Here is a 56,334-nt window from a genome sequence, read left to right on the forward strand (position 1 = left end):
GACGTCCGGCACCTTCGTCAATCTCGCAGGCATGGCGCAGTCCTTCACCGCCGTGGTGCGCCCCAAGGGGGAGACCCGCCCGGCGTGGAAAGTGCTGCGTGCGCTCGGTGCGATGCTCGAGCTCCAAGGGTTCGCCCAGCAGAGCTCGGAGGAAGTGACGGCCGAGGCCCTTCCCTCGGGCTGGCAGACGCGTCTCGCGCGCACGGGGGTCTCCGGTTTCAGCGCGGCGACGTGGCCTTCCGGCGAAGGTGTGGAGCGTATCCCGCTCGTGCATCCTTACGCGCGTGATCCGATCGTGCGCCGTTCCCCGCCGTTGCAGCAGACGGCGGAAGCGCGCCGTCTGCGCATGGCGCGTCTGCATCCGGATACGGCTCGGGCGCTGAACGTGGCCGAAGGGGATCGGATCGGTGTGGGAATGGGGTGTGTGGCCGAGGCGGCGCTCGATGCCGGGGTGCCGCCGGGCGCCGTGTTGCTTGCCTGTGACGAGACGTTTGCCCGGGCAGGGCATCCATGGGCGGTGCTGACTGTGGAGCGTGCATGATGGAAGCGACGTGGCAAACTCTCGCGACGTGGTTCGGCCCGACTTGGCCGGCGGTTTGGGTGTTATTGAAGATCATCGCCCTTCTCATCCCCTTGATGCTGGCGGTGGCGTACCTGACCTTTGCCGAGCGCAAAGTCATCGGCTACATGCAGGTGCGCATCGGTCCGAACCGTGTCGGCCCCAAGGGGTGGTTGCAACCGATCGCTGACGCCTTGAAACTCCTTTTCAAGGAAGTGATTTTCCCGACCCAGGCGAACAAAGGGCTGTACGTGATCGGTCCGATCATGGCGCTCACACCGGCCCTGCTCGCCTGGGTGGCGATTCCTTTCGGCGAGAACACGTGGATCGCCAACCTCAACGCGGGTGTCCTCTTCGTCTTGGCCGTTACGTCATTGGAAGTCTACGGGGTGATCATCGCGGGCTGGGCCTCGAACTCCAAATATCCGTTTCTCGGAGCGATGCGCGCCTCGGCCCAGATGGTTTCCTACGAAGTGGCGATGGGGTTCGGCCTGATCTCGGTGCTGCTCGTGGCCGGTAGCCTCAATTTCATCGATATCGTGCATTCACAGGCTCAGGGTCGGTTCGCCGAGATGGGCTTGGGGTTCCTGTCCTGGAACTGGCTGCCGCTCTTGCCGCTCGCGGTGGTGTATTTCATCTCGGGCGTGGCCGAGACCAACCGTGCACCCTTCGACGTGGTCGAGGGTGAATCCGAGATCGTGGCCGGGCACATGGTGGAGTATTCGGGGATGGCGTTCGCGCTCTTCTTCCTCGCCGAATACGCCAACATGATCCTGGTTTCTTTCCTCACCTCGATCTTCTTCTTCGGGGGCTGGCTCTCTCCGGTGGGTTTCCTGCCCGACGGCCTGCACTGGCTGCTCATCAAGGCGGCGGTGTTCCTCTTCCTCTTTCTGTGGTTCCGCGCCACCTTCCCGCGGTTCCGTTATGACCATATCATGCGTCTGGGGTGGAAGGTCTTCGTCCCGATCACCTTGATCTGGCTGTTCGTGGTGACGGTGTGGCTGCTCTCGCCACTGTCGATCTGGCGCTGAGGAGAATACGATGGGCGCGCACAACCTGATCGGAACCTTGTTCCTCAAAGAGCTCTTCAAAGGGCTCGCCGTGACCGGGCGGCACTTTTTCGCCCGCAAGATCACGGTGCAATATCCCGAAGAGCGCACGCCGCAGAGTCCTCGTTTTCGCGGGTTGCACGCGCTGCGTCGCTATCCCAACGGCGAAGAGCGCTGCATCGCCTGTAAGCTGTGCGAGGCGATCTGCCCGGCCATGGCCATCACCATCGAGGCCGAGCCGCGTGCCGATGGCTCGCGCCGTACCACGCGCTACGACATCGACCTGACCAAGTGCATCTTCTGCGGCTTTTGTGAGGAGGCCTGCCCCGTGGATGCCATCGTCGAGACGCGGGTGTTCGAGTACCACGGGGAGCAGCGCGGCGATCTCTATTACACCAAGCAGATGCTGCTGGCAGTGGGCGACAAGTACGAAGCGCAGATCGCTGCCGATCGTGCGGCCGACGCGAAGTATCGTTGAGCCGGGAAAAGGACAGGCCATGGAATTCCAAACCGTCGTTTTTTATCTCTTTGGCGCGATCGCGGTAGCCGCAGCCCTAGGGGTGATTCTGGTGCGTAATCCGGTGCATGCCGCCCTGTGCCTGGTGCTCGTTTTCTTCTCTTCCGCGGCGATCTGGCTCTTGCTCGAGGCAGAATTCCTGGCCATCACCTTGGTGCTCGTCTATGTGGGCGCCGTGATGGTGCTCTTCCTCTTCGTCGTAATGATGCTCGACATCAACGTCGATCGTTTGCGCGAGGGATTCTGGTCCAACCTACCGCTGGGTTTGTTGGTGGCGGCGGTGCTGGTAGTCGAGATGCTGCTCGTGCTCACGGGAGATGTCTTCCGCCAGGCTTCCTCTCCACCCGCCTTGCCAACCGATGCGAGCAATACCGAATCGATCGGTCGAGTGCTCTACACCCTCTATTCCTATCCCTTCGAGCTGGCGGCGATGATCCTGCTCGTGGCGATGGTGGCTGCGGTGAGCCTGACGCTGCGCAAGCGCAAGGACGTGCGTTATCTCGATCCGGCCGAACAGGTGAAGGTGAAAGCAGCCGATCGGTTGCGGGTGATCTCCATGCCCGCAGAAAAAGAGTGAGCGGGGAGACATCATGCTGACTTTGTCCCATTATTTGGTGTTCGGCGCCATCCTGTTCGCGATCAGCGTGGTCGGAATTTTCCTCAACCGCAAGAACCTGATCGTGTTGTTGATGGCCATCGAGTTGATGCTGCTGGCGGTGAATACGAATTTCGTGGCTTTTTCCCGCTACCTGGGAGACATCCATGGACAGATCTTCGTCTTCTTCATCCTGACGGTGGCGGCGGCCGAGGCCGCGATCGGGCTGGCGATCCTGGTGGTGCTGTTCCGCAACCGCCGCTCCATCCACGTCGATGACCTCGACCAACTGAAGGGTTGATTGCGATGAGCGCGATGAACGAAATGAAAACGCTCTATCTCCTGGTCCCGTTCGCGCCGCTGGTGGGTTCCATCGTGGCGGGGCTCTTCGGTCGCTGGGTGGGGCGCCGTGGGGCGCATACGGTCACCATCCTCGGTGTGCTCGTGTCCTTCCTCGCCTCGATCGCGATCTATTTCGACGTGCAGGCGGGTAACACGTTCAACGGGCCGCTCTATGTCTGGGGTACGAGCGATGGGCTCTCCTTCCAGGTGGGATTCCTCATCGACCCGCTCACGGTGATGATGATGCTCGTGGTCACTTTCGTGTCGCTGATGGTGCATATCTACACCATCGGCTACATGGCCGATGATCCGGGCTATACGCGCTTTTTCAGCTACATCTCGCTCTTTACCTTCTCGATGCTGATGTTGGTGATGGCCAACAACTTCCTGCAGCTCTTCTTCGGCTGGGAAGCGGTGGGCTTGGTGTCGTACTTGTTGATCGGTTTCTGGTACACGCGTCCTAGTGCCATCTACGCCAATCTCAAGGCCTTCTTGGTCAATCGCGTCGGCGACTTCGGCTTCCTCTTGGGTATCGGTCTGGTGGCGGCCTATGCGGGTTCTCTCGATTATGTCGAAGTATTTGCCAAGGCCGAGCATCTGGCGGGGCTCACCGAGACGGTCACCGGTTGGCCGCTCGTGACCGCCATCTGTATCGCGCTCTTCGTCGGCGCCATGGGCAAATCGGCCCAGGTCCCCTTGCACGTGTGGCTGCCGGATTCGATGGAAGGTCCGACGCCGATCTCGGCGCTCATCCACGCCGCGACCATGGTCACGGCCGGTATCTTCATGGTGGCGCGTATGTCGCCGCTCTTCGAGCTCTCCGACACCGCGCTCTCCTTCGTGCTGATCATCGGCGCCACGACCGCGCTCTTCATGGGTTTTCTCGGGATCGTGCAGAACGACATCAAGCGCGTGGTGGCCTATTCGACCCTGTCGCAGCTCGGCTACATGACGGTGGCGCTGGGCGCGTCGGCCTATTCGGCGGCGGTGTTCCACCTCATGACGCACGCCTTCTTCAAGGCGCTGCTCTTCCTCGCCGCCGGTTCGGTCATCATCGGCATGCACCATGACCAGGACATGCGGAACATGGGGGGCTTGCGCAAGTACATGCCCATCACCTGGATCACGGCGCTCATCGGCTCGCTCGCGCTCATCGGCACGCCCTTCTTCTCCGGATTCTACTCCAAGGACACCATCATCGAGGCGGTGGCCGAGGCGAACGTCTTCGGCGCGGGGTACGCCTATTTCTGCGTGCTCGCCGGCGTCTTCGTCACGGCGTTCTACACCTTCCGCATGTATTTCCTCGTCTTCCACGGCAAGGAGCGTTTCGAGAAAGCGCACCATGGGCACGAGGCGCATGGTCACGACGAGCATCATGGGCTGGCGCCGGGCGAGAAACCGCATGAATCCCCTGCCGTGGTGACGGTGCCGCTGGTGCTCTTGGCCGTTCCCTCGGTGGTGATCGGCTATTTCACGATCGAGCCCATGCTCTACGGTGGTTGGTTCGGTGACGCGATTCAGGTGCTCGCCGAGAAACACCCGGCCATGGAGAAACTCGCCGAGGAATTCCACGGGCCTCTGGCGATGGCTTTGCACGGTTTCACCACGGCGCCGTTCTGGCTCGCGCTCGCCGGCGTCGTGTTCGCCTGGTTCTGCTACCTGGTACGTCCGCAGGTGCCGGAATTCTTCGCGCGCACGTTCCGCCCGATCTACGTGCTGCTGGAGAACAAGTACTATTTCGACCGATTCAACGAGGTGGTCTTTGCCGGCGGGGCGCGGTTGCTTGGGCGTTTCCTCTGGCAGATCGGCGATCGCACCATCATCGACGGAGCCGTGGTCAATGGCTCGGCTTCCATGGTGGGTGAGATCGCTGCTGCGGCGCGCACCTTGCAGTCCGGGCGGCTCTACCACTACGCCTTCGCGATGATCGTCGGCATGGTGGTGTTGCTCTGGTTCATCTACGGCGGACATTGAGGCGGGATCAGGTCCCGATTTTTACGATACCAAGACGACGCGCACACGGAAGAGCGATATGGCGGGAATTCCTTTATTGAGTTTGGCGATCTGGATTCCGATCCTCGGGGGGCTGCTGGTGCTGGCGGTGGGAGGGAACGACCGCAACGCGCCTTTGGCGCGGGTGACGAGTCTCTTCGCGGCGGCGCTCGGCTTCGCGGTGACGCTTCCCTTGTGGTTCCAGTTCGATGCGGGCACCTCGGCGCTGCAGTTCGTCGAGATCCGCGACTGGATTCCCCGCTATTCAGTGCGCTATCACCTCGGCGTGGATGGCATCTCGATGCCTTTCGTGCTGCTCAATTCCTTCGTCACGCTCATCGTCGTGATCGCCGGCTGGCAGGTGATCCAGGAGCGGGTGGCGCAGTACATGGCCGCCTTCCTCATCATGTCCGGCATCATCAACGGCATCTTCTCGGCGATGGATGCCGTGCTCTTCTACGTCTTCTTCGAGGCTTCCCTCATTCCGCTGTATCTCATCATCGGCATCTGGGGCGGACCGAACCGGGTCTACGCGGCGATCAAGTTCTTCCTTTATACGCTCGCCGGCTCGCTTCTGATGCTGGTGGCGTTGCTCTATCTCTTCTACGCCTCCAACGGCAGCTTCGAGATCCTCGACTGGCACCGGCTGCCGCTCGATCTGCGCACGCAGCAGCTGCTCTTCCTGGCGTTCCTCGTGGCCTTTGCCGTCAAGGTGCCGATGTGGCCGGTGCACACCTGGTTGCCGGATGCGCACGTCGAAGCGCCCACCGGTGGCTCGGTGGTGCTGGCGGCGATCGCGTTGAAACTCGGGGCTTATGGTTTCCTGCGCTTTTCCCTACCGATCGCGCCGGATGCCTCCATGAGTTTCCAGTGGCTGATGGTGACCCTGTCCCTGATCGCCGTGGTCTACATCGGCTTCGTCGCCCTGGTGCAGGAGGACATGAAGAAACTCGTGGCCTACTCCTCCATCGCGCACATGGGATTCGTCACCTTGGGCTTTTTCCTGTTCAACCGGCTTGGGGTGGAAGGGGCCATCGTGCAGATGATCTCGCATGGGTTCGTGTCGGGGGCGATGTTCCTGTGCATCGGCGTCCTCTACGATCGGATGCATTCTCGGCGCATCGCCGACTACGGCGGAGTGGTGAACGTCATGCCGAAGTTCGCGGCCTTCTTCCTGCTCTTCGCCATGGCCAACTCGGGTTTGCCGGCCACTAGCGGTTTCGTCGGGGAATTCATGGTGGCGCTCGCCGCGGTGAAGACCAACTTCTGGATCGGCTTCGTGGCCGCCACTACGCTCATCCTCGGCGCGGCCTACTCGCTGTGGATGTACAAGCGCGTCGTCTTCGGTCCGGTGGCCAATGACCGCGTCGCGGCGCTCGACGACATCGGGGCGCGCGAATTTTGGATGCTGGCGGTGCTCGCGTTCTTCGTGTTGCTGCTGGGGGTGTATCCGGCGCCGCTCTTGGACGTGATGCACGCCTCCGTCGATGAACTGCTGCGGCACGTGGCCGCCGGCAAACTGCACTGAGTCAAGCCCTCTACGCTGGGACGGGATAGAACATGGAATTCGAACGACCGGACTTCTCCTTGGCAGCTGCCGAGATCTTCGTGGCGGTGATGGCGCTCGTCGTCATGGTGACGGGGACTTTCCTGCGCCGCATCAGCCGGGAGCTCGGCTATGCGCTGGCGCAGCTCACCGTCATCGGCGCTGCCTTCATCACGGTCTTTTCGGTCGACGACCCGACGGTGCGCTACACCTTCGGCACGATGTACGTTTCGGACTGGCTCGGCCAGGTGCTCAAGCTCTTCATCTACCTGTCGGTGTTCGCCTCGCTTCTCTACGGACGGCTCTACCTCATCGAACGGCGGCTGGAGAAAGCAGAGTATTACGTGTTGATGCTGCTGTCGATGCTGGGAGCGATGATCCTGGTGTCGGCCAACAACCTGCTCGTCCTCTATCTCGGCCTGGAGATGATGACGCTGGCGCTCTACGCTCTGGTTGCTTTCGACCGGGACAATGGTTTGCGTTCCGAGGCGGCGATCAAGTATTTCGTTCTGGGGGCGATCTCCTCGGGACTGCTCCTCTACGGTATGTCGATGATCTATGGCGCCACTGGCTCGCTCGATCTGGGCGTGGTGGGCCAGGCGGTGTCCCTGGGGGCAGGCGATGAGTTGGTGTTCAAGTTCGGTCTCGCCTTCCTCGTGGCCGGCATCGCCTTCAAGTTCGGCGTGGTGCCCTTCCACATGTGGGTGGCCGACGTCTATCACGGTGCTCCGACGCCGGTGACGCTGCTCATCTCGTCGGCGCCCAAGCTGGCAGCCTTTGCCCTGGCCGTGCGATTGCTCGTTGGTGGTTTTTTCGGTCTGGCCGAGACCTGGCAACCCATGCTGATGCTGCTCGCGGTGGCCTCTATCGTGCTCGGCAACCTCGCGGCGATCGCCCAGAGCAACATCAAGCGCATGCTCGCCTACTCGGGCATCTCCCACATGGGGTTTGTGCTGCTTGGCTTGCTCGCCGGCGTCACCGATGGCGGTCATCAACAGGTCTTCAATGCCTATAGCTCGGCGCTCTTCTACGCCGTGTCCTACGCACTCATGAGCCTGGCGAGCTTCGGCATGGTGTTGTTGCTCGCGCGTACCGGGTTCGAGGCCGAGCACATCGACGACTTCAAGGGACTCAACCGCCGTAGTCCCTGGTTCGCGGCGATGATGATGCTCGTCATGTTCTCCATGGCCGGCATCCCCTTTTTCCTCGGCTTTTTCGCCAAGTTCGCCGTGCTCGAAGCGGTGGTCAGCGCGGGGCATACCTGGCTCGCCGTGCTCGCCGTGATCATGTCGGTGATCGGTGCATACTACTATTTACGGGTGGTCAAAGTGATGTACTTCGATGAGCCGATGGATCGCACGGCGCTCATCGCCTCCAGCGAGACGCGCGTGCTGCTCTCGGCCAATGCCCTGACGCTGGCGGTGGCGGGACTCATGCCGCAGGGGTTGATGGCGGTGTGTGGCTACGCCGTGCTCACGTCCTTCTGAGCGAGGCGTGCCCGTGTCCTCGGCCGACGACCTCCTGCGCGAGCGGACGCTGGCCTCGGACACGGTATGGGAAGGAAGTTTTCTGCGCGTGCTGCGCGATCGCGTGCGTCTCCCCGATGGGCACGAGACGACGCGCGAATATCTGCGCCATCCTGGCGCCGCGGCGATGATCGCGCTCACCGACGCAGGCGAAGTGGTGCTGGAGCGCCAGTTCCGCTATCCCCTGGGATGCAGCATCGTCGAGCTGCCGGCAGGCAAGCTCGATGCAGGCGAGCCCGCGCTCGATTGTGCTCGGCGCGAGCTGGAAGAGGAGACTGGTTATACGGCCGAGCACTGGGAAGCGATCGGGCGCTTCCATCCCTGTGTCGGCTATTCCGACGAGGTGATTCACGTCTTTCTCGCCCGCGGGCTGCGTGCCGGTCGCCGTCGTCTCGATCATGGCGAATTCCTCGAGGTGCTGCACTGGCCGCTGCCGCGCCTGTGGCAGGCGATCTTCGCCGGTGAGATCATCGACGGCAAGACGCTCTCGGCGATCCTGCTCGCGCTGCCGCGGCTACGTGCGCTCGGGCTGCCCACACCATGAGCGCGCTCCTCTACGCCCAATCGGGCGGAATGACGGCGGTGATCAACGCGAGCGCCGTGGGCGTGATGCGCGCCTGCGCCGCGTCCGGGGTGCCGTTTCTCGCCGCCCGGCACGGTATCCTCGGTGTGCTCGAAGAGGAGCTCGTCGCGCCCGGTGCGCTCGATTCTTCCGTGCTCGCGCGCATCTCGCGCACGCCGGGCGGGACCTTCGGTTCCTGCCGTTTCGACCTACCGCCGCTCGATGAAGCGCCGGCGCTCCACGAGCGGCTCTTTGCCGTGCTCGAGGCGCATGAGGTGCGCTGGCTGCTCTACAACGGCGGCAACGGGTCGATGGACACGGTGCGCCAGTTGCACCTGAGCGCGCAACGCTTGGGCTATCCCCTCACCGTGGTGGGGGTGCCCAAGACCATCGACAACGATCTCCTCGGCACCGATTTTTCTCCCGGTTATCCTTCGGCGGCGAAGTATCTCGCCACGAGCTATCTCGAAGCAAGCCTCGATCTGGCCTCTCTTTACGTGCGCAAGCCTCGGCTCTTCGTCATGGAGACGATGGGGCGCAACGTCGGTTGGCTCGCCGCCAGTACCTCGCTCGTGCAGCGGTTCGCGCCCGACGAAGGGCCGCACCTGGTGTTGCTGCCGGAGACGCCTTTTCGTCCTGAAGCGGTTTTCCCTCGCGTGGAGGAGGCGCTCTCCCGCCTCGGTTTTTGCTCCCTCGTCGTCGCCGAAGGGGTCAAGGACGAAACGGGGCGACTGCTGTCGATGCGCGGGGTGGAGGAGGGGCGCTACGTGCAACTCGGCGGGGCGGGAATGGCGCTCGCGCAGCGGCTTGCGCAGGAATTCGGTGTGAAGTATCACGTCGCCGTACCGGATTATCTGCAGCGGGCCGCGGCGCATTGGGCAAGCCCAGTCGATTACGAGGTGGCCGCTCGCCTGGGTGAATTCGCCGTGGAAACGGCGCTCGGGGGCAGTTCGGCGGTGATGGTGGCGGTGGAGCGCCTCGACGAAGCCCCTTGCCGTCATCGGTGCGTGACGGTGCCGATCGATACGCCGGCCAACCGCGAGCGAGGCTTTCCGCCCCAATGGATCGATACCGCCGGCTGTGGCGTAAACGAGGCTTTTTCGCGTTGGCTCTTGCCCCTCATCGAAGGAACCTTGCCTACCCCTTGCCGTGGTGGATTGCCGGACGTGCATTTGCCTGTCTGGGAGAGCCTGCCGAAGCGCTGTACGCCTTGGTCCATGCCTTGATCGGATGGCGGGACTATAGGGTAGCTCGAAGAACCGTCGCGAACGGCTGCAGGGCAAGGCGCCCGGAGCGCAGGATGCGAGACATATCACCCAGATAGGCGAGCATCCGAGCACCGCGCAACGCCGCCATGCAGCCGCGCAGCAGGTTATTCGAGGTGCCCTATAATTTCCTTGAGACTATGGAGACAGGAGACGAGGATGCGCGCCCGGTTATTGCCCGTCGTTGTCATCGTTGCGGTGCTGCTGGGGGCATGCACGACACCGCTCATCCATACGCCCGTCTTCGAGACGGAGGCGCAGCTCCTTGCCGCACGCGGTTCGCCCACGCGGGTTTGGGATAATCCCGACGGCACGCGGACCCTGGAATACGCCACGCAACCTTATGGTTGGACCTGTTGGATGTACACGGTGGATGCTGAGGGGCGTATCGTCGAGCAGTACGATGCTCTTGCGCCCGAGAACCTGGAGCGGGTCAAGCCGGGTATGACCAAGGCCGAGGTCTCCCGTATTCTGGGGACGCATCGCCGCGAACGTTACTTCAGGCTTTCGGGCGAGGAAGTGTGGGACTGGAACATCAAGACCGAGTGGCGCGGGGTGCTTTTCACACTTTTCAACGTGCATTTCCGCAATGGCGTGGTCGAGCGCACCAGCGTGAGCTACGTCTATGGTTGGCTCGATCCCGACGCGATGTAGGCGCACCGTGCCTCGTCACGCACCGCCTTGGCGGCGGAACTCGGCCAATCTCATCCCCAAAGCGTAGAGCGTGCCGAAATAGGCGAGGCCGCAGGCGGCCAGGAGCACAGAAAGCCATAGGGCGCGTTCGAGGGAGGGTAGATGGGGCCAGTCGCCAGCCATTTGTGCCCCGATCCAGGCGATGGCTCCGAGCACGATCGTAGCCGACATGACTCGGAAAAGAAATTTTCCCCAGCCCGGGAGGGGGCGGTAGGTGTTGCGCTGCCACAACCCCCGGAGCAGCAGCGCCGCATTGAGCCAGGCCGCGAGACTGATCGACAGCGCCAGACCCGCGTGCGCGAGCTGCAGGACGAAGACGAACACCACGTTCATGGCTTGAGTGGCCACGAGCGAGATCACAGCGATTTGCACGGGCGTGCGCACGTTTTGTTGGGCATAGAATCCCGGGGCGAGGATTTTTACGGCGATCAAGGGCGTAAGCCCGATGGCATAGGCGAGGAGCGCGCGGCTGGTGGCTGCTACGTCTGGTACCCCAAAGGCCCCACGCTGAAAGAGGGTGCTCACGAGGGGTTCGGCCAGCAGGGCCATGCCCGCCGCTGCGGGCAGCGTGAGGAGCACCGTCAGGCGAAGTCCCCAGTCGAGTAGAGCTCGGTAGTCTGCTTGGCTGGCACGCGCGTGGGCTCGGGACAGGCTCGGCAAGAGGATGGTGCCGAGCGCCGCTCCCAAGAGCCCGGCAGGAAACTCCATGAGGCGATCTGCATAGTAGAGCCAGGAGACGCTGCCGCTGGGTAGCAAGGAGGCGAATACGGTGTTGATGAGCAGCGAGAGCTGAGCGACCGAAACCCCGAGTACGGCTGGGGCCATGAGCCGTAGCACGCGGCGCACGCCTTCGTCGCGCGGTGCCCAGTCCCAACGAGGCCAGATGCCGATCCGCCGTAAAGCAACGGCGTGAATCAACACCTGGGCGAGTCCACCAACGAGCACGGCCCACGCGAGCGCCTTCACCGGCACGGAGAAGAGGGGCGGGCCGGCGAGCACGAGCGCCGTGAAAGCGATGAAGGAGAGGTTGAGCGCCACAGGCGTGACTGCCGGTACCGCGAACCGGCCCCACGTGTTGAGGATGGCCGAAGAAAACGCCACCAGGGTCATGCACAAGATGTAGGGAAAGGTGATTCGCGTCAGCGACACGGCGAGCGCAAAGGTTTCGGGCTGAGCGAGGAATCCGGGAGCGGAAACGGAGATGAGGACCGCGGCGGCGAGGATTCCCAAGAGCGTTACGGCGCTCACGGAGGTGAAGAGCAGGGTGAAGATGCGATCGATCAGCGTTTGCATGGCGCGAGCGCCGTGGCGCTCGCGGGTGTGCCCGAGCACCGGCACGAACGCTTGGGAAAACGCCCCTTCGGCAAAGAGCCGCCGCAAGAGATTCGGCAGTCGAAAGGCGACGAAGAAGGCGTCGGTGGCAGGGCCGGCACCGAAGACGGCGGCGATCAGAAGGTCGCGCACGAAACCGAGAATGCGGGATGCCAGGGTAAAGCCGCTGACGGTGGCCAGCGCGCGCAACAGATTCATCGTGTTGGTTGCATCGGAATGGCGGAAAGGCTAAAATTATAGTTTCTTCCAAGTATTTCGGGGTTGAAGGACATGGCCAACACGGCTCAAGCTCGCAAGCGCGCCCGTCAGGCGCTCAAGCGCCGCGCGCACAACCGCAGTCTGCGCTCGCGTCTGCGTACCGCGATCAAAGCGGTTCGGCGGGCGCTTTCCGCTGGTGACAAGCAACAAGCGCTCGTTGCTTTCCAGTCCTCTCAGGGTGTGATCGATTCGATGGCTGGCAAGGGCATCATTCACAAGAATGCCGCTGCACGCTACAAGAGTCGGTTGATGGCGCGGATCAAGGCGCTCGGCTGAGAAGTCGCCCGACAGGGATCGCCCCCTCGGTGCGAAAAAGGCAGCTCAAAGGCTGCCTTTTTCATTTTTCCGCTCGCCGCCGTTGGAAATCGAGGATTCTTCTTCGAGGAATCTTAGCTGAAGGTCGTTGTCTTTGGCGAAATTGAGCAAGAAGTGGTAGGCGAGCGGTTCGATGTCGTAGAGACGGGCGTCGACTCGTACGGTCTTGGCGCCGTTTTCGTCGGGGCCGGGTTGGACGTAGGGGGAATAGCGCATCTTGTGGTCGGCGCCGAACTGCGACATGATGCCGCACAGGCGTTCGGCCCAGTCGCTGGGGCGGAACCGTTTGCCTTCGGAAGTGAGCCCGATGATCAAGAAATTATGTACATTGGGTTTCATGGATGGCCTGCCAAATTGTCGTCCCGGCCTCGAACAGAAAAAGCCATTATAGCCCAGCCCGCCACACCCCCACTCATCCGAAGTTTGATGCGATAATCGCCCTTTCGTTGCAGGGGCGCATGGCCGTCCTGCGCTCATCGTAAAGGAAGGCGGTTCCATGTTCGAGGTCATTCGCAAGAAGAAACGCATCGCCCAAGGCATCCTGCTTTTGTTGATTCTGCCCTTTGCTTTCTTTGGAGTCGAACACTATTTCTCCAGCGGGCCCAATCGTCTGGAGGTGGCCAAGGTAGGGGATACGGTCGTGACCGTGGCCGAATTGCAGCGCGCACTGGAAGATCGTACGGCGCAATTGCGTCAGCAGTTCGGCGCGAACTTCGACGTGCGCATCGCACGCGACCCCGTCTTCGTCGAGATGATACTGCGCGAGCTCATCGAACGTCGTCTGGTCCAGGCCGAGGCTGCCCGGGCGCGGGTGGTGGTGACGCCCGAGACCTTGCAGCGCGCGATTGCATCCTTCGAGGTGTTTCAGCAGGACGGTCAATTTTCCTACACGCGCTATGAGACCGTGTTACGAGCTCAGGGACTGACTCCCAAGGCGTTCGAAGCGATGCTCGCACAGGATCTCGCGGTCCAGCGTCTGGTGGAGCCGATCGCGCAGGGGGCCATCGTCCCGCGCGAACAAATGCTGCAATTGGTGGCACAGCAGCTCGAAGAGCGTGAAGTGCGCGTGGCGGTACGTACGGCGCTGCACGAAGCCGATCCCGCTCGCCTCTCGGAGGATGACTTGCGTGCCTACTACGAGGCGAATGCCTCGCGCTACGTCGAGCCGGCCAAGGTCCGGCTGCAATACTTGCTCGTCGATGAAGCAGAGATCGGACGGTCGCTGACGCCGAGCGAGTCCGACTTGCGCTCTCTCTATGAGCAGGCGCCAGAGCTGTTTCGCGATCCGGCTACCCAGCAACTACGGGCTTTCGCGGACGTGCGAGAGGTGTTGGCCGATTCCTGGCGCGCTCGCCAGGCGAGGGTACGCTACGGGGAGCTGCACGAGGAGCTGGGTAACGCCGTGTTCGAGGCGATCGACCGGCTCGATCCGGTGGCCGAACGTTTTGGTCTGGAGATCCACGAGACGGGGCTCGTCCCTCTGCAGGAAGTCGAAATCGCCGGCGTGAAGAGCGACAAACTCATCGCGGCCCTTCAGGAAGCGCAAGCGAAGGAAGGACAGAATCTCGATCCGATCGAACTCGCGCCGGGCAAGCTCGCCGCAGTGCGGGTGGCCGAATACGTTCCGCCGAGGCAGATGACGTTCGACGAGGCGCGCGAGCGAGTGACCCAGGATTTGGCGCGAGAAAAAGGACGAGAGCGGCTGCGCGAGCTGGCGCCGCTATGGCTGGATCGGCTGACGCAGGGCGAAGCGCTCCCCGAGCTGTCCTGGCAGCCCGCGCGTAGTGTGACCCGAGCCTCCAGCGTGTTGCCGCCCGAGCTCGTCGATGAGGTTTTCAGGGCCGTTGCGCCTTGGCCCCGTTACCTTGCTTGGGAAGCCGAGAACGGTGATCACTGGTTCGTACGGATCGAGGGAGCGCGGCGTCCGCAATTACAGGCAGACGACCCCATGGTGCGTTTTGCCGGTGAGCGCATCCGCTCGGTGGTAGGCAACGTCGAGTGGCGCGCCTGGCTGAGAACGCTGGAAGCGCGCCACCCGGTAGTGATCCGCCGTGAGGCGCTGCAGGCGCTCACGACGGCACAATGACCCTGCGCTGGTAAGGCCCGGCGCAGCAGAAGCTCATTGCCGGTTTACTCCTGTTCGGGGTTGCCGAGCGCAGTGGTGTTGAACCCCCCGTCGACGTAGAGAATTTCGCCGGTGATGCCGCTTGCCAGATCCGAGCAGAGGAAGGCGGCGGCATTGCCCACCTCTTCGATGGTGACGTTGCGCCGCAGCGGGGCATTGTGCTCGTTGAAGCGCAGCAGTTTGCCGAAACTGCCGATGCCAGAGGCGGCCACCGTTTTGATGGGACCGGCCGAGACGGCATTGACGCGCGTGCCTTCGGGCCCGAGGCAGGCAGCCATGTAGCGCACGGCCGCTTCCAGGCTCGCCTTCGCCAGCCCCATGATGTTGTAGTTGGGCATGGTGCGCACGGCGCCAAGGTAGGTGAGGGTGAGGAGCGACCCGTTTCGTCCCCGCATCATCGGCCTGGCGGCTTTGGCGAGCAAGGGAAAGCTCGCTGCGCTCACTTCCTGAGAGATGCGAAAGGCTTCACGGGTGAACCCATCGAGGAAATCGCCATCGAGCGCTTCGGTGGGGGCGTAGGCGATGGAGTGCACCAGGCCGTCGAGGCCGTCCCAGTATTGACTGATCGCCGTAAACAGCCCTTCGATTTGCGCATCGTCGGTGACGTCGAGCGGGAAGACCAGCTCCGAGCCGAATTCAGACGCCATCTTGCGGATACGTTCCTCGAAGCGTTCGTTCTGGTAGGTGAAGGCAAGGATGGCACCTTCGCGGTGCATCGCTTTGGCGATGCCATAGGCGATCGAACGGTTGCTCATCATCCCCGTGATGAGGATCTTTTTGCCGGTGAGAAAGCCCATTGGGTGTGCTCCGTCATGGTTATCTTATGGCGGCGATTATACGGCAAGCCCGAAGGGGCATTCTATCGGCGCCGGTGAATCGTACGTCGTGCGGTCCGATCGCGTCGTTATGCGGGTTCGGCTGCTCGGCCATCTTTGTGATTTGTCTTGCGTTCCGTGCCTCGGGCGCCTTGCTCGGCAAACGCGCGTAGCGGTTTTCGTGGCGTCCGTGATCCTCAACGCTTCTCGCGCATCAGGCGTGCCTTCTCGCGCTGCCAGTCACGTTCTTTCTCGGCCTCCCGTTTGTCGTGCAGTTTCTTGCCCTTGGCCAGACCGATCGTCGTTTTGATGCGGCCGCGGGAGAAGTGCAGATCGAGGGGTACGAGCGTATAGCCTGCGCGTTCTACCTGGCCGACGAGGCGATCGATCTCGCGCCGGTGCAGTAGCAGTTTGCGGGTGCGCGTGGGGTCGGGGTGGACGTGGGTCGAGGCACTCGCCAGCGGTGTGACGTGCATGCCGAGCAGGAAGATCTCGCCGTCTTTGACGATCACGTAGGCCTCTTTGAGGTTTACGCGGCCGGCGCGGATCGCCTTGACTTCCCAGCCCTGCAGCTCGATGCCGGCCTCGAACGTCTCCTCGATGAAGTAATCGTGGCGTGCCTTGCGGTTTTCGACGATGCTCATGGACGACGTTCCGGTGAAGTGCTGGGGTAGAATCGCCCAATTATAGGTGAGCAGCCGGCGAAAGGGCACGGATGGCCGAAGTCCACAAGCGCGTCTTGATCGATTCCCCAGCGGAGACGATGTTCGAACTCGTCGACCGTTGCGAGGACTACCCCGAGTTCCTGCCCTGGTGTGGCGGGGTCGAGCTGCACCGACGCACGGATGAGGTAACCGAGGCGACGCTGCACGTCGATTTCCATGGCATCAAGACCCACTTTACCACGGTCAACGAAAAGGAATTTCCCCATCGCATGCGCATTCGCCTCAAGGAGGGGCCTTTTCGCCGCCTGGAGGGAGAATGGCGCTTCGTGCCGCTGGGGGAGCAGGCCTGCCGCGTGGAGTTCGACCTCTCCTACGAATTTTCGTCGCGCGTGCTGGAGAAGGTGCTGGGGCCGGTGTTCAATCGCATCGCGGCCACTTTCATCGATGCCTTCGTGCGCCGGGCTCGTCAGATCAAGGGGGAAGGCAGTGACTGAACTGCGTATCGAGCTCGTCTGCGCCCCCGCCCCGGGGGTGATCGATCGTGTATCGCTCGTGTTGCCTGAAGGGGCGACGGTGCGCGATGCCGTGCTGCGCTCGGGGGTGCTCGAACGGCATCCGGCGTTGCAGCGAGACTGGGAGCGCGCGTGCAGCCTCTACGGCCGGCTCGTGCCGCCGGAGACGCCCCTTGCCGAGGGTGACCGGCTGGAACTCACTCGCGCGCTCATCGCCGACCCGAAAGCGGTGCGCCGGCGTCGCGCCCGAACGTCTCGCAACAAAAACTAGCCCTCTCGAAGCTGCCTCGCCGGTATAATTCCGTTTTGGTCCAAGGACTGTACCATGCGATTGCTGAAGAAAGCCCTCACCTTCGACGACGTCCTCCTCGTTCCCGCCCATTCTGCCATTCTGCCGCGCGACGCGGACCTCTCCACCCGGCTCACGCGCGACATCCGCTTGAATCTGCCGCTGGTGTCCGCCGCGATGGACACCGTCACCGAAGCGCGCCTGGCGATCGCGCTCGCCCAGGAAGGCGGCATCGGCATCATCCACAAGAACCTCACGCCCAAGCAACAGGCGGCGGAAGTCGCCAAGGTCAAGCGTTTCGAATCGGGCATTCTCAAGGATCCGGTGACCATTCCGCCGACGATGACCGTGGGCGAAGTACTGGCGTTGACGCGCCAGCTTGGGGTCTCGGGGCTGCCGGTGGTCGAGCACGGCAAAGTGGTGGGCATCGTCACCAACCGCGATCTGCGCTTCGAGACGCGCTTCGAGGCACCCGTGTCCGTCATCATGACCCCGCGTGAGCGGCTCGTCACCGTGCCAGAAGGCTCTTCGCTCGAAGAGGCGAAGGCGCTGATGCAGCGTCACCGCCTTGAACGCGTGCTGATCCTCGACGAGCACGATACGCTCAAAGGGCTCATCACGGTCAAAGACATCCAGAAATCGAGCGAACATCCCCTCGCCACCAAGGACGAGCAGGGCCGCCTGCGCGTGGGGGCGGCGATCGGTGTGGGGCCCGGCACCGAGGAGCGCGCCGAGTTGCTCGTGGCCGCCGGCGTGGACGTGCTCGTGGTCGATACGGCGCACGGCCACTCGCAAGGGGTGCTCGATCGTGTGCGTTGGGTCAAGCGCACCTATCCCCAAGTGCAGGTGGTGGGCGGCAACATTGCCACCGCCGAGGCGGCGCGGGCATTGCTCGATGCCGGCGCGGACGGAGTGAAAGTGGGCATCGGCCCGGGCTCGATCTGCACCACGCGCATCGTCGCCGGGGTGGGCGTGCCGCAGATCACCGCCATCGACGACGTGGCCACGGCGCTGGCCGGTACCGGCGTGCCGCTCATCGCCGACGGCGGCATCCGCTATTCGGGCGACATCGCCAAGGCGCTCGCGGCCGGGGCCGATTCCGTGATGCTCGGTAGCCTCTTCGCGGGGACCGAAGAGGCGCCCGGCGAGACCGTGCTCTATCAAGGGCGCTCCTACAAAGCCTACCGCGGCATGGGCTCGCTCGGGGCGATGCAGCAGGGAGCGGCCGACCGCTATTTCCAAGACGCGAGCGCCAACGTGGAGAAACTGGTGCCGGAGGGCATCGAAGGTCGGGTGCCCTACAAGGGGCCGGTGAGTGCGGTGATCCACCAGCTGGTGGGCGGCGTGCGCTCGGCCATGGGCTACCTGGGCTGCCGCACCATCGCCGAGCTGCAGGAAAAAGCGCAGTTCGTCGAGATCACCGCGGCCGGTGTGCGCGAATCCCACGTGCACGACGTGCAGATCACCAAAGAAGCCCCCAATTACCACGTCGAATGATCCCATGACCCGACACGACAAGATCCTGATCCTCGATTTCGGCTCGCAGCTCACCCAGCTCATCGCCCGGCGCGTGCGCGAGGCGCAGGTCTACTGCGAGATCCATCCTTTCGACGTGGGCGAGGACTTCATCCGTACCTTCGCGCCCCAGGGAATCATCCTTTCCGGCGGGCCGAATTCGGCCTACGCGGCGCTCGATTGGCGCGCGCCCGAGATCGTTTTTGCGCTGGGGGTGCCGGTGTTGGGCATCTGTTATGGCATGCAGACCATGGCCGAGCAGCTGGGTGGCAAAGTAGCGGCGAGCGGCAAGCGCGAATTCGGCTACGCCCAGGTCCGCGTCACCGCCCCGAACCGCCTCTTCGGATCGCTCGCCGATCGCCGCGACGAGGAAGGGCACGCGGTGCTGGAGGTATGGATGAGCCACGGCGACAAGGTGGTCGAGTTGCCGCCGGGTTTCACCGTGATCGGCAGCAACGAGTCCACCCCGATTGCCGCCATGGCCGACGAGGCGCGCGGTTTCTACGGCGTGCAGTTCCACCCTGAAGTCACGCACACGCTCAAGGGCAAGGAGATGCTCGAGCGCTTCGTGCACGAGATCTGCGGCTGCGGACGCGATTGGACCATGCCCGATTTCATCGGCGAGGCCATTGCCCGCATCCGCGCGCAGGTCGGTGACGAGGAAGTGATCCTGGGGCTCTCCGGCGGGGTGGATTCGTCGGTCGCCGCGGCGCTCATTCACCGCGCCATCGGCGATCGGCTCACGTGCGTCTTCGTCGACAACGGCCTGCTGCGCCTCAACGAGGCCGAGCAGGTCATGGCGACGTTCGCGCGCAATCTGGGCGTGAAGGTGATCCACGTCGATGCGAGCGAGCGCTTTCTCTCGGCGCTCGCCGGCGTGGCCGATCCGGAACAGAAGCGGCGCATCATCGGGCGCATCTTCGTCGAAGTCTTCCAGGAAGAGGCGGCGAAGTTGCCGCGTGCGCGCTGGCTCGCCCAGGGGACCATCTATCCCGACGTGATCGAATCGGCCGGGGGCAAGACGAAGAAGGCGGCAAGCATCAAGAGCCACCACAACGTGGGGGGGCTACCCGAGACCCTGAACCTCAAGCTCCTCGAGCCGCTGCGCGAGCTCTTCAAAGACGAGGTGCGGGAGCTCGGCATCGCCCTGGGGCTGCCGCACGACATGGTCTATCGCCATCCTTTCCCCGGACCGGGGCTGGGGGTGCGTATCCTCGGGGAAGTGAAGCGCGAGTACGCCGACACCCTGCGCCAGGCCGATGCCATCTTCATCGACGAGCTGCGCCGCGCCGACTGGTACGACAAGGTGAGCCAGGCGTTTGCCGTGTTCCTGCCGGTGCGCAGCGTCGGCGTGATGGGGGACGCCCGCACTTACGAGCACGTGATCGCCCTGCGCGCGGTGCAGACGCAGGATTTCATGACAGCGCACTGGGCGGAGCTGCCGCACGCGTTGCTCGCCCAGGTATCACACCGCATCATCAACGAGGTGGCCGGCGTCAACCGCGTGGTCTATGATATTTCCGGCAAGCCGCCGGCGACGATCGAGTGGGAGTGAGGCTGCGTTTCCTTCTTCGAGTTTGGGTTATACTTGGATAAACATATTGACCTATTCGCAGTGCTGAGGCTGCGGGGTAATCCAAGCCAAGGAAGGAGACAGGGAATGGCAGTCGAAACGTATCGTTCGGTGTTCCGGCCCGGTTTGTTCGCCGGCCAGAGCGTCATCGTCACGGGCGGGGGAAGCGGCATCGGTCGCTGCACGGCGCACGAGTTGGCCAACCTCGGGGCTAGGGTCGCGCTGGTGGGACGTCGCCTCGAGAAGCTCGAAGCGGTCAAAGGGGAGATCGAAGCCGGCGGCGGTCAGGCGACGATCCACTCCTGTGACATTCGCGACGAGGGGGCAGTCAAGGCGATGGTGGCCGAAGTGTTGGCTCAGCACGGCCGCATCGATGGCCTCGTAAACAACGCCGGCGGTCAATTCCCCGCCCGCGCCCGCGATATCACGCTCAAGGGCTGGGAAGCGGTGGTCAAGAACAACCTCACCGGGGGCTTTCTCGTCTCGCGCGAAGTCTATACACAATGGATGGAGCAGAACGGCGGCGCCATCGTCAATATCATCGCCGACATCTGGGGCGGGATGCCGACCATGGCGCACAGCGGCGCCGCTCGCGCCGGCATGCTCAATTTCACCGAGACCGCCGCCTGTGAATGGGCCCACTCGGGTGTGCGCGTCAATGCCGTGGCTCCGGGGTGGATCGCCAGCAGCGGCTTCGATACCTACGATGAGGCGATGCAGAAGGAGTTGCGCCGCCTACAGACGAAAGTCCCGCTGCAGCGCTATGGGACCGAAGCCGAAGTCTCGGCGGCCATCGTCTTCCTCTTGTGTGAGGCGGCTGCCTTCATCACCGGTTCCTGCATTCGGGTCGATGGCGGTGTACCCAACGCCCGGCCGACCTGGACGTTGATTCCCCACGACCGCTCCAAGCCGTTCAACGGCTTTTTGCTCTATCGGCCACCGCGCTGCCTACAGCCCGAAACGGGAGAACAGCAATGAATCGCCCTTTCTTTGCCGCGAACCTCGCGGATTCTGCCGCCTTTGCCCCTTATCTGCGCCCCGGTGTCTTCGTCGACAGCGATCATCCTGCGGTGATCGAATTTGCCTGCGCCCGGGTCGAAGGGTGTGAAAACGTGCGCGAAGCCGCGGTGCGTTTATATTACGCCGTGCGCGACGAATTTCTCTATGATCCTTACGGCATCGATACCTCCGTCGAGGCCCTCAAGGCGAGCCGAGTGATCGAAGTCGGTCGTGGCTTCTGCGTGCCCAAGGCGGCCTTGCTGGCGGCGGCAGCCCGCGTCGTGGGGATTCCTGCCCGGGTGGGCTATGCCGATGTGCGCAACCACCTCACTAGCCCGCGCCTGCGCGAGGCCATGGGCACCGACCTGTTCGTTTTTCATGGCTACACCGAGCTGTGGATTGATGGCCGGTGGGTGAAAGCTACCCCGGCCTTCAATCGTACTCTGTGTGAAAAAGCCGGCATCAAACCACTGGAGTTCGACGGACGACACGATTCGCTCTTTCACGAGTTCGACGTCGCTGGCCGTCGCCACATGGAATACGTGCGTGACCGCGGCACCTTCGCCGACCTCCCCCGCGAAGAAATGCTCGCGGCTTGGGCCGAACATTATCCCGGTTACGAGCGTTGGGCGGGGTCGGTCAAGGGAGATTTTCAAGCCGAGGCTCAGGGGATGTGAGCCCAGGTCTTACCGGGCGCGTCCGCTGCCGCCCAGCAACACCGGCACCGCTTTCTTGCTTTCGGCGCGAGATGCTACCGGTTCTTTCATTGCAAAAGGGGCGTTGTCGCCTCTGGGTTCGTAGGGCCGGGAGAAGTCGAAACCGTCGGGGGCGCGTCCGCTGCGCTCGGCGCTGCGACGGCGGGCGGGTTCGGTGCGCCGTTCGCGTGGTGGGGGCTCCAGCGTTTCGGCGGGAATGGGGCGACCGAGCATTTTTTCGATCGCCTGCAGCCGCTCCTCTTCGCTCGCATCGACGAGCGAGATCGCCAAGCCTTCGTGGCCGGCGCGCCCGGTGCGTCCGACGCGGTGCACGTAGTCTTCGGGGTTGGAGGGTAGGGCGTAGTTGATGACGAAGGGCAGTTCCTCGATGTCCAGACCCCGGGCGGCGACGTCGGTGGCCACGAGCACGCGCAGCGAGCCGTTCTTGAAGGACTCGAGTACCTCGAAACGCTGCTGCTGGGATTTGTCGCCGTGGATCGCTTCGGCCTGGATGCCTCGCCGTTGCAGGAGAGAGGCGAGCCGTCCGCAGGCGATTTTGGTGTCGACGAAGACGAGCGCCTGGCCGGGGTGGCGCTGCAGCAGTTCGACGAGCGCTTCGCGCTTGTGCGCGGCCTCACAGCGCACGACACGGTGCGTGATGGTCTCGCTCACCGTGTTGCGCCGCGCCACTTCGATCGTTTCCGGCTCGCGCAATAGCTGTTGGGCGAGTTTCTTGATTTCGGGCGAAAAAGTGGCCGAGAAGAGCACGGTTTGGCGTTCCCGCGGCAAGCGCTCCATGATGCGGCGGATGTCGGGCATGAACCCCATGTCCAGCATCCGGTCGGCTTCGTCGAAGACGAGAAATTCGACCTGGTTGAGCTGGATGGTCTTCTGTTCGAGGTGATCGAGTAGCCGTCCCGGGGTGGCCACTACGATCTCCACGCCGCGGCGCAGTTCCTCGATCTGCGGCTTGATGTCCACGCCGCCATAGATCGCCGCGGCGCGCAGTGGCAGATGTTTGCCGTACTGACGCACGGATTCATAGACCTGCAACACCAGCTCACGCGTGGGGGCGAGTACGAGCGCGCGCACGGGGTGGCGGGCGGGGCTCGCCGAGGTGTTGGCGTGGGGCGCGAGGCGCTGCAGCAGCGGCAGGGTGAATCCGGCGGTTTTGCCGGTGCCGGTCTGGGCTGCGCCGAGCAGGTCCTTGCCGGCGAGAATGCGCGGGATGGCTTGGGCCTGGATTGGCGTGGGTTCGGTGTAACCGAGGTCGTTGACGGCGGCAAGCAGTTCCGGCAGAAGCCCAAGCTCAGAGAAAGTCATCGGAGGTCGTGCGCTCCAGAAACGGAAGAAAATGGCAAAGACAAGAAATTATACGCCGGCATCGGGCAATCGGCGGCGAACTCAAGCCAAGGCTCGGGCAAAGACGGTGACTTCTTCGCGGTCGTGGTAGAGCTGCTTGCAACGCAGCTCGATGCCGCCGGCCTCGCGCGTGAGCCGCTGTAGCCGCTTGCGGGCGTCTTCTAGCGCTTCGAGGCGTTTTTTCATCGGGAGTTTCAGGTTGAAGAGGGCGTAGCGGCACAGGCGTTGGGCAAACCAGCGGCCGACGAGCTCGGCGATGCGGCTGGGTTGCTCCACCATGTCGCACAGTAGCCAATCGACGCGACCGCGCGGGCGCCAGGTAAACCCGTCGGCGCGCTGCCAGTCGACGAGTCCCGAGGCGAGGAGCCGCGCATCCAGCCGGCCGTTGTCGATCGCGCTCACGCGCAATCCCCGCTGGACCATCTGCCAGGTCCAGCCTCCCGGGGCGGCGCCCAGATCCACGGCTTTCGTGCCGGGGCGCAGCCAGCGAGCACGTTCGTCTTCGTCGAGCAGCACGAGGAGCGCTTCGGCGAGTTTGAGCGCCGATCGGCTGGGGGCTTCCGCCGGCAGGCGCAACCGCGGAATGCCGTTTTCCCAGGGAGAGAGGAGCGCGGCGGGAGCATTACCCAAAAAGGCTTCGCGCGAGGAAGGGAAGAAGACGACGAGCACGTCGCGGGCGCGCTCGGCGAACTTGCCGGCCTCGGTGAGCGCCGTTTCGAGGTGCGGCCGCAGGCGGCGGCAGAAACCGGAGAGAGTGCGTCCTTCGTCGCTATCGGGAAAGGCGAGACGCAGGGCGGAGAAGCGCGTGCGGGGGTGATGGTGCACGACGTTCTCGAGCAAGGGGCGTACCCGATCGCGCTCCGGCAGCGTCAGGCGATCGAACCAGGGCAGGCACTCGCGGGCGAAGACGAGCTCGCGCCAGGAGGGCAGGGAGATCTCGTCCGGCAGTGGGGCACGGGCATCCAGAAGCACGTAGCCGCTGCGCGTCTGTACCGTCAATTCGACAGGGACGCCTTGGGCGTCGGCCCAGCGGCGCAGTTCGGCGGCGGCCTCGGGCTCGAAACCTGGGCGGGTGAGGGCGATCAACCCTTGCGGCGGGGAATGCATGGCGTACACTACGAGCGAAATGGCAATGATACCGCGGCGTGCCGGCAGCGGCGCGCTTTTCGACGAAGGAGAGAACGAGCATGGAATATCGCACGCTGGGAGAGGGTGCCTTGCAGGTGTCGGCGATCTGCATGGGGACGATGACGTTCGGGGAACAGAACGACGAGGCACAGGCGCACGCGCTGCTCGATCGCGCTTGGGAGGCCGGGATCAATTTCTACGACACGGCGGAGATGTACCCCGTGCCGGCGCGCGCCGAGACCTACGGGGCGACGGAGCGCATTGTCGGTACCTGGCTCAAACGCAAGCCGCGCGATCGAGTGATCCTCGCCACCAAGGCGGCAGGGCCGCGGCGGCGGTTGACGTGGATCCGCGGTGGTCCCAGCGGGTTCGACGAGCGTAATCTGCGCGAGGCGATCGAAGGCAGCCTGCGGCGCTTGCAGACCGATTACGTCGATCTCTATCAGCTGCACTGGCCGGATCGCAACCAGCCGATGTTCGGACAATGGCGGTTTGATCCGGACAAGGAGCGACCGATGGTGCCGATCCGCGCCCAGCTCGAAGCGCTCGCCAAGCTGGTCGAGGAAGGAAAGATCCGCTACGTCGGCGTCTCGAACGAACATCCTTGGGGCGTGATGCAGTTCGTGCGCCTAGCCGAAGAGCATGGTTTGCCGCGCATCGTCTCGATCCAGAACGCCTATCATCTGATGAACCGCACCTTCGAGTATGGCCTGGAAGAGGTCTGCTTCCGCGAACGGGTGGGCTTGCTCGCCTATTCTCCGCTCGCTTTTGGCCTTTTGAGCGGCAAGTATCTTGCTGACCCTCATGCCGAGGGGCGTTTGACGCGCTTTGCTGGTTTTGGGCAGCGCTACACCAAACCCAATGTCCAGCCGGCGGTCGAGGCCTACGCGCAGCTTGCGCGCGAGCTGGGAGTGAGCCCGGCCACGCTCGCGCTGGGCTGGGTCTATCATCGCCACTGCGTGACGAGCACCATCATCGGTGCGACTCGCCCCGAGCAGCTGGAGGAGAACCTGCAGGCATGGAATTGGCGCCCGAGTCCGGAGGTGCTCGCGCGCATCGATGAAATCCACCTGCGCTATACGAATCCGGCGCCTTGAGAAGGACTGAACGCTAACGGCCCGGTGGGGCGGCCGTGGACGGTGGTGTTCCGGGAGCCGGAGCGCCGGGCGCGCTTTCCGGCTTGGGGATGATGGGCTGCGAGCGTTTGAGCGGTTCGGTGGGGACGAACACCGGGGGTACTTCGCGCAGGTTGTTCTGCAGCATGTAATCGTTCATTTCCCGCCATCCCTCGAAGATCGCCGACTTCGAGGCGTTGGGGTTGAGGGCATAGCAATCTTCGAGTGAGCGTCCGGCGTGGCGGCAGGCAGCCCCGATCGCCCTGGCCTCCGCTTCGGCCTTCTTGGCGTCGTTGAGGCCGATGGCGTCATAGAAGGTGTCGCAGCCGGCGAGCAGAACCACGCTCAAGCAAAGTAGGGGCAGTAGGCGAGGCATGTAGGGCTTCCTGAAGGTGAAGGGTGTGATGCAACGAGGTTGACGGTTCCATGGAGAAAAACTTGATCTCGAGTGCCGTCTGGATTTTTCTCCACGGTGTGAGTATAATTCCATCCTCTCGGAGAGGTACCGAAGCGGTCATAACGGCGCCGACTCGAAATCGGATGGCCGGGTAAAACCGGCACGCGGGTTCGAATCCCGCCCTCTCCGCCAGGTTTCGTTGGCAATGCCGCAAGGCGTGCGGAACCGGTTTACAGCGAATGGTTTTTTTGCTACCATGCGCGCTCTTCTGCCGGGGGTATAGCTCAGTTGGTAGAGCGCTTGCATGGCATGCAAGAGGTCAGCGGTTCGACTCCGCTTACCTCCACCAGAGAAAACGGTTGTGCGGGTCCCCATCGTCTAGAGGCCTAGGACACCGCCCTTTCACGGCGGTAACCGGGGTTCGAATCCCCGTGGGGACGCCAGGTTCATGAGTGCGGAGTGGTAGTTCAGTCGGTTAGAATACCGGCCTGTCACGCCGGGGGTCGCGGGTTCGAGTCCCGTCCACTCCGCCAGGAATACCGCAGGTGCTTCGTCGGGGGTGTAGCTCAGTTGGTAGAGCGCTTGCATGGCATGCAAGAGGTCAGCGGTTCGATTCCGCTCACCTCCACCAGGGAAACGGTTTTACGGGTCCCCATCGTCTAGAGGCCTAGGACACCGCCCTTTCACGGCGGTAACCGGGGTTCGAATCCCCGTGGGGACGCCAGGTTCATGAGTGCGGAGTGGTAGTTCAGTCGGTTAGAATACCGGCCTGTCACGCCGGGGGTCGCGGGTTCGAGTCCCGTCCACTCCGCCAGTTCTTCGCAAAAAAGCGGGCTTCGTGCCCGCTTTTTTGCGTCTACGCGCACCCCGCTGCTGGGGAAACGCTGAAGAAATGAGCGAGCGGGATGAAGCGCAAGGCGCACGGAGCGCAGCGACCGAGACATATCGAGTGGATAGGCGAGGGAGCGAGCACCGCGCAACGCAGCGATTCGCCCGCGCAGCCAATTATTCAGCGTTTCCCCAAGGTCTCTTGCATGGTCACCAATGACCCTTTATGCTCTTGGGGACGGTCGGCGCAACCGCCGGGGCGGGGAATGGGAGATGGACGATGGGCGAGGGGGCGGGCAAAGCGGACTCCGGCGCGGGATTCCTGATTTTTCATGGCAACCGGGTGGAAAACCTGCGCCAGCTGGCGGTGACCTGGCTGGGACGGGAGCCGCTGCCGCCGCTCGTGCCGGAGTGTTTCCTCGTGCAGGGCAACGCCATGGCGCAGTGGCTGCGGCTCGCGCTGGCTGCGGGGGCAAACGAAGGGGGCTATGGCGTGGCGGCGGCGCTGGAGTTTTCCCTGCCCTCGACCTTCCTGTGGCGTTGTTACCGGGCCGTGTTGGGGGCGAAAGCGGTGCCGGAGCGCTCGCCCTTCGATCTGCCCTTGCTGCGTTGGCGCTTGCTGCGTTTGCTGGGATCTCTGCCGGAGGATCCGGTCTATGAGCCGCTGCGCCGTTTCCTCGCGGAAGAAACGCAAGCCGAGGAGCACGCGCCGGGCGAGGGGCTGCGGCGGCAGGTGCGCGCGGAGCGGGCGATGCGCAAGCGCGATCAGTTGGCCGGGCGCATCGCCGAGCTGTTCGACCAGTATCAGGTCTATCGTGCCGACTGGCTGCAGGCTTGGGGCGCGGGTCGGGACGTGCTGCGCGACGCGCACGGCACGGAATCGCCGCTCGAGGAGGGGCAGCGTTGGCAGGCGGCGCTGTGGCGCCTGTTGTGTGCCGACGTGGCGCGTACCGATCCAGGAGCCGAGCGCACGGCGCGCTCGAGCGTGCACTCGGCCTTTCTCGAAGCGGTCGGAACCTGGCAAGGTCCGCCCCCGCCGGGACTGCCACGGCGGCTCGTCGTCTTCGGGATTTCGAGCCTGCCGCAGCAGTGGGTGGAGGCGTTGGCGGCGCTGGGGCGCTGGATTCCGGTGCTGCTCTTCGTGCATAACCCTTGCCGTTACCATTGGGCCGACGTGGTCGATGGGCGCGAGCTATTGCGGCAGCAGGAGAAATGGCGTCGGCGCCGGCGGCGGCGTGAGGGGCAGCCGGATTTCATCCCGGAAGCGGAACTCCATCGCCATGGTCATCCCTTGCTTGCGGCCTGGGGCAAGCAGGGAAGGGATTTCATCGCCCTGCTCGACGAGTTCGACGAGGAGGCGGTGCGCCAGCGCTACGCGGGGAAGGTGGAAGGAAACGGCGGACGGCTCGACTGGTTCGAGGCGCCCGAAGCAACGAACACTTTACTGCAGCAACTGCAGGAAGACATCCTCGAATTGCGTCCCCTTGCCGAGACGCGGGAACGATGGCCGGGCGTGGATCTCGATCACGACCGTTCCCTCGTCTTTCACGTGGCGCACGGCCCGCAGCGGGAAGTGGAGGTGCTGCACGATCAGCTGCGCGCGGCTTTCGACGAGGACCCGACCCTGCGCCCCGACGAGGTGATCGTCATGGTGCCGGACATCGAGGTCTATGCGCCACACATCGAGGCGGTGTTCGGTGCGATCGAACCCGAGGATCCGCGCCACATTCCGTTTTCGCTCGCCGACCAGGGGCTGCGTGCGCGCGACCCGCTGCTGCAGGGGCTGGAGCTCCTGCTCGATCTGCCGCAGGGGCGGGCACGGGTGGGGGATGTGCTCGATCTCCTGGACGTACCGGCACTGCGCCGGCGATTCGGGATCGACGACGAGGCGCTGCCGCGTCTGCGTTCCTGGGTCGAGGGGGCGCAGATCCGCTGGGGACTGAATGGGGATCATCGGCGCGACCTGGGCTTGGGCGAGCAGGGGGGAGGGGAGTGGCTCGAGCAGAATTCCTGGCGATTCGGTCTCGAGCGCATGCTCTACGGCTATGCGGCGGGTGATGCGCCGGCCTGGAGGGGGGTCGAACCTTTCGACGAGGTCGGGGGGCTGGAGGCGGGCCTCGTCGGTCCGCTGGCGGATGTGCTCGAGGCCTTGGAGACGGCGCGTCATCAGCTACGCGAGCCGCTCACGCCCTCCGAGTGGGGCGAGCGGCTGCAGGCGCTGCTCGCACGCTTTTTTGCCGCCGGGGACGACGAGGAAACCGTCACCCTGATGCGGCTGGAGACCGCCCTGCAGGACTGGGTGGAAGCGTGCGCCGCGGCGGGGCTGGAGGAGCGTTTGCCGCTGGCGGTGGTGCGCGAACCATGGCTGGAGCGTTTGGAGGAACAGGGCCTGTCGCAGCGTTTCTTTGCCGGGCGGGTGATCTTTGCCACCCTCATGCCGATGCGGGCGATCCCGTTTCGGCACGTCTATCTGCTGGGGATGAACGACGGAGATTATCCGCGCGCGCGCGTGCCTTCCGATTTCGACCTCATGGCGGGAAATTATCGTCCGGGGGACCGCTCACGGCGCGAGGACGACCGTTATCTCTTCCTGGAAGCGCTCCTGTCGGCTCGCGAGCGCTTTTACGTTTCCTGGGTGGGGCACCGCATCACCGACAATGCGCCGCAACCGCCTTCGGTGCTGGTGGCCCAGCTGCGCGAGCACCTGGCGGCGGGCTGGACGGGGCATCGGGCGGGAAAGAAAGAGCCCGTGCAAGGGGAGGATCTGCTGGCGGCGCTCACGACCGAGCATCGGCTGCAGCCTTTCAGTCCGGCCTATTTCCCACCCGAATCGGCGCCGGGGGCGCTCTTTACCTATGCCCGCGAATGGCGTGCGCGACGTGAGGCAGAGCCCCGTGTTCCTTCCAAGCCGTTACAACCGCCCGTGCTCGAGGAGCCGCTGCGAGTGCGGGAGCTCGCGCAGTTCCTGCGCCATCCGGTACGGTCCTTCCTGCGCGATCGACTCGGCGTCTTCCTCGAACTGGACGATCCGGGCAGCGAGGAGGCCGAGCCGTTCGCGCTCGATGGTTTGACCCTGTGGAGCCTGCGCCAGGAAGTGATCGACGCGCAGCGGGTGGCCCTGCGGCAGGGACGGGACGTGGCCGCGGTGCGAAGGGCGGCGATCGGCCGCATCCGTCGGCGCGGCGTGCTGCCTGCCGGGGAGATGGGAACGCTGTGGGCGGCAGAACTCGAGGAGGGGATGGACGAGCTCTTCGCGCGCTATCAGGAAGCGCTGACGCCTTGGCCGCTGGAGCACGCAGGCGGCGAGGAGGTGCGCTTTGCCGCCGACGGTCTGGAGCTTGCCGACTGGCTGGGGGACTGGCGCGGCAACGATGAGGGCGAACGGGCGCGGGTATTGATCTCGCCGAGCGAGCTCGTGAAAGACGGCAAATACCGCCCGGATCGGCTGGCGGGCTACTGGGTACAGCATCTGGCGGCCAATGCCGGGGCCGGGCCGACGTGGACGGTGGTCTTGAGCCGCGTGGGGGACTACACTTTTGCCCCGCTTGGGGACGCGGCAGCCGAACCGCTCGCGGCGCTGCTGCGCGCCTGGGCCGAGGGCATGTGCCGGCCGCTGCCCTTTGCGTTCCAGGCGTCGCTGGCGTGGCGGAAAGCGTGGTGTAAAGCGCCGAACAAAGGCGAGGAAGAGGCGTGGGAGGCGGCGCGCAAGGCGTATGAAGGCAACGGCTGGACGGACGGCGAGCGCGACCAGGACCCCTACCTGGCGCGCGCCTGGCCGAGATTTGCCGACTTGCGCGCGAGCGGCGAGTTCGCGCACTGGGCCGAGGTGCTGCTCGGGCCTTTGCTGCAGTACGTGGAGGCCACCAAGGAAGGGAAAAAAGGAGCGCAGGCGTGACGGAAGAGGCGAAGGAGGTAGATCTGCTGGGGTTTCCTCTGTGGGGCAGCCGTCTGATCGAGGCAAGCGCCGGTACCGGCAAGACGTATACCATCGCCGCGCTCTACGTGCGCCTGGTGCTGGGGCATGGCGGAGCGGAGGCGGCGTTCCGCCGCCCTTTCACGCGTGAGGAGGGCAAGACCCGGGATAACTCAGGCGGCGGGGAGGGAAAAATGCTCTGCTGCCCGCTCACCCCGCCCGAGATCCTGGTAGTGACCTTCACCGAGGCGGCCACCAAGGAGCTGCGCGAGCGCATCCGCCGGCGTCTGAGCGAGGCGGCGCGCTGGTTCGGCCATCCGGCCGGGGAGGAAATCCCCGAATGGGTGGATGAGTTCCTGCGCGCATTGCGCGCCCAATATCCCGAACAGGATTGGCCGGGATGCGAGCGCCGGCTGCAGGCTGCGGCCGAATGGATGGACGAGGCGGCGGTCTCGACCATCCACGGCTGGTGTCACCGCATGCTGCGCGAGCACGCGTTCGACAGCGGCAGCCTCTTCAGCGAGACGCTGGAGACGGAGACGGAGGACCTGTTGCTCGAGGCGGTGCGCGATTACTGGCGGGAGTTCTTCACGCCGCTGCCGGCCGAGGCGCTGGCGCTGTTGCGCGGCTGGTTTGCTCCGGATTTCACGCCGGAAGGGATGCAACGGCGCTTGAGCCGCCTGCTGCCGCTCGCCGCGGATCTGGAAGGGGAGAGCGGGCCGGCGGAGGTGACGGCGGAAGTCCTGCGGCAATGGGGGGAGGCGAAGGCGCCGTGGGAGAAATGGGTGCCCGAGTTGCAGGCCCTCTTTGATGAGGCGCGCAATCGCAAGGAGCTCGACGGGCGGAAATTGCGCACCGATATCGTACAGAACTGGTTGGCGGCGCTGGCTCGGTGGCGCGACGACCCGTTGGCGGAGGCGCCGGATTTGTCCGATTCGGCCTGGAATCGTTTGACGCGCGCGGGTTTGGACGAGGCGTGGAAGGGCGGCGAGGCGCCGAGGCATGCGGCGATCGACGCGCTGGAAAACCTGCGCTCACGGCTCGAACGGCTGCGCGAGCAGGGCAAGGCGAGCGTCCTTGCACATGCGGCGCGCTGGGTGGCGCAGCGTTTTGCCGTGCTGCAGCGGCGGCGGGCGCAGCTGGGATTCGACGATCTGCTCACCCGTCTCGACGAGGCGCTGCGCGGACCCAACGGCGAGCGGCTCGCCGCGCGCATCCGACAGTCTTTCCCCGTGGCCTTGATCGACGAATTCCAGGACACCGACCCGGTACAGTACCGCATCTTCGAGTCGGTCTATGCGCCGCAGAAGAACGATCCTCAGACTGCACTTATCCTCATCGGCGACCCCAAGCAGGCGATCTACGCCTTTCGCGGCGCCGACATCTACACCTATCTCGAAGCGCGCTTGGCCTGCGACGGGCGGCGCTACACCCTGCGGCGCAATTTCCGTTCGACCCCGGCGATGGTGGAGGCGGTCAATCGCGTCTTTCTCAACGCGCAGGAAAAGAACGAGGCCGGTGCCTTTCTCTTCAAAATCTCGGAAGAGGAGGATCTCCTGCCTTTCCTGCCGGCAACCGCCCAGGGACTGGACGAACGGTTCGTGTGTGAGGGGCATGAGCCGCCGGCGCTCGTGGCGTGGTGGGTGGCGGAAAACGAGGATGCGAGTCAGGCGATCAAGGTGACGGCGTATCGGGAACTGGTCGCCCACGGCTGCGCCGAGGAGATCGTGCGCCTGCTGCGGCTGGGGCGGGAAGGGCGGGCAGGGTTCGTCGATCCGGCAAAAGGGACGATGCGACCGGTGAGGGCCGCCGACGTGGCGGTGCTGGTGCATACGGGCGAAGAGGCGCGGCTGATCCGCGCGGCGCTCGCGCGGCGCGGCGTGCGCAGCGTCTATCTCTCCGAGCGTAGCTCGGTGTTCGCGAGCCCCGCGGCGGCCGACCTGCAGCGCTGGCTCGAGGCCTGCGCCGAGCCGCAGAACGATGCGCGCCTGCGCTCGGCCCTGGCGAGCGCCACGCTCGGGCGGTCATGGGAAGAAATCGATGTGCTGGAGCGCGATGTCCTTGCCTGGGAAGCGGAAGTGGCACGCTTTCTCGGTTATCGCGATCTGTGGCGGCGGCAAGGGGTATTGCCCATGCTGCGCCGGTTGATGCATGACTTCGACGTGCCCGCGCGACTGCTCGCGGGGGAGACGCCCGAAGGCGACAGCGGCGAGCGGCGGCTCACCGACCTGCTGCACTTGAGCGAGCTCTTGCAGAAGATGAGCCGCGGGTTGGACGGCGAACATGCCCTCATCCGCGCCTTGGCCGAGGCGCGCCAGGACGGTGGGCAGGGCGCCGAGGAGCGGCAGCTGCGCCTGGAGAGCGACGAGGCGCTCGTCAAGGTGGTGACGGTGCACAAGGCCAAGGGATTGGAGTATCCGCTCGTCTTCCTGCCCTTCGCCTGTTCGTTCCGGCAGGTCAAGAAGGACGATCTGCCCCTCGTCTGGCACGATGAAGCGGGGCGGCGGCAGGTATCGCTCCGTGCTGACGAAACGGCGTTGGCCTGCGCCGAGCGCGAGCGTCTGGCCGAGGATCTGCGCAAGCTCTACGTGGCGCTCACCCGGGCGCGTTTCGCCACATGGATCGGCGTGGGGGCGCTGGAGAACCTGCACGCGAGCGCCATGGGCTATGCCTTGGGCGTGCGGCAGGGCGATTCCGTGCCGGAGGTGCGCCAGAAGCTGGACTCGCTCGCCGAGGGATGCGATTTCCTCGTGATCGCACCCGTGCCGGTTCCTGGCGAGGAACGCCTGCCGGCGGACGGGGAAGGAATCACCTTGGGGCCGGCGCGTACGCCGCGCCGCCGGATCTTCGCCTCGTGGGGGATCTCCAGCTACTCGGGACTGCGCAGCACGCTTGCGGCCGACCCGCAGACACCGGACGAAGCCAAGGTGCGCGAGCTCGTCCATGCGCCCCCACCGGGGCCGACGGTGCCGGCGACGGGGATCCACGCCCTGCCGCCGGGAGCGGCGACCGGCACCTTCCTCCACGGTCTGCTCGAATGGGCGGCACGCCAAGGGTTTGCCACGGTGTGCGCCGACGGCGGGATGCGGCTGCGCGACCAGGTGGCGCGGCGCTGCGCGGTGCGCGGCTGGACGGCGCACGTCGAGCTGCTCACCCACTGGCTCCTGACGGTGATGCAGGCTAATCTGCCTTTGCCGGGAGGGGGGACGTGCCAATTGGCCACGCTTTCCGACTATCTGCCAGAGATGGAATTCTGGTTCTCGGTGCCCGAGACCCGCATCGATGCGCTGGATGCCCTGGTGCAGCGGCACACCTTGAAGGGAGCGGAGCGCCCGAGGCTGACGCCGGGGCGGATCAAGGGCATGATCAAAGGGTTCATCGACCTCGTCTTTTGCTGGGAGGGGCGCCATTACGTGCTCGACTACAAGTCCAACGTCCTGGGGGCGACGGATGCCGCCTATGGGTGGGCGAACCTGGAGGCGGCCGTGCTGGAGGGGCGCTACGACCTGCAATACGCGCTCTATCTGCATGCCTTGCACCGGCATCTGCGCGTGCGCCTGCCTGGTTACGATCCGCGGCACCATCTGGGCAGCGCGGTGCTGCTCTTCCTGCGCGGCATCCACGACGAACCCGGCAAAGGCGTGTTTTGCGCGCAGGCGGAGGCAGCGCTGCTCGATGGGCTCGACGCCTTGCTCGATGGCCCCGGCGGGAGGCTGACATGAATGTGCTATCGTGTGGTTTGACCCTGATCGATTCCACGTCGTGGACACACGACGTGGAATACGAGCGAGGGAGAGGGTAAAGCATGGATTATGTCCTGACGGAACATGCCAGGGATGCGCTCGCGAGACGTAATATTCCCTTGATCTGGGTTGAACGTGCCTTGCATACGCCGGAAATGACCGAAGCCGATTCCGTCGATGCCGATCTGGAGCATCACTTGGTGCGTATTCCCGAATTTGGCAACCGGGTGTTGCGCGTGATCGTCAATGTCAAAAAAGTTCCGCCGCATGTCGTCACGGCATTCATTGATCGCAGGAGGTCATCCCGTGAAACTTAAAATCGATCGACAGGCCGACGCCCTCTATCTGACTTTGTGTGATCTGCCTGCCAGCCGGTCGGAAGAAATATTTCCCGGCATCATCGTCGATTATGATGATGAAGGCAAAATGATCGGCATTGAAATGCTCTATCTGTCGAAGCGGGTTTCGGAAGAGGACATTCGCCGGGTTTTGTTCGAGACCGTGACAGAAGGTGCCTGAGACGACGTCAAAAAAATCATTCCCAGCCCATACGAACAGTCAGCAACATGCATCGAACCCGGGGGTTGCCGCAAGCATGAGCACAGCGGATCTGCGCGACGATCTGGCCCGCTGGGTGCAGGATGGCTGGTTGCGGCCGCTCGATGCGGCCTTTGCGCGATTCCTGCAGGAAAAAGTGCCGCAGGCGTCGTCACGGGCGATCCTTGCCGCGACCCTGGCGAGCCACCAGTTGGGGCGCGGCCATGTGTGCCTCGATCTCGCCGCGCTCGCCGACGATGCGGTGTTCACCTTGGCGATCCCCTCGCGCGATGCAAACGGGCTGCCGACGCCAGCGGGGGCGGCCCAGGGGGAAGCGCTCGAATCCTGGTTCGCCGCGCTCTCCTGCCCCGAGCTGGTGGGACAGGGCGAGGAGGAAGAGGCGGCGCCGCTCGTGCGCCGGGCGCATCGCCTCTATCTGCGCCGCCAGTGGGACAACGAGCGTGCCGTGCGGCAGGGGGTTCTCGCCCGGGTACGGGAAGTCGTCCCGCTCGACCCGGAGCCGGTGCGAACCCTCCTCGAAGCGCTCTTTCCCTCCGGCGAAGGCGACGTATGGCAGCGGCTCGCCTGTGCGCTCGCGCTGCGGCGACGCTTTGCGCTGATTACCGGCGGTCCCGGCACGGGCAAGACGAGCACCGTGGTGCGCCTCATCGCCTTGCTGCAGGCGCTCGCCCTGCAGGGGAGGTTGGCGGGGCGGGGCGAGGCGCCGCTGCGCATCCGGCTCGCCGCGCCCACCGGCAAGGCGGCCGCGCGGCTGAGCGAATCGATCGGTCGTTCCCTCGAGCGGTTGCAGTGGGAGGCGTTGCCCCAAGGCGAACGGATCCGCGCCACACTGCCGCAGGAGGTGTCGACGCTGCACCGTCTGCTGGGCGCCCGGGCTGGGTCGCGACGATTCCGCCACGACGAGGCCGATCCGCTGGTGCTGGACGTGCTGGTGATCGACGAGGCCTCGATGGTCGACCTCGAGATGATGGCGGCGGTGCTGCGGGCCTTGCCTCCGGCGGCGCAGTTGGTATTGCTCGGTGACAAGGATCAGCTGGCCTCGGTCGAGGCCGGCGCCGTGCTCGGCGGTCTGTGTCGGCGTGCCGACGAAGGGCACTATACGCCCGAGACGATCGCCTGGCTGCGGGCGACCTTGGGGGAGAGCCTGCCTGCGGGATTTGCCGGGGAGACGGGCGAAGAATCCCCTTCCCCTCGTTACGTCGACTTCCAGGGCTCGGCCCTCGATCAGGCGATCGCCATGTTGCGCCAGAGCCACCGTTTCGCCGCCGAGAGCGCCATCGGCCGGCTCGCGGCGGCGGTCAATCGGGGCGATGCGGCCGCGGCGCGGGGGGTTCTGGGTGGGCCCCTCGCGGACGATCTGAACGCTCCGGGCGAAGAGGGTGGGGAAGGACGCGCCTCGATCACGCCCGGCCATCCGCGCTCCGAAGTGGCCCTTCTCGTTCCCCAAAGTCAGGAGGACGCAGCGTTGCGTCGGCTCGTGTGCGGCACGCAAAAGAATCCCGCGGGCTACGCGTTTTATTTACAAGTGCTGCATGCGCAGCGCCCGCTGCCCGAAGCGCCGCAGGCGGCGTGGGACGACTGGGCACGGGCGGTGCTCGCAGCCTACGCCGGGTTCCAGATACTGTGCGCCCTGCGCGAGGGGCCTTGGGGCGTGGGGGAGATGAATCGGCGCATCGCGCACTGGTTGCGCCGCCAAGGGTCGTTGCCGGACGAAGAAGGCTGGTACGAGGGGCGCCCGGTGTTGATGACGCGCAACGCCTACGCCTTGGGTCTGATGAACGGCGACGTGGGGGTGACGCTTGCTCTGCCTGGGGCTGAAGGGCAAGCCCCGCGGCTGATGGTGGCCTTTGCCGCCGCTGGTGGGCTGCGCTGGGTGCTGCCCGCTCGTTTGCCCGAGGTGGAGACGGTGTTCGCGCTCACGGTGCATAAGTCGCAAGGCTCGGAGTTCGGGCACGCGGTGCTGGTGTTGCCGGATACCCCCAGCCCTTTGCTCACGCGCGAGCTGATCTATACCGGTATCACCCGCGCCCGCTCGCGGTTCACTCTGGTGGATCCGTCGGGCGGGGCCATGCTGGAAGCGGCGATCGCGCGCCGCGTGCTGCGCTCGTCCGGGCTGGAAGCGCCTCTGGAATAAGCGGGAGGATTCAGGAAACGCTGAAGAAATGAGTTTCCTTCAGTCGCGGCGCTGAATCTTGATCACGATGGTGTCGGTGCCGCGTGGCGACAGCGCCAGCGACACGACCCAGGTGAGGATGCTATAGACGATGGCGCCCCAGAAGGCCGCCCAGAAATCTTCGACCACGACACCGGCCACCAGCCCCGTTCCCGCCCAAAAGAGCAGCGCATTGAGGATGAGGGTAAAGAGGCCGAGCGTGAGGATGCTCGCCGGCAGGGTGAGGATGAGGAGCACCGGCTTGATGAAGAGGTTGATGAGGCCGAGCACCAGCGCCGCCGCCAGCGCCGGCACGAAGCCGGTGATGGTGATGCCATCGACGAGCTGGGCAGTGACCATCAGCGCCACCGCGTTGAGCAGCCACTGGATGAGCATCCAGAAACTGGGCCTCATTGTCGGGCCCCCATCGCTTTGGCCCGTGCGAGGCGTTCCTGCAGTGCTTCGTCCGTGGCCGGCGTGCGGTCGGACCAATGGCCGAGGTGGTCTTCGAGGAGGGCGGCGAAGCGCTCGACCCAGAAAGGGGAATCGTTGAGGCAGGGGACGTAGTGGAATTGTTTGCCGCCGGCCTCGAGAAAGGCGGTGCGGCATTCCATGCCGATCTCTTCCAGCGTCTCGAGGCAATCGGTGGCAAAACCGGGGCAGAGGACGTCGACGCGCGCCACCCCTTCGCGGGCGAGCCGCTCCAGGGTGGGCTGGGTATAGGGTTCGAGCCAGCGGGCACGGCCGAAACGCGACTGGAAAGTGACGAGCCATTGGTCGGGGGCGAGCCCAAGCCGCTCGGCCAAGAGCCGTGCCGTCTTGTGGCATTCGCAGTGGTAGGGATCGCCCAGTTCCAGCGTGCGTCGCGGCATGCCGTGGAAACTGAGCAGCAGTTTGTCGGGGCGGCCATGCTGCGCCCAGTGGGATTCCAGCGTCTGCGCGATCGCCTCGATGTAGCGGGGGTCGTCGTGCCAGTGGCGCACGAGCCGCAGCTCGGGCACGTCGCGCCATCTCATGAGCTCGGCGGCCACGGCGTCGAACACGGAAGCCGTGGTGCTGGCGCAATACTGGGGGTAGAGCGGTACCACGAGCAGGCGTCGCAGACCTTCTTCTTTCATGCGGGCGAGCACTTTGGCCACGCTCGGTTCGCCATAGCGCATGGCCCAGCGCACGAGCGGTTCGCGCCCGCGCTCGGTCCAATGGGATTCCAGCGCGTGCGTGAGCCGCTCGGTATAGACTTCGAGCGGCGAGCCTTCGTCGAGCCAGATGCTGGCGTATTTTTGTGCGTTCGCCTTGGGACGGCGCGGCAGGATGAAGAGGTGCAGGATGATTTGCCACAGCCAGCGCGGCAGCTCGATGACGCGCGGATCGGAGAGGAATTCGCGCAGGAAGGGGCGGATGGCCTCCGGCGTGGGGGCGGCGGGGGTGCCGAGATTGACGAGCAGCACGCCGGTGCGTTGCGGCCGGTCGTGGCGAAAGGGGGGCTCGGGGGCGTAGCGGGGCATGCGGGTTCCTTCAGCGTTCTTCGGCGGTGGTGGCGAGCGCCTGCGACAGGCGCTGCGCCGTGAGCTCGACGATGGGAATCACGCGGTCGTAGGCCATGCGGTTGGGCCCGATCACGCCGATCGAGCCGAGCATGCGTCCGTCGAAGGTATAGTTGGCGGTGATCACCGAGCACCCTTCGAGTTCTTCCAGCCCGGATTCGGCACCGATGAAGATCTGCACGCCTCGGGCGCGCTGGGCGAGCTCGAGGAGCTGCAACAGGGCCGTGCGCTCCTCGAACAGGCGGAAGAGTTCGCGCAGGTGCTGCATGTTGGTGGTGAAATCGTCGACTTCGAGCAGGTTCGTTTCACCGGCTACCAGGCAGTCTTCGTCTTCATGAGCGAGCGCGCTCGGCGAGAGCGCCAGCGTCATGAGTTCGGAGACGTGGTCTTGCAGCTTGGCCAGTTCGTCACGCAAGCGGGTGCGGATCTCGTCGAGCGTGTGGCCGGCGAAGCGGCTGCTCAGGAAGTTGCTCGCCTGCTCGAGCTCGCTCGCGCTGAAGGGGCGGGGCGTCTGCAGCAGGCGGTTTTGCACATCACCGCTCTGGGTGACGACGATGAGCAGCACTCGGTTGCCGCTCAAGGGGACGAATTCGATCTGGCGCACGCGTTCTTGATCGCGCGGCGGGACGATGACGACGCCGGCGAAGTGGGTGAGCTCCGAGAGCAGTTCGGAGGCTTTCCTGAGGAGCTTTTGCGGCTGGTCGGGCTGGAGGTTGGCCTCGATCTCGGCGCGGGTTTCTTCTTCGAGCGGTGCGACGGTGAGCAGCGCGTCGATGAAGAAGCGGTATCCCTTGGCCGTGGGCACGCGACCGGCGGAGGCGTGCGGGCTATAGACGAGCCCGAGTTCGTCGAGGTCGCTCATCACGTTGCGCACCGTGGCCGGGGACAGGTCGAGGCCGCTCGCGCGCGACAGGGTGCGCGAACCGATCGGTTGCCCTTCGGCGATGTAGCGTTCGATCAGCGTCTTGAGCAGGATGCGGCTGCGCGGGTCGAGCATCATCGTTCTTCCCTCCGGAAGGGTGCCGCGCGACGGCGCCGATCGTGGCCGAGTTGTGGAATAATCCGGGGCATGGCGAATCCATTTACCTCCATCGGTTTGATCGGCAAGCACCAATCGGCGGAAGTCGCCGCGGCTCTGGTCGAGACGGCGCGGTTTCTGCACGAACGAGGTTATCACGTTTTGATCGAGGCGGAGACGGCGAGTTCGCTCGGCAATTGTGCTCCTTTCCCGGAACTGCCCTACGCGCGCCTGGGCACGCAGATCGACCTGGCGGTGATCGTCGGCGGTGACGGCACGATGTTGAACGCCGCACGTCATCTCGTCCATCACGACGTGCCGCTCGTGGGCATCAACCAGGGGCGGGTCGGGTTCCTCACCGACATCCCACGCGACGAGGCGCTGGAACGGCTCTCCGAGATCCTCGCGGGCGATTATCAAGAAGAAGTGCGCTCCATGCTCCTCGGGCAGCTGCTGCGCGGCGACAAGGTGCTCACGTCGAGCCACGCGCTCAACGACATCGTGCTCAACAAGGGCGATTTGGGACGGATGATCGAATTCCGGCTCACCGTAGACGGGGCCTATGTCTATACCCAACGCTCCGACGGGATGATCGTCGCCACGCCCACCGGGTCGACCGCTTATGCGCTCTCGGCCAATGGCCCCATCCTGCATCCGGGAGTGGATGGCATCGCCCTGGTACCGCTGTGTCCGCACGCGCTGACGGCGCGGCCGGTCACCTTGCCCGATCGGTGCACCATCGAGATCGAGCTCCTGCCGGGTCATATGGCCGACGTGCATTTCGACGGGCAGGGGCGCATCGAAATGCTGCCGGGCGACGTGCTGCGCATCCAGCGGGCACAGCGCGGCGTGCGGCTGCTGCATCCGCGGCAATACTGCTATTTCGCCATGCTGCGCGAGAAACTGCACTGGAGCGCGCTGCCTCGCGGTTGAGGCGCAAGGGGGAGAAAGTGCTCGTTCGCCTGACCATCCGCGATTTCGTGCTGGTGCGCGAACTGGAACTCGGCCTGGCGCCGGGATTCGGCGTGCTCACCGGCGAGACCGGCGCGGGCAAGTCGATCCTGCTCGATGCGCTCGACCTTCTACTCGGCGGGCGCGCGAGCGCCGAGGTGATCCGTCAGGGGGCCGAACGCGCCGAGGTGACGCTCGAATGCACCCTGCCGCCAGCGGCGGAGGCGCGCGCCTGGCTCGAGGCGCACGGCATCGAGGTCGAGGGCGATACGCTCCTCTTGCGCCGCAACATCGAGCGCTCGGGCCGTTCGCGCGCCTGGATCGAGGCCGTGCCGGTGCCGGCCACGGCGCTGCGCGAGTTCGGCGCATGGATCGCCGACATCCACGGACAGCACGCCCACCATGCGTTGCTCGAGAGCGCGGTGCAGCGACGCATGCTCGACCGGCTCGCCGGGGCCGAGGCGCTCGCCGAGGACGTGCGACAGCGTTTCGCCGCCTGGGAGTCGGCGCGCGAACGGCTCGCCCGGGCGCGCGAGCGCCAGGAGAGCCTGGGCGAGGAGCGCGAGCGGCTGCTGTGGCAGCTGCAGGAGTGGGAACGGCTCGCGCTGCGCCCCGGCGAATGGGAAGAGGTGCAACAGGAACATCGTCGGCTCGCGCACGCGGCGCAGCTGCTGCAGCAGGTGGCGCAGGCGGCGGCGCTCCTCAGCGAGGAAGAGCCTTCGGCGCAGGCGCTGCTCGGGCAGGCCGAACGCGCGCTCGCCGGCAGCCTCGAGTTCGACGCCAAGCTGGCCGAGGCCGTGCAACTGGTGAGCGAGGCGCGCATCGGGGTACAGGAGGCCGCCGCTGGCCTGCGGCGCTATCTCGACGCCTTCGAGCTCGATCCGGCGCGGCTCGCCGAACTCGAGCGGCGGCTCGCTGCCATCGATGAATTCGCCCGCCGCTACCGCGTGCCGCCGGAAGAGCTCTTCACGCTCGCCGAGCGCTGGCGCGAGCGCCTCTCCGCCTTGGAAGAGAGCGCCGACCTCGGGCGGCTCGAAGCCGAGGTGCGCGCGGCCGAGTCGGCCTACTTCGAGTCCGCCCGCGCGCTCGGCGAACGCCGGCGCGAAACGGCCGAATGGCTCTCGGCTGAAGTCAGCGCGGCGATGCAGGAGCTGGCGATGAAAGGCGGGCGCTTCGCAGCGGCGCTCATTGCCGGCGAGCCGGCGGCCACGGGCTTGGAGCGGGTGGAATTTCGCGTCGCCGCCAACCCGAGCCAGACGCTCGCTCCGCTCGCGCGTGTGGCCTCTGGAGGGGAACTCTCGCGCATCGGCCTGGCGATCCAGGTCATCGCCAGCCGCGCGAGCGATACGCCCACGCTCATCTTCGACGAAGTCGACGTCGGCATCGGCGGGGCGGTGGCCGAGATCGTCGGCCGCTCGCTCTGGCAGCTCGGTCGCGACCGGCAGGTGCTGGCGGTGACGCACCTGCCGCAAGTCGCCGCCTGGGCCGACTGGCAGCTGCGCGTATGGAAAGAAGAAGAGGGCGGCGCCGTGCGTACCCGAGTCGAAGCGCTCGATGCTGCCGCCCGCGTCGAGGAGATCGCCCGCATGCTGGGCGGGCTGGAAATCACCGATACGACCCGCGAACACGCGCGGGAGCTGCTGGGGCGTCGGGGGATGGGTCAGGTCGAACCTCCCCACTCTGGATGACGACGCAAGCCCGTTCGATTTCCTGGCGAAACGGCTCGGGCAAGCGCGCCCAGTCTTGCACGTCGACCGAGATCGGAAGGTTGCTGTCGATGAAGGCACGGCGCAGCGCCGGGATCGCCGGGCAGGGGCGTTGCGGGTCGAGCGGGTCGCGCACGACCAGATCGAGGTCGCTCGCCGCGTGCGCTTCACCTTTTACCCGGCTGCCATAAGCCAGGACCTCGTGGCCGGGCACGTGGCGGCGCAAAAGGGTGCGTACTTCGTCCAGGTAGCGGACGGGCAGGTCGAGGGACAGGGGAGCGGTCATGGGGTGTCTGTAGTCTGCAGTCACGTCTTTTCGTACCTCACCAACGCCACCGCGGCCATCGCGGCGAATCCCGCCCCTGCGAGGAAAGCCGCGGCGGCGCCCCAGGTGCTCCATAGCCAACCGGCGAGCGCGCTCGCGGCCAAGAGCGCGAGGCCCGTCAGCAGGTTGAATCCGCCGAAGGCCGTGCCGCGCAGCTCGGCCGGGGCGGCGTGCGCGATCATCTTGGCGAAGATGCCTTGGGTGGCGGCAAGATGGGCGCCCCACAGGAGGGCGGCGAGGAAGACCACGATCGGACCGCTTGCCAAGGCGAGCATCAGGTCGGCCAGGATGAGGGCAGCGATGCCGGCAAGCAGCAAGCGCCGCGGTCCGAGGCGGTCGGCGGCGGCGCCGGCCGGATAGGCGAGCACGGCGTAGGCGAGATTCATCGCGATCATCACGAGGGGTACTGCACCCACGGCGAGCCCCACGTCGTGTGCCCGCAGCAGCAGGAAGGCTTCGCTGTAGCGCGCCAGCGTGAAGATCACACCCAAGCCCACCACCGTCCAGTAGGCACGGGGCAGATGCCAGAGGTGGCGCCAGGAGAAAGGCTCGCGTTCCGTACTGGCGGCGGAGTGCCGGGGTTCGGGAACGAAGCGCACCAGGATCACGACTGACAGAATCGCGGGGATCACGGCGAGCCAGAACACCAGCCGGAGGTCGCCGGCAAACCATGCCATGAGGGCGAAAGCGAGGAGCGGCCCGACGAAGGCGCCCACCGAATCGAGCGCCTGGCGCAGGCCGTAGGCGGCACCGCGCAGATCGTCGGGCGTGACGTCGGCGATCAGCGCATCGCGCGGCGCTTCCCGTATTCCTTTGCCGAAACGATCGAGCAGGCGCGCCGCGAGCACCCAGGAGACCGAGGCGGCGAGCGCGAAGAGCGGCTTGGTGAGCGCCGAGAGCGCATAACCGGTCACGACGACCGCTTTGCGCCGCCGGAGAAAGTCGGAGATCGCCCCGGAGAAGACCTTGGTGACGGCCACCGTGGCCTCCGCCAGCCCCTCGATCACTCCGATCGTCGTCATCGAGGCGCCGAGCACCGTCGAAAGAAAGAGCGGCAGCAGGCTGTGGACCATCTCCGAGGAGATATCCATGAAGAGTGAAGTGAGCGCCAGGCCCCAGATGCTCGCAGGCAAGGCGCGCAGGCCACGGCGGGGAGGTGGGTTGGGCATGGTCGAAGGTATCAGGTTTTTTGGTGATGATAGAGGAGAAAACGTTCGATTCACATACGGAGCGTTCGATTTCCGAACGACCTTGGAAGAGCTCGTGATGTTGTGATGCAAAAAATAAATGAATCAATCAGATTTTTTTGGGTGAATTCGCTGTTGCGGCGCATCAAGTCGAACATGGCACGAGGCTTGCTCCTTGGTAGATGGGCGTTCATCCACGAACGTCGTTCGTCAAACGAGGAGGAGACACATATGGAGACCGGACAGCAGACCTCTCGAGCCGGGGGGCAGACTTCCAAAGTCCAGGTACTGGGAATCGACGCCGGCGGCACGATGACCGACACCTTTTTCGTCCGCGAGGATGGCCGCTTCGTCGTCGGCAAGGCGCAGAGCAATCCCGAAGACGAGTCGCTCGCCATCTACAACTCGTCGCAGGATGCGCTCGCGCACTGGAACCGCACCGTCGATGACGTCTATCCCGAACTCGTCACGGGCGTGTATTCGGGTACGGCGATGCTCAACCGCGTCGTACAGCGCAAGGGGCTGGAAGTCGGGCTCATCTGCAACAAGGGTTTCGAGCACGTGCATTCGATGGGCCGGGCGATCCAATCCTACCTCGGCTACGCGCTGGAGGAGCGGATCCACCTCAATACCCACCGCTACGACGAACCCCTCGTGCCGCTGTCGCGCACTCGGGGGGTGACCGAACGCACCGACGTACAAGGCGAGATCGTCGTGCCCCTGCGCGAGAACGAGGTCCGCCAAGCCGTGCGGGAACTGGTCGACGCCGGCTCCAAAGCCATCGTCATCTCGCTGCTGCAATCGCACAAGAATCCGACCAACGAGCGTCGTGCCCGCGACGTCTGCCTCGAAGAACTCGACAAGCTCGGCGTGAAAATCCCCGTCTTCGCCTCGGTCGATTACTACCCCTCGCGCAAGGAGAGCCACCGTACCAACACCACCGTGCTCGAGGCGTATGCCGCCGAACCTTCGCGGCAGACTCTGAAGAAAGTCAATGACCGCTTCAAGAAGCATGGCGCCAAGTTCGACCTGCGCGTGATGGCCACCCACGGCGGCACCATCAGCTGGAAGGCGAAGGAACTGGCGCGCACCATCGTCTCCGGGCCGATCGGCGGGGTGATCGGTTCGAAACTGCTCGGCGAGAAACTGGGCTACGACAACATCGCCTGCAGCGACATCGGCGGCACCAGTTTCGACATGGCGCTCATCACCAAGGGTAACTTCGCCATCGCCTCCGACCCGGACATGGCGCGGCTCGTGCTCTCGCTGCCGCTCGTGTCGATGGATTCGGTCGGGGCCGGAGCGGGTTCCTTCGTGCGCATCGACCCCTATAGCGGCGGCATCAAGCTAGGGCCCGACAGCGCCGGTTACCGAGTGGGGACCTGCTGGCCGGAGAGCGGGCTCGATACCGTCACCGTGTCTGACTGTCACGTCGTGCTGGGGTATCTCAACCCGAACAACTTCCTCGGCGGGGCGATCAAGCTCGACGTGGAGCGTGCGCGCCAGCATCTCAAGGCGCAGATCGCCGACCCGCTCGGCCTGAGCGTGGAAGACGCCGCCGCCGGCGTCATCGAATTGCTCGACCTGCACTTGCGCGACTACCTGCGGGCAACCATCAGCGGCAAGGGCTACAGCGCCACCGACTTCGTCTGCTTCTCCTACGGCGGCGCCGGCCCGGTGCACACCTATGGCTATACGCAGGGAGCGGGATTCCGCGACGTCATCATCCCGGCCTGGGCGGCAGGATTCTCCGCCTTCGGTTGTGCCTGCGCCGACTTCGAATACCGCTACGACAAGAGCGTCGACCTGGCCTTGCCCCAGCATGCGAGCGACACCGACAAGGTGGCCGCCTGTGCCGTGCTGATGGACGCCTGGCAGGAACTCGCCGCCAAGGTGGTCGAGGAATTCGTCATCAACGGATTCAAGCCCGAGGACGTGATGCTGCGCCCCGGCTACCGCATGCAGTACATGGGTCAGCTCAACGACCTCGAGATCGAGTCGCCGGTGGCCCAGGCTCGCACCGAACAGGACTGGGACAAGATGGTGGAGGCGTTCGAGAACACCTATGGGCGGGTGTATTCCCATTCGGCCCGTTCGCCCGAACTCGGTTTCTCGGTCACCGGCGCCATCATGCGCGGCTACGTGGCGACGCAAAAACCGGTACTTCCCGAAGATCCCGATGGCGGCCCGAATCCGGCGGCGGAAGCGAAACTCGGTACGCGCCCATTCTATCGCCACCACAAGTGGGTCGAAGCGACGATCTGGAAGATGGAGGCGCTCAAACCGGGCAACCGTATCACGGGGCCGGCCATCATCGAGTCGGATGCCACCACCCTGGTCGTTCCCACCGGGTTCGAAGTGCGGCTCGACAAGCATCGCCTGTTCCATCTGAAAGAAATCTGAGGAGGAGACATCCATGAACATCATGAACCCGAATGCAACCCGGGTCGGCAGCTTGCTAGGCAACGGCATGACCTTGAAGCAGTTCCGCGACGGCATTCTCGAGCGTACCGCCAAGACCGGTCACTACAACGGCCTCAAAAAGCTCGAGCTGCGCGAGAGCGATCCGATCCGCTACGAGAAGCTCTTCTCGAAACTGCGCGGCGGCCTGGTGCATGCCCGCGAAACGGCGAAGAAGATCGCCGCGAGCCCCATCGTCGAGCAGGAAGGGGAGCTGTGCTTCACCCTCTACAACCCGGCTGGCGACTGCGTGCTCACTTCCACCGGCATCATCATCCACGTCGGTACCATGGGCGCGGCGATCAAGTACATGATCGAGAACGATTGGGAGAGCAATCCCGGCATCAACCCGGGGGACATGTTCACCAACAACGATTGCGCCATTGGTAATGTCCATACTTGCGATGTTGCCACAATCGTACCCATTTTTGTTGAGGGCAAACTTGTTGGATGGGTGGGTGGAGTCACTCACGTGATCGATACGGGTGGAGTTGCTCCTGGTTCTATGTCAGCTGGGCAAGCATCTCGTTTTGGAGATGGCTTCGTTGCTACTTGCCGAAAAACGGGAGTTATTAACCCGGCAGCAAAACACCCGATTGAACGATGTATTCCATGGTTTTATGCTTGAAATAGCCTTTTACCCGCTCCGGCGTGTGTTGCACATACTGCAGGAAGGCATTCGCTTTTTCTCGCAGCGTCTGCTTGTCGCGGGTGCGGTCGAGCCGCCGCAGCTCGGTCTTGAGGTCACGGTTGAGCAGCTCATCAGGGTTGAGCTCGGGGGCGTAAGGTGGCAGGTAGAAGAGTTCGATGCGCTCGAGATTCGCCTTGACCCACTCGCGTACCGCCCGGGCGTGATGCACTGCAAGGTTGTCCACGATCACGAAGGCCTTGCGCGGGGCGGTATCCGCCACCAAACGCTCGAGAAAGCTGCGGAAGCGCTGCGCGTCGATGGCCTCTTCCTGCAGGGCAAAGTGCATCCGCCCCTGGTTGGTGAGCGCCGAGATCAGGGTGAGCTTCGTGCGTTGCGAGGCCTGCGCCAGCACCGGCGTCTTGCCCGGCGGGGCGTAGCCCCGTACCCAGTGTGCGTCTTGCTGTACCGCCGTCTCATCGGCCCAGTAGATCACGGCATCTTCTTTCTTGGCCCGCTCGGCGATCTGGGGATAAACCTCTTGTTGCCATCGCTGCAGCGCCGCCGCATCCTGTTCGATCGCCCGTTTCATCGGCCGCTGCGGCCTCAAGCCCCAGCGATGCAGATACAGGCCCACCGTGCGAATCGGCAGCGTTACGCCACACAGACGGGTGATGAGCGCACGCACCGCCTCGCGTGTCCACAGCGCCCGTTCGATGCCGTGCTGCGAGGGCGTATCGTGCAGCAGCACCTCCTGGATCCGGCGTTCTTGCTCCGAGCTCAGCCGCCTGCCCTCGCCCTGGGCCCGCCCACGGCGCCGGTCTTGCAGCCCCGCTTCTCCTGCCTGCTGATAGCGTTTGGACCAGCCCAGTACCGTCGTCAAATGCACTTGCACCAGCCGCGCGATCTCCTTCCACGTCAGGTTCAACTCCTCACGCAGCCGTATTGCCATGCGGCGTTTCTCCTCCAGCACTTCACGAGGCAGCTTACGGGTGTCGATCTTTTCCATGATCATCAAATCTCATGAAAAGAAACGGATTGGGTTATTATATCGTAAGTCATATTGCCGGGTTAATAATGACGTACCCTTGCGTGATTGGCTACATGAAAGCCAGCGTTCAGTTCGTACGACAAAATATTGGATTCTCGATGAACGCACTCGAATAGCTGGTTGCCATATGGTACGTGATCTTATTCAAGAGGTCATTGAAGAAGAAGGGTTAGATGCCTATGAAAAATTTACCTATGAAGTTATCGAAGAAGGACGTAGGGGTTTGCAGAATCGCATCAAAGCCATGACGATTCCTGGTAAATACAGAAAAGTTGCTTTTATTGATGTACCACATGGGCATGAAGATTTCGATACTCCTTCAGAGTATGCAAAAGTAAATACTATCATGCATTCACCTTGTGAAATGACGATTAGACCTGATGGAACGTGGAAACTTGATTTTGAAGGGGCTAGTCGTTGGGGATGGCATCAGTTCAATGCAAATCAGGTTGCATTTACCAGTGGGATATGGGTGATGATGACCCAGACCCTAGTTCCGACGCAACGAATAAATGATGGTGCTTATTATGGGACCCAATTCCGATTGCCGAAAGGAACGTGGATGAATCCCGATGATCGTCGAACAGCTCACGGATGTTCTTGGTATTTTCTGATGTCTGGATGGAGCGCCTTATGGCGTGGTTTGTCACAATCCTATTTCAGTAGAGGATATCTAGAAGAAGTTAACTCTGGAAATGCATTAACAACCAACATTTTACAGGGCGGTGGAATGTTGCCTAATGGTGAGGTACATGCCGTCAATAGTTTCGAGATGGCTGCATGTGGTACTGGTGCCTGTGCGATAAAAGATGGTTTAAATCATGCCGCTGCTATTTGGAACCCCGAAGGTGACATGGGAGATATCGAGATTTGGGAGATGATCGAACCTCTGCTGTATCTTGGTAGAAATGTCAAAGCAAATACGGGTGGATATGGTAAGTACCGCGGTGGCTGCGGTTTTGAAACCTTGCGTATGGTATGGAATGCCAAAGATTGGACAATGTACTTTATGGGAAATGGTTATATGAATGCTGACTGGGGGTTGATGGGAGGCTACCCATCCGCAGTTGGTTATCGTTTTGAGGCCCATGATACTGGTATCAAAGAAAGGATAGAAGCCAATGAAACGATCCCATTGGGGGGTGACTTGAACCCGGGTGCACCAACTTATGAGCAACATATCAATGCAACTGCTAGAGTAAAACGAGATAAGCAAGCAATTACGACTGAAAAATGCTTCAAGGATTATGATTTGTATCTTAATTACCTTCGTGGAGGTCCAGGATTTGGTGATCCGATTGACAGGGATCCTAAAGCGATAGCTCAGGATTTGAACAATGGCCTTCTTCTTCCGGATTACGCCAGGAAAGTTTATGGCGCTGTATTGATCCAGGACGATAAAGGAATATGGTCCGTCGATCCTGAAAAAACGGCAAGCAGACGAGCGGAAATCCGTAAAGAAAGACTTCGCCGGGCGGTTCCTGTGAAAGATTGGATGCGCGATGAAAGAGCGCGTATTGTGACGAAACACGCAAATGCGCCGGTACGGCACATGTATGCAACGAGCTTCAGTTTGTCGAAGAAGTTCTATGCTGATTTCAAAAAATTCTGGGATTTGCCGGTTGATTGGGAGCTCACTGAAGATGAGCTTGAAGTGCCTTCTTATGGTGCCCACTATCGTATGGATCTCAGCAAATTACCCGATGTGCATCCTGTGGTGCTCGTTGAAGAATAGTGATTAAATGTTACGGCGGGCATTTTTATGCCCGCTCAAATTGCAGAGGAGACAAATAAATGAGTGCTTATACAAAAGAGCAGGTGGCCAAATTAGTCGACGGTCGACTTGATTGGGATACGGTTTTTCGCATGCTTTCAATGCCAAAAGATGCGGAACGATTTAGTCTTTATGTAGAAGTGCTGCAGGAGCGACTCGGCTGGAAGGACAAGATCATCCTGCCTCTGGGGCCGCATCTCTACATCGTGCAGACCGCCGCCGACAAGCGCTGGGTGACCAAGTGCGACTGCGGCCACGAATTCTGCGACTACCGCCAGAACTGGAAGATGCACGCCGTCATCTACGTGCGCGACACGGAAGAGGCGCTCACCGAGATCTATCCCAAGCTGATGGCCCCCGATCCCGCCTGGCAAGTGTATCGCGAATACTACTGCCCCGAGTGCGGCACGCTGCACGACGTGGAAGCGCCCACGCCGTGGTACCCGGTGATCCACGACTTTGAACCGGACATCGAAGCGTTCTATAAAGAATGGCTGGGGCTGCCGGTACCGGAGCGGGCGCTGGACTAACGTGCATGCGCGGCGCCTCCCATCGCGGTGCTGCGCATGTCTTATGATTTTTTGATATATAATAGAAGCTATAATGATGGTAAAGTTTGACAAATTCTTCTTCCCTTTTGCCCGTGGCTACCGTTGCTTCCGCTGAAGATTGGTGTAAGCTTATGTGGTGACATGGGTTTTTGTTGTCTCTGAACAAGAACGAGAGCCGCTGCACATTGTCATCTCGTCGATCTGGGGGGAGGAGCAGATGGGGGTTCGAGCACAGAGGCAGAGGGAGTCATTCCCTGAGCCAGAAAAAGAGCGCGCGGTGATGACGGCATGGGAGCGCTTCCTTGCCGGCGAGCGCGAGCCCGTGTTTTCCTTGCGAGACCTGGTCGCACGGTCCTGGGAGCGATGTCGGCGCTTCGCGGTCGATCCGCGCCAGGTGGCTGCTCCCCCGCCGATCGCCGAATCTTACCTCGAGGAGATCAAGGCAGGGCAGCGTGAGCTGTTGCAAGCGAGCGCGCCGGTGATGGCCTGTGCGCGGGATTTTTTGCGCGAAACGGGCACCGTAATGTTGCTTGCTGATCCCTCATGTACGATCTTAACCATGGAAGGGGATGCTTCCACCCTTGATGCGGCCCAGATTGTCCATTTGCAACCAGGGGTGGGGTGGGGCGAGGAAAAGTGTGGTACCAACGCTATTGGTACAGCTTTGACGTTGGCGCAGCCGGTACAAATTCATTCCGCAGAGCATTTTTGCGCTGGATTTAAGCGCTGGAGCTGCGCCGCGACGGCGATCCGCCACCCCCACGACGGCGAGATCCTCGGCGTGCTCGACGTCTCCGGCCTATCTCATTCCTTCAGTCGCCAGAGCTTGGCCCTCGTCGTCACTGCGGCGCAGCGCATCGAGAGCCGCATCACGATGCAAGAGATGGAACTGCGCTATCGCTTGCTCGAGGTGGCGCGATCCCGCAGCCACAGTGATGGTCTACTCGTCGTCGATCGACGGGGTTACCCCATCTGGGCGAGCGCAAATGCCCGGGCGGCGATCGAAGCCTTGGGGGGAGTGATCGATTTTTCCCGTCCTTCCCGGCTCGTCGGTCCCATGAACTCGGCGCGAGATACGCCAACCGTGCCGCCCTGGTTGCGCCCCGAATGGATGGAGGCGATTGTCGATCAGGGCGAGCGTCTCGGCGCCGTCGTTCATCTGCCTTTGCCACGGGTGGGCCGGGCGGCGCGTGGCACCAGCGAGCGTCAGTACCTTCCCAACGAAAGCGTGCCCCATGCCTTTGCCGGTATCGTCACCGCCGATCCGGCGATGCAAGCATTGATCCACAAGACCGATCGTCTGGCGCGGGCCAAAGTACCAATTCTGCTACTCGGCGAGACGGGGGTTGGCAAGGAAGAGTTCGCCCAGGGCATTCACCGCGCCGGTCCTCACGCCGTTGGTCCTTACGTCGCGCTCAACTGCGGCGGCCTGTCACGCGAACTGCTCGCCAGCGAGCTCTTCGGCTATGCCGAGGGCGCATTCACCGGGGCGCGTCGTGGTGGCATGGTCGGCAAGATCGAGGCGGCCCACGGCGGCACGCTCTTCCTCGACGAGATCGGCGAGATGCCGCTCGATTTGCAGCCGCATTTGTTGCGGGTGCTCGAACGCGGCGAAATTTATCGCCTCGGTGAAAACACCCCACGCAAGGTGGATTTTCGCCTGATCGCGGCAACGCACCGTGATTTGCGCCGCGAAGTGGAGGAAGGGCGTTTTCGCATGGATCTCTTCTACCGCATCGCTGTGACCACCGTCATGATTCCTCCCCTGCGCGAGCGCAAGGGGGACGTGGCGGTACTCGCGGCACATTTCGTCGCCCACTTCGCCGGCCGGCATGGACTTCCCGCCAAACCCTTGAGCGAGGAGGCACTCACCTGTCTGCAGCAATACGCTTGGCCGGGCAATGTCCGAGAGCTGCGCAACGTGATCGAGAGCGCTTTGTTGATGAGCGAAGGAGAATGGATCGAGAGGGATGATCTTCCGCCGGAGATTTGGCAGGGGAGTGTTCCGACCGACGAAAAACTTGCCACCGCCGAGGGAGACCGTCCCTTGGAGGGGACGATTACCCTGATAGGGGCGGAGAAAATCGCCATCATGCGCGCGATCGCCACGCACGGCGGCAACCTGACGCGGGCAGCGGCCGACTTGAAAATCGCCAAGAGTACGCTCTATGAAAAGGTCAAGCGCTACGGCCTCGGGCATGCCGTCGTGAGGACGAGAGGCAAGAACTGACCACAGTTTTACAGTAATGAGGAATAATGGAAGATGGCGGTTATCGATACTCCCGAAATCATTTGGACCCCGTCGCCGCAGCGTATCGCCGAGGCGACCTTGACGCGGTTCCAATCCTGGCTGGCGCAGGAAGAAGGCTTGCGCTTTGCCGATTACCATGCTCTGTGGAATTGGTCGGTGACCGACTTGGAGGGATTTTGGGCAGCGATCGCCCGCTATTTCGCGCTGCCGTTGGAGGGATGGGACGGGCGCGTGCTCGTCGACCGACGCATGCCCGGGGCCCAATGGTTTCCTTCGGCGAAAACGAATTACGTGCATCAGGTGTTTCGCCATGCCACGGCAGATCGTCCGGTGATCGTATTTCGCAACGAGCGCGGCCAAGGCGGTGAGCTGTCGTGGTCGGAGCTGCAGCGACAGGTGGCTGCGCTCGCCGCGTGGTTGCGCGCTGCGGGCGTGCGCCCCGGCGATCGGGTGGCGGCATATCTGCCGAACGTCCCCCAGACGGTGGTGGCATTTCTTGCGAGCGCCGCGGTCGGGGCGATCTGGTCGGTGTGTTCGCCGGACATGGGCGCTCCGACCGTGCTCGATCGCTTTCGCCAGATCGAGCCCAAGGTCTTGATCGCCGTCGACGGCTATCAATGGGGCGGCCGTCCCTACGATCGGCGCGAGACGGTGCGCGCCCTCCTCGAAGGCTTGCCCAGTGTCGAGCGTACCCTCGTATTGCCTTATCTAGACCCACAGTCCCCTTCCTTGGGGGTACGAGGCGAGGCACCTTGGGATGAAGCGGTTGCAGGTGATGTGCCGCTGCACATCGAGACCCTACCCTTTACCCATCCCTTGTGGATCGTCTATTCCTCGGGCACGACGGGCCTGCCCAAGCCCATCGTCCATGGGCACGGCGGCATCATGCTGGAAAACGTCAAATTGGTGGGTCTGCACCTCGACGTTGGCCCGCGTGATCGCTTCAACTGGTATTCGAGCACCGGCTGGATCATGTGGAATTGCCAGGTGGGCGGTTTGCTGACGGGCGCGACCCTGGCGCTCTACGACGGTAGCCCCCATTGGCCGGATTACGGCGCCTTGTGGCGTTTCGCGGGCGAGGCCGGAGTTACTTTTCTCGGGGCGGGGGCAGCCTTCTACGCTGCCTGTGAGAAAGCGGGCATCGTGCCGCGCTCCGAGGCCGATCTGAGTCGGTTGCGCAGCGTGGGTTCGACCGGCTCGCCCCTGTCGCCGGAGAGCTATCGTTGGCTGGCAGCGCAGCTCGGCCCCGACGTATGGATCAATCCGATCTCCGGAGGAACCGACTTCGCCGGCGCCTTCGTCGGCGGTGTGCCGACCTTGCCCGTCTACCTTGGTGAGATGCAAGGTCGTTGCCTCGGCGCACGGGTGGAAGCGTTCGACGAACACGGCAATCCCTTGATCGACGAAGTGGGCGAGCTCGTGTGCACCGCCCCCATGCCGTCGATGCCATTGTATTTCTGGAACGATCCCGAAGGCAAACGTTACCGCGAGAGCTACTTCGAGATGTATCCGGGCGTGTGGCGCCACGGCGACTGGATCCGCATCACCCCGCGCGGCGGGGTCATCATCTACGGGCGCAGCGATACGACCATCAATCGCCACGGCATCCGCATGGGAACGAGCGAAATCTATCGCGCAGTGGAGAGCCTGCCCGAGGTGCTCGACAGCCTCGTGGTCGATCTGGAATACCTCGGTCGCGAAAGCTACATGCCTCTTTTCGTCGTTCTGCGTCCCGGGGTGGAGCTCGACGAGACGCTGGTTGAGCGCATCAAGCAGACCATACGCACCAACGTCTCGCCGCGGCATGTGCCCGACGAGATCTTTGCCGTGCCGGAGGTGCCGCGCACCCTTACCGGCAAGAAGCTCGAGCTGCCCATCAAGAAACTGCTGCTGGGCTTTGCGCCGGAGAAGATCCTCAATCGCGATGCCATGGCCAATCCCCAGAGCCTGGATTGGTTCTTGGAATTTGCCCAACGACGCAGGGAAGAGGTCGAAGCTTCCGATTCGGCGTGAGGGGTGGCGCCCGAAGGATGTGGCGCATTTGAGATAAGGAGAACGTTATGGCGAAAAGGGAGTTTCGCGATTTTCGCGAATTTTATGCGTTTTATCTGGATGAGCACCGTGATCCTACCTGCCGCCGTCTGCATTTCGTCGGCTCTTTACTCGTTTTGGTGGTCATTGCCTACGTCTTGCTGACGGGGCATTTCCTGGCGCTCTTGCTGGCACCCGTGGTCGGCTATGGTTTCGCCTGGGTCGGCCATTTCTTCTTCGAGAAGAATAAACCGGCGACTTTTACGTATCCCCTCTATAGCTTGATGGGGGATTGGGTGATGTTCCGGGATATGCTTTTTGGAAAAATAAAATTCTGAGCGGAAGCTGAACGAGTAAACCCCTCGAGATTCTTTCGCCGGAGAGAGTGTGTCTCGACGACGTGTTGTGCGAGCACTACGAGCGCGTGGTAGGCAAGGACCATTGTGTGTCTTGCGAAGGGTTGAAGTTGCAAATCCCGGCCGATCGCTATCGCATGAACTACGTCAAGGTCGATGTGCACGTGCAGCGTCGATCGACGAGCCGGGCACGGTCTTCGCCGCGTTCGCCGTACTGGCTGGGCGTTCCGAGGGGAATCTCGGTCGCGGCGCGGCGCGTCAGGGCGATCTCGGCACCCGTGGTGACCTCGCTGCACGAGCGTGTCATGCCACCCAGGAATGGATATCTCGCCCCCGTTGCTGCGCCAAATTGCACGAGACGTCGGCTTGACGATCGAGGCGTTCCGGGAATATCGACGATAGGGCCGCTTTTGCCCTGCGTCCGCTCCATCACGATCAAACTATTTTGGCCCGCGACAGCCCCCTCAATGCGGTCTGAAGCTGATGGTGCCGTGGTTGTTCAGAAAATCGAGATCGAGTTCGCCGGCCCGGGTGGCGGGCTGGCTTTGTGCCTTCACTCGGGCATGCGCTGCGGTCAGCTTGCCCAGCATGTGCAGGTGCTGCATGCTCAGCAACTGACAGTAGACCAGCGGCAGCGCTCCGGCCTGGTGGATGCGGTACAGCGCTTCGCCCTGCAGGGCGTTGAATGCGGCTTCATCGATGCGGTACAGCCCTTGGACGGTCTTCTCTCCCTCTTCGGTCTCGAGGGTGATGGACCACGGTTGGATCAGCCCTTCAGCGGCGAGTGCGGCGCACAGGCGCGCAGTGAGCGTGCGGTTGGCTTGCACCTGCTGCAGGAAGTTCAGCACGTCTTTGACCGGCTGGCTGGGCTGACCCTGCTCGTCGAAGAACGGTTCGCCCTCGCTGTCCGAGAGCAGGCCGCTGTCGGCATCCACGCACAGCACGAGTTGGTCGTTTTCAGCATTCGCCAGGGCGAAGGGGTAACTCCGGTAGATCGCCGGGATATATCCACCCAGCCAGCGGCCGTCGGGGGCGACGAAGAGGTTCTGACCGGGGTGCAGACCCTGCACCGCTACAGGGATGAACTTGTCGTCTTGCGCGACGAAGGCAATCGGCAGCGTCATACAGGCCTTGGGCAGCTCCTGCATCACCAGCGGGGCAACGGCATCCATCGATGCAAAGGCGTAGCTGTCGTAGCGCTTCCAGCGCAGATGCGCGTGCGCGCTTTTGGTCACGGCTTGGTAGTTCGGCATTCAATAAGCTCCTTTTGTCCTTTCAGTGGCGCATTCCAGCCGAATGCGCGCAGGAGAAGAAAAACCCCGCCCTTCGGGCGAAGGGCGCATGCGCTTACGCCACTCCCAGGCTCTTCAACAGCGGCAAGCGTTTCTCAGCGAACTCGCTGGCCTGTCCGGAGAGCTCGGCGAGGTTGTCGTCGGGGGTCTCCAGTGGCTTGCCTTCCTTGACGAGGCGCTGGCCCTGGGCGGCGAGCAGGCTCCAGGCGAAGCGGGCCCAATCTTGTAGGGTTTTGTGGCCGCTTTGGCGGGCGAGCAGAAAGAGCTGCTCGAA

The 56,334-nt window shown here is 63.7% G+C and carries 48 protein-coding genes, 7 tRNA genes and 2 pseudogenes (2 of these 57 cut by a window edge); 41 read left to right on the forward strand and 16 right to left on the reverse strand.

The annotated features are described in order from the left end of the window. The 11 genes from nuoG to EPD80_RS09075 form a co-directional block, all read left to right on the forward strand. A protein-coding gene (nuoG, locus tag EPD80_RS09025; protein WP_142811217.1) for an NADH-quinone oxidoreductase subunit NuoG crosses the window boundary here: on the forward strand, positions 1-541 show its final stretch. It extends 1,772 nt beyond the left edge of the window; the window shows 541 of its 2,313 coding nt (coding positions 1,773-2,313); its start codon lies off the left edge, out of view; its stop codon occupies positions 539-541. Continuing rightward, positions 541-1,590, forward strand: a complete 1,050-nt coding sequence (nuoH, locus tag EPD80_RS09030; RefSeq protein ID WP_142811300.1) for an NADH-quinone oxidoreductase subunit NuoH — start codon at positions 541-543, stop codon at positions 1,588-1,590. The genes nuoG and nuoH overlap by 1 nt, the downstream gene beginning before the upstream one ends. A gap of 10 nt (positions 1,591-1,600) precedes the next feature. After that, positions 1,601-2,086: an NADH-quinone oxidoreductase subunit NuoI gene (nuoI, locus tag EPD80_RS09035; RefSeq protein WP_028874905.1), complete on the forward strand. Its 486-nt coding sequence runs from the start codon at positions 1,601-1,603 to the stop codon at positions 2,084-2,086. A 19-nt stretch (positions 2,087-2,105) separates the two neighbouring features. Further along, positions 2,106-2,702 (forward strand): NADH-quinone oxidoreductase subunit J, encoded by a 597-nt coding sequence (locus EPD80_RS09040; protein ID WP_142805039.1) that lies wholly within the window; start codon positions 2,106-2,108, stop codon positions 2,700-2,702. A gap of 13 nt (positions 2,703-2,715) precedes the next feature. Beyond that, positions 2,716-3,021: an NADH-quinone oxidoreductase subunit NuoK gene (nuoK, locus tag EPD80_RS09045; protein WP_142805040.1), complete on the forward strand. Its 306-nt coding sequence runs from the start codon at positions 2,716-2,718 to the stop codon at positions 3,019-3,021. A 14-nt stretch (positions 3,022-3,035) separates the two neighbouring features. Then, entirely contained in the window at positions 3,036-5,036 is a 2,001-nt protein-coding gene (nuoL, locus tag EPD80_RS09050) for an NADH-quinone oxidoreductase subunit L (RefSeq protein WP_142811219.1), read from the forward strand. Between the two features lie 58 nt (positions 5,037-5,094). Then, positions 5,095-6,582, forward strand: coding sequence for an NADH-quinone oxidoreductase subunit M (locus tag EPD80_RS09055; protein ID WP_142811221.1), 1,488 nt, complete (start codon positions 5,095-5,097; stop codon positions 6,580-6,582). Positions 6,583-6,614: 32 nt separating this feature from the next. Then, positions 6,615-8,087 carry an NADH-quinone oxidoreductase subunit NuoN gene (gene nuoN, locus EPD80_RS09060; protein ID WP_142805043.1) on the forward strand — a complete coding sequence of 491 codons (1,473 nt, stop codon included), beginning with the start codon at positions 6,615-6,617 and terminating at the stop codon, positions 8,085-8,087. 7 nt (positions 8,088-8,094) lie between these two features. Continuing rightward, positions 8,095-8,670 (forward strand): NUDIX domain-containing protein, encoded by a 576-nt coding sequence (locus EPD80_RS09065; protein WP_221928930.1) that lies wholly within the window; start codon positions 8,095-8,097, stop codon positions 8,668-8,670. After that, positions 8,667-9,914, forward strand: coding sequence for a 6-phosphofructokinase (locus EPD80_RS09070; protein WP_142811223.1), 1,248 nt, complete (start codon positions 8,667-8,669; stop codon positions 9,912-9,914). Before EPD80_RS09065 ends, EPD80_RS09070 begins: the two co-directional genes overlap by 4 nt. A gap of 198 nt (positions 9,915-10,112) precedes the next feature. Beyond that, on the forward strand, positions 10,113-10,607 hold the full coding sequence (locus tag EPD80_RS09075; RefSeq protein ID WP_142811225.1) for an outer membrane protein assembly factor BamE: 495 nt from the start codon (positions 10,113-10,115) through the stop codon (positions 10,605-10,607). 15 nt (positions 10,608-10,622) lie between these two features. Here the strand turns inward: EPD80_RS09075 and murJ are convergent, their stop codons facing one another. Further along, entirely contained in the window at positions 10,623-12,176 is a 1,554-nt protein-coding gene (gene murJ, locus EPD80_RS09080) for a murein biosynthesis integral membrane protein MurJ (RefSeq protein WP_142811226.1), read from the reverse strand. Between the two features lie 72 nt (positions 12,177-12,248). Between murJ and rpsT the strand changes: the two genes are divergently transcribed. After that, complete coding sequence (rpsT, locus tag EPD80_RS09085) at positions 12,249-12,512, forward strand: 30S ribosomal protein S20 (protein ID WP_142805047.1); 264 nt, start codon at positions 12,249-12,251, stop codon at positions 12,510-12,512. Between the two features lie 45 nt (positions 12,513-12,557). On the opposite strand, the gene EPD80_RS09090 is transcribed toward rpsT, so the two are convergent. Next, on the reverse strand, positions 12,558-12,890 hold the full coding sequence (locus tag EPD80_RS09090) for a DUF3579 domain-containing protein (protein ID WP_142811228.1): 333 nt from the start codon (positions 12,888-12,890) through the stop codon (positions 12,558-12,560). A gap of 157 nt (positions 12,891-13,047) precedes the next feature. On the opposite strand from EPD80_RS09090, the gene EPD80_RS09095 reads away from it, so the two are divergent. After that, positions 13,048-14,637: a peptidylprolyl isomerase gene (locus EPD80_RS09095; protein WP_142811230.1), complete on the forward strand. Its 1,590-nt coding sequence runs from the start codon at positions 13,048-13,050 to the stop codon at positions 14,635-14,637. 44 nt (positions 14,638-14,681) lie between these two features. On the opposite strand, the gene EPD80_RS09100 is transcribed toward EPD80_RS09095, so the two are convergent. After that, entirely contained in the window at positions 14,682-15,473 is a 792-nt protein-coding gene (locus EPD80_RS09100) for an enoyl-ACP reductase FabI (protein ID WP_142805050.1), read from the reverse strand. Positions 15,474-15,688: 215 nt separating this feature from the next. Beyond that, positions 15,689-16,135 (reverse strand): SsrA-binding protein SmpB, encoded by a 447-nt coding sequence (smpB, locus tag EPD80_RS09105; protein WP_142805051.1) that lies wholly within the window; start codon positions 16,133-16,135, stop codon positions 15,689-15,691. 71 nt (positions 16,136-16,206) lie between these two features. Between smpB and EPD80_RS09110 the strand changes: the two genes are divergently transcribed. The 6 genes from EPD80_RS09110 to EPD80_RS09135 all read left to right on the forward strand — a co-directional run bounded on the left by EPD80_RS09110 (position 16,207) and on the right by EPD80_RS09135 (position 21,721). Beyond that, a complete protein-coding gene (locus EPD80_RS09110) occupies positions 16,207-16,650 on the forward strand; it encodes a type II toxin-antitoxin system RatA family toxin (RefSeq protein WP_142811232.1) in 444 nt (147 codons plus the stop codon). Next, positions 16,643-16,939, forward strand: a complete 297-nt coding sequence (locus EPD80_RS09115) for an RnfH family protein (RefSeq protein WP_221928931.1) — start codon at positions 16,643-16,645, stop codon at positions 16,937-16,939. The genes EPD80_RS09110 and EPD80_RS09115 overlap by 8 nt, the downstream gene beginning before the upstream one ends. 54 nt (positions 16,940-16,993) lie before the next feature. Further along, complete coding sequence (guaB, locus tag EPD80_RS09120; RefSeq protein ID WP_142811236.1) at positions 16,994-18,454, forward strand: IMP dehydrogenase; 1,461 nt, start codon at positions 16,994-16,996, stop codon at positions 18,452-18,454. 4 nt (positions 18,455-18,458) lie between these two features. Continuing rightward, the gene (guaA, locus tag EPD80_RS09125; RefSeq protein WP_142811238.1) at positions 18,459-20,027 is read left to right on the forward strand and encodes a glutamine-hydrolyzing GMP synthase; all 1,569 of its coding nucleotides are present in this window, start codon (positions 18,459-18,461) and stop codon (positions 20,025-20,027) included. Between the two features lie 105 nt (positions 20,028-20,132). Beyond that, positions 20,133-21,023, forward strand: coding sequence for an SDR family oxidoreductase (locus tag EPD80_RS09130; protein WP_142811240.1), 891 nt, complete (start codon positions 20,133-20,135; stop codon positions 21,021-21,023). Further along, positions 21,020-21,721, forward strand: coding sequence for a transglutaminase-like domain-containing protein (locus EPD80_RS09135; protein WP_142811242.1), 702 nt, complete (start codon positions 21,020-21,022; stop codon positions 21,719-21,721). The genes EPD80_RS09130 and EPD80_RS09135 overlap by 4 nt, the downstream gene beginning before the upstream one ends. A 9-nt stretch (positions 21,722-21,730) precedes the next feature. Here EPD80_RS09135 and EPD80_RS09140 read toward each other — a convergent pair whose 3' ends face one another. Beyond that, on the reverse strand, positions 21,731-23,062 hold the full coding sequence (locus tag EPD80_RS09140; RefSeq protein WP_142811244.1) for a DEAD/DEAH box helicase: 1,332 nt from the start codon (positions 23,060-23,062) through the stop codon (positions 21,731-21,733). Positions 23,063-23,143: 81 nt separating this feature from the next. Further along, positions 23,144-24,208, reverse strand: coding sequence for a 23S rRNA (cytidine(2498)-2'-O)-methyltransferase RlmM (gene rlmM, locus EPD80_RS09145; RefSeq protein WP_142811246.1), 1,065 nt, complete (start codon positions 24,206-24,208; stop codon positions 23,144-23,146). Positions 24,209-24,288: 80 nt separating this feature from the next. Here rlmM and EPD80_RS09150 point away from each other — a divergent pair, with 80 nt between their 5' ends. Continuing rightward, a complete protein-coding gene (locus EPD80_RS09150; protein WP_142811248.1) occupies positions 24,289-25,326 on the forward strand; it encodes an aldo/keto reductase in 1,038 nt (345 codons plus the stop codon). 13 nt (positions 25,327-25,339) lie between these two features. Here the strand turns inward: EPD80_RS09150 and EPD80_RS09155 are convergent, their stop codons facing one another. After that, positions 25,340-25,720, reverse strand: a complete 381-nt coding sequence (locus EPD80_RS09155; RefSeq protein WP_142811250.1) for a hypothetical protein — start codon at positions 25,718-25,720, stop codon at positions 25,340-25,342. A gap of 120 nt (positions 25,721-25,840) precedes the next feature. Here EPD80_RS09155 and EPD80_RS09160 point away from each other — a divergent pair. From EPD80_RS09160 to recD, 12 genes are all read left to right on the forward strand, one after another. Next, positions 25,841-25,933: transfer RNA gene (locus EPD80_RS09160), tRNA-Ser, on the forward strand. Positions 25,934-26,014: 81 nt separating this feature from the next. Beyond that, a tRNA-Ala gene (locus EPD80_RS09165) sits at positions 26,015-26,090 on the forward strand. 18 nt (positions 26,091-26,108) lie between these two features. Further along, positions 26,109-26,184, forward strand: a tRNA-Glu gene (locus EPD80_RS09170). 13 nt (positions 26,185-26,197) lie between these two features. Next, positions 26,198-26,274 (forward strand) — tRNA-Asp (locus EPD80_RS09175). Between the two features lie 22 nt (positions 26,275-26,296). Beyond that, positions 26,297-26,372: transfer RNA gene (locus tag EPD80_RS09180), tRNA-Ala, on the forward strand. Positions 26,373-26,389: 17 nt separating this feature from the next. Next, positions 26,390-26,465 (forward strand) — tRNA-Glu (locus tag EPD80_RS09185). A gap of 13 nt (positions 26,466-26,478) precedes the next feature. After that, positions 26,479-26,555 (forward strand) — tRNA-Asp (locus EPD80_RS09190). A gap of 294 nt (positions 26,556-26,849) precedes the next feature. Further along, positions 26,850-30,464: an exodeoxyribonuclease V subunit gamma gene (gene recC / locus EPD80_RS09195; RefSeq protein ID WP_142811252.1), complete on the forward strand. Its 3,615-nt coding sequence runs from the start codon at positions 26,850-26,852 to the stop codon at positions 30,462-30,464. Further along, positions 30,461-34,204, forward strand: coding sequence for an exodeoxyribonuclease V subunit beta (gene recB, locus EPD80_RS09200; RefSeq protein WP_142811254.1), 3,744 nt, complete (start codon positions 30,461-30,463; stop codon positions 34,202-34,204). The genes recC and recB overlap by 4 nt, the downstream gene beginning before the upstream one ends. Positions 34,205-34,287: 83 nt before the next feature. Next, complete coding sequence (locus EPD80_RS09205; RefSeq protein ID WP_142811256.1) at positions 34,288-34,542, forward strand: DUF4258 domain-containing protein; 255 nt, start codon at positions 34,288-34,290, stop codon at positions 34,540-34,542. After that, on the forward strand, positions 34,532-34,744 hold the full coding sequence (locus EPD80_RS09210) for a DUF2283 domain-containing protein (RefSeq protein WP_142811258.1): 213 nt from the start codon (positions 34,532-34,534) through the stop codon (positions 34,742-34,744). The genes EPD80_RS09205 and EPD80_RS09210 overlap by 11 nt, the downstream gene beginning before the upstream one ends. 76 nt (positions 34,745-34,820) lie before the next feature. Continuing rightward, positions 34,821-36,917, forward strand: coding sequence for an exodeoxyribonuclease V subunit alpha (recD, locus tag EPD80_RS09215; protein ID WP_142811260.1), 2,097 nt, complete (start codon positions 34,821-34,823; stop codon positions 36,915-36,917). Positions 36,918-36,956: 39 nt separating this feature from the next. Here the strand turns inward: recD and EPD80_RS09220 are convergent, their stop codons facing one another. From EPD80_RS09220 to hrcA, 3 genes are read right to left on the reverse strand one after another with little or no spacing between them, the layout of a single operon-like run. Then, positions 36,957-37,349, reverse strand: coding sequence for a phage holin family protein (locus EPD80_RS09220; RefSeq protein ID WP_142811262.1), 393 nt, complete (start codon positions 37,347-37,349; stop codon positions 36,957-36,959). Next, positions 37,346-38,440 (reverse strand): ferrochelatase, encoded by a 1,095-nt coding sequence (gene hemH / locus EPD80_RS09225; RefSeq protein WP_142811264.1) that lies wholly within the window; start codon positions 38,438-38,440, stop codon positions 37,346-37,348. The genes EPD80_RS09220 and hemH overlap by 4 nt, the downstream gene beginning before the upstream one ends. 10 nt (positions 38,441-38,450) lie before the next feature. After that, positions 38,451-39,476, reverse strand: coding sequence for a heat-inducible transcriptional repressor HrcA (hrcA, locus tag EPD80_RS09230; protein ID WP_142811304.1), 1,026 nt, complete (start codon positions 39,474-39,476; stop codon positions 38,451-38,453). 72 nt (positions 39,477-39,548) lie between these two features. Between hrcA and EPD80_RS09235 the strand changes: the two genes are divergently transcribed. After that, the gene (locus EPD80_RS09235) at positions 39,549-40,430 is read left to right on the forward strand and encodes an NAD(+)/NADH kinase (protein ID WP_142811266.1); all 882 of its coding nucleotides are present in this window, start codon (positions 39,549-39,551) and stop codon (positions 40,428-40,430) included. 17 nt (positions 40,431-40,447) lie between these two features. After that, positions 40,448-42,136: a DNA repair protein RecN gene (gene recN / locus EPD80_RS09240; protein WP_142811268.1), complete on the forward strand. Its 1,689-nt coding sequence runs from the start codon at positions 40,448-40,450 to the stop codon at positions 42,134-42,136. Here recN and EPD80_RS09245 read toward each other — a convergent pair. Further along, positions 42,054-42,464 carry a nucleotidyltransferase family protein gene (locus EPD80_RS09245; RefSeq protein WP_221928933.1) on the reverse strand — a complete coding sequence of 137 codons (411 nt, stop codon included), beginning with the start codon at positions 42,462-42,464 and terminating at the stop codon, positions 42,054-42,056. The two genes, recN and EPD80_RS09245, sit on opposite strands and share 83 nt — an antisense overlap. Next, positions 42,461-43,648, reverse strand: a complete 1,188-nt coding sequence (locus EPD80_RS09250; RefSeq protein ID WP_142811270.1) for an MFS transporter — start codon at positions 43,646-43,648, stop codon at positions 42,461-42,463. The genes EPD80_RS09245 and EPD80_RS09250 overlap by 4 nt, the downstream gene beginning before the upstream one ends. 249 nt (positions 43,649-43,897) lie before the next feature. Here EPD80_RS09250 and EPD80_RS09255 point away from each other — a divergent pair, with 249 nt between their 5' ends. Beyond that, positions 43,898-46,069, forward strand: a complete 2,172-nt coding sequence (locus tag EPD80_RS09255; protein WP_142811272.1) for a hydantoinase/oxoprolinase family protein — start codon at positions 43,898-43,900, stop codon at positions 46,067-46,069. Positions 46,070-46,082: 13 nt separating this feature from the next. Next, positions 46,083-46,697: pseudogene (locus tag EPD80_RS09260) on the forward strand (hydantoinase B/oxoprolinase family protein); the annotation flags it as partial. A 1-nt stretch (position 46,698) separates the two neighbouring features. Here EPD80_RS09260 and EPD80_RS09265 read toward each other — a convergent pair. Beyond that, positions 46,699-47,769, reverse strand: coding sequence for an IS630 family transposase (locus EPD80_RS09265; RefSeq protein WP_221928935.1), 1,071 nt, complete (start codon positions 47,767-47,769; stop codon positions 46,699-46,701). Positions 47,770-47,783: 14 nt separating this feature from the next. Here EPD80_RS09265 and EPD80_RS09270 point away from each other — a divergent pair. The 5 genes and pseudogenes from EPD80_RS09270 to EPD80_RS09290 form a co-directional block, all read left to right on the forward strand. Further along, positions 47,784-49,540, forward strand: a pseudogene (locus EPD80_RS09270) (hydantoinase B/oxoprolinase family protein); the annotation flags it as partial. Between the two features lie 59 nt (positions 49,541-49,599). Beyond that, the gene (locus EPD80_RS09275; RefSeq protein WP_142811278.1) at positions 49,600-50,109 is read left to right on the forward strand and encodes an acetone carboxylase subunit gamma; all 510 of its coding nucleotides are present in this window, start codon (positions 49,600-49,602) and stop codon (positions 50,107-50,109) included. 301 nt (positions 50,110-50,410) lie between these two features. Further along, positions 50,411-52,360: a sigma-54-dependent Fis family transcriptional regulator gene (locus EPD80_RS09280; RefSeq protein WP_260677390.1), complete on the forward strand. Its 1,950-nt coding sequence runs from the start codon at positions 50,411-50,413 to the stop codon at positions 52,358-52,360. A 33-nt stretch (positions 52,361-52,393) separates the two neighbouring features. Beyond that, positions 52,394-54,394: an acetoacetate--CoA ligase gene (locus EPD80_RS09285; RefSeq protein WP_142811282.1), complete on the forward strand. Its 2,001-nt coding sequence runs from the start codon at positions 52,394-52,396 to the stop codon at positions 54,392-54,394. A 47-nt stretch (positions 54,395-54,441) separates the two neighbouring features. Further along, positions 54,442-54,750 carry a DUF962 domain-containing protein gene (locus tag EPD80_RS09290; RefSeq protein ID WP_142811284.1) on the forward strand — a complete coding sequence of 103 codons (309 nt, stop codon included), beginning with the start codon at positions 54,442-54,444 and terminating at the stop codon, positions 54,748-54,750. Between the two features lie 160 nt (positions 54,751-54,910). On the opposite strand, the gene EPD80_RS11360 is transcribed toward EPD80_RS09290, so the two are convergent. From EPD80_RS11360 to EPD80_RS09300, 3 genes are all read right to left on the reverse strand, one after another. Continuing rightward, positions 54,911-55,075, reverse strand: a complete 165-nt coding sequence (locus EPD80_RS11360; RefSeq protein WP_185957757.1) for a hypothetical protein — start codon at positions 55,073-55,075, stop codon at positions 54,911-54,913. Positions 55,076-55,232: 157 nt separating this feature from the next. After that, positions 55,233-56,021 (reverse strand): SapC family protein, encoded by a 789-nt coding sequence (locus tag EPD80_RS09295; RefSeq protein ID WP_142811286.1) that lies wholly within the window; start codon positions 56,019-56,021, stop codon positions 55,233-55,235. Between the two features lie 94 nt (positions 56,022-56,115). Continuing rightward, on the reverse strand, positions 56,116-56,334 hold the end of the coding sequence (locus EPD80_RS09300; protein ID WP_142811288.1) for a class I SAM-dependent methyltransferase. 1,128 nt of this gene lie beyond the right edge of the window; only the last 219 of its 1,347 coding nucleotides appear in the window; the start codon falls outside the window, past its right edge; the stop codon is at positions 56,116-56,118.

The organism is Tepidiphilus olei (genome assembly GCF_006980705.1).
Taxonomy (GTDB): domain Bacteria; phylum Pseudomonadota; class Gammaproteobacteria; order Burkholderiales; family Rhodocyclaceae; genus Tepidiphilus; species Tepidiphilus olei.

Excerpts from the sequence above, each read along its gene's own strand:
- nuoH (WP_142811300.1), top strand. The coding sequence starts at position 541 with ATGGAAGCGACGTGGCAAACTCTCGCGACGTGGTTCGGCCCGACTTGG.
- nuoI (WP_028874905.1), top strand. The coding sequence starts at position 1,601 with ATGGGCGCGCACAACCTGATCGGAACCTTGTTCCTCAAAGAGCTCTTC.
- EPD80_RS09040 (WP_142805039.1), top strand. The coding sequence starts at position 2,106 with ATGGAATTCCAAACCGTCGTTTTTTATCTCTTTGGCGCGATCGCGGTA.
- nuoK (WP_142805040.1), top strand. The coding sequence starts at position 2,716 with ATGCTGACTTTGTCCCATTATTTGGTGTTCGGCGCCATCCTGTTCGCG.
- nuoL (WP_142811219.1), top strand. The coding sequence starts at position 3,036 with ATGAACGAAATGAAAACGCTCTATCTCCTGGTCCCGTTCGCGCCGCTG.
- EPD80_RS09055 (WP_142811221.1), top strand. The coding sequence starts at position 5,095 with ATGGCGGGAATTCCTTTATTGAGTTTGGCGATCTGGATTCCGATCCTC.
- nuoN (WP_142805043.1), top strand. The coding sequence starts at position 6,615 with ATGGAATTCGAACGACCGGACTTCTCCTTGGCAGCTGCCGAGATCTTC.
- EPD80_RS09070 (WP_142811223.1), top strand. The coding sequence starts at position 8,667 with ATGAGCGCGCTCCTCTACGCCCAATCGGGCGGAATGACGGCGGTGATC.
- EPD80_RS09075 (WP_142811225.1), top strand. The coding sequence starts at position 10,113 with ATGCGCGCCCGGTTATTGCCCGTCGTTGTCATCGTTGCGGTGCTGCTG.
- murJ (WP_142811226.1), bottom strand. The coding sequence starts at position 12,176 with ATGAATCTGTTGCGCGCGCTGGCCACCGTCAGCGGCTTTACCCTGGCA.
- rpsT (WP_142805047.1), top strand. The coding sequence starts at position 12,249 with ATGGCCAACACGGCTCAAGCTCGCAAGCGCGCCCGTCAGGCGCTCAAG.
- EPD80_RS09090 (WP_142811228.1), bottom strand. The coding sequence starts at position 12,890 with ATGAAACCCAATGTACATAATTTCTTGATCATCGGGCTCACTTCCGAA.
- EPD80_RS09095 (WP_142811230.1), top strand. The coding sequence starts at position 13,048 with ATGTTCGAGGTCATTCGCAAGAAGAAACGCATCGCCCAAGGCATCCTG.
- EPD80_RS09100 (WP_142805050.1), bottom strand. The coding sequence starts at position 15,473 with ATGGGCTTTCTCACCGGCAAAAAGATCCTCATCACGGGGATGATGAGC.
- smpB (WP_142805051.1), bottom strand. The coding sequence starts at position 16,135 with ATGAGCATCGTCGAAAACCGCAAGGCACGCCACGATTACTTCATCGAG.
- EPD80_RS09110 (WP_142811232.1), top strand. The coding sequence starts at position 16,207 with ATGGCCGAAGTCCACAAGCGCGTCTTGATCGATTCCCCAGCGGAGACG.
- guaB (WP_142811236.1), top strand. The coding sequence starts at position 16,994 with ATGCGATTGCTGAAGAAAGCCCTCACCTTCGACGACGTCCTCCTCGTT.
- guaA (WP_142811238.1), top strand. The coding sequence starts at position 18,459 with ATGACCCGACACGACAAGATCCTGATCCTCGATTTCGGCTCGCAGCTC.
- EPD80_RS09130 (WP_142811240.1), top strand. The coding sequence starts at position 20,133 with ATGGCAGTCGAAACGTATCGTTCGGTGTTCCGGCCCGGTTTGTTCGCC.
- EPD80_RS09135 (WP_142811242.1), top strand. The coding sequence starts at position 21,020 with ATGAATCGCCCTTTCTTTGCCGCGAACCTCGCGGATTCTGCCGCCTTT.
- EPD80_RS09140 (WP_142811244.1), bottom strand. The coding sequence starts at position 23,062 with ATGACTTTCTCTGAGCTTGGGCTTCTGCCGGAACTGCTTGCCGCCGTC.
- rlmM (WP_142811246.1), bottom strand. The coding sequence starts at position 24,208 with ATGCATTCCCCGCCGCAAGGGTTGATCGCCCTCACCCGCCCAGGTTTC.
- EPD80_RS09150 (WP_142811248.1), top strand. The coding sequence starts at position 24,289 with ATGGAATATCGCACGCTGGGAGAGGGTGCCTTGCAGGTGTCGGCGATC.
- EPD80_RS09155 (WP_142811250.1), bottom strand. The coding sequence starts at position 25,720 with ATGCCTCGCCTACTGCCCCTACTTTGCTTGAGCGTGGTTCTGCTCGCC.
- recC (WP_142811252.1), top strand. The coding sequence starts at position 26,850 with ATGGGCGAGGGGGCGGGCAAAGCGGACTCCGGCGCGGGATTCCTGATT.
- EPD80_RS09205 (WP_142811256.1), top strand. The coding sequence starts at position 34,288 with ATGGATTATGTCCTGACGGAACATGCCAGGGATGCGCTCGCGAGACGT.
- recD (WP_142811260.1), top strand. The coding sequence starts at position 34,821 with ATGAGCACAGCGGATCTGCGCGACGATCTGGCCCGCTGGGTGCAGGAT.
- EPD80_RS09220 (WP_142811262.1), bottom strand. The coding sequence starts at position 37,349 with ATGAGGCCCAGTTTCTGGATGCTCATCCAGTGGCTGCTCAACGCGGTG.
- hemH (WP_142811264.1), bottom strand. The coding sequence starts at position 38,440 with ATGCCCCGCTACGCCCCCGAGCCCCCCTTTCGCCACGACCGGCCGCAA.
- hrcA (WP_142811304.1), bottom strand. The coding sequence starts at position 39,476 with ATGCTCGACCCGCGCAGCCGCATCCTGCTCAAGACGCTGATCGAACGC.
- EPD80_RS09235 (WP_142811266.1), top strand. The coding sequence starts at position 39,549 with ATGGCGAATCCATTTACCTCCATCGGTTTGATCGGCAAGCACCAATCG.
- EPD80_RS09250 (WP_142811270.1), bottom strand. The coding sequence starts at position 43,648 with ATGCCCAACCCACCTCCCCGCCGTGGCCTGCGCGCCTTGCCTGCGAGC.
- EPD80_RS09255 (WP_142811272.1), top strand. The coding sequence starts at position 43,898 with ATGGAGACCGGACAGCAGACCTCTCGAGCCGGGGGGCAGACTTCCAAA.
- EPD80_RS09265 (WP_221928935.1), bottom strand. The coding sequence starts at position 47,769 with ATGATCATGGAAAAGATCGACACCCGTAAGCTGCCTCGTGAAGTGCTG.
- EPD80_RS09275 (WP_142811278.1), top strand. The coding sequence starts at position 49,600 with ATGAGTGCTTATACAAAAGAGCAGGTGGCCAAATTAGTCGACGGTCGA.
- EPD80_RS09280 (WP_260677390.1), top strand. The coding sequence starts at position 50,411 with ATGACGGCATGGGAGCGCTTCCTTGCCGGCGAGCGCGAGCCCGTGTTT.
- EPD80_RS09285 (WP_142811282.1), top strand. The coding sequence starts at position 52,394 with ATGGCGGTTATCGATACTCCCGAAATCATTTGGACCCCGTCGCCGCAG.
- EPD80_RS09290 (WP_142811284.1), top strand. The coding sequence starts at position 54,442 with ATGGCGAAAAGGGAGTTTCGCGATTTTCGCGAATTTTATGCGTTTTAT.
- EPD80_RS11360 (WP_185957757.1), bottom strand. The coding sequence starts at position 55,075 with ATGACACGCTCGTGCAGCGAGGTCACCACGGGTGCCGAGATCGCCCTG.
- EPD80_RS09295 (WP_142811286.1), bottom strand. The coding sequence starts at position 56,021 with ATGCCGAACTACCAAGCCGTGACCAAAAGCGCGCACGCGCATCTGCGC.